This window comes from Comamonas granuli NBRC 101663 (genome assembly GCF_000739995.1).
In the GTDB taxonomy this organism is placed as follows: domain Bacteria; phylum Pseudomonadota; class Gammaproteobacteria; order Burkholderiales; family Burkholderiaceae_C; genus Simplicispira; species Simplicispira granuli.
On the sequence record NZ_BBJX01000005.1, the window covers coordinates 1 to 56,100 of the forward strand.

Sequence of the window (56,100 nt, forward strand, 5' to 3'; positions counted from 1 at the left end):
GGCCTGGCTCAAGTGCAAGTACATGCGCGAGCACCTGGGCGAGGAATTCAGCGGCATGGTGTCGGCTGCGACGAGCTTCGGCATCTTCGTGACCCTGGATGCCATGTACGTCGAGGGCCTGGTGCACATCACCGAGCTGGGCGAGGAGTATTTCCGCTTCGACGAGGCGCGCCAGGAACTGCGCGGCGAACGCACGGGCACGCGCTATGCGATAGGCACGCGCGTGCGCGTGCAGGTCAGCCGTGTGGATCTGGATGGGCGCCGCATCGACTTCCGCCTGGTCCCGGAAGGCGGCGCGCAGGCGCCGGCGCGCTCCAAGGCGGGCAAGGCATCCCGGCCGGCCGAGACCGAAGAAGCCGGAGCCCCGGCGCGCGGCAGGGCCGCCAAGGCCGGGGGAGCGCGGGGAGGAGCGACGGCACATGCAGCGGCCGGTACCCCGTCCGCGGCCCGGGCCGCGCAGCCCGCCGCCAAGGCCGGCCGTTCCGGCGGCAAGGCGGGGGGCAAGAAGGCGTCTGCGTCCCAGGCGCGCCCGGGGCGCACGCGGCGCTCCTGAACGCGCGGCACCGGCCAGGGGCCGGGGGCGTGGCCGCAGGGTGGAAAAAAAGCCTGGCTACGCGGTCCTGGTCCGGCGCCCTCTGTCCCCGTGCGGGAACAGTGTGGCCGGGCCGGGGGCCGTTGGCTGGCTTAAAACGACTCTGGCGGAGCCGGCTTGCCGGCCCGGGAGTCGCCCCACGATGAAACTATTTGGTCAGGATGAGCTTGCCCAGGCGCGTGGTTTGCAGGCGGTAGAGCGCGCCGTTGTGGCGGATGGCCACGGCCGTGCCGCCGCGCAGCAGGCGCTGGCTGTCCAGCACCGCGTGCCCGGGGCCATCCTCCGGGGGGCATGCATCGACGCGCATGGACGCGGTCACGGCAGGCGCCGGGGGCATGCAGGAGTGCGGGGCAGGAATGGGTGGCATGGTTGCAGGCATGGCGGGCAGAGGGTGCGTCATTCAGTTATGCCAATGATAATCATTATCAATAACATTGTCCAGCATTCTTGGGGGCTGGCGTGCAGGACGGATCAGGGCTGCGGGTCGGTCACGAACCCGATTTTGCGCAGGCCTGCGCGCTGCGCGCTGGCCATGGCCTGGGCGACGCGCTCGTAGCGCACGTCCCGGTCGCCGCGGATGTGCAGGTCGGGCTGGGGGTCCTTGGCTCCCTCGGTCTGCAGCAGGGTGTTCAGCTCTTCGTCACTGACGGCCTTGCCGTTCCAGTGGTAGCTGCCGTCGGCCTGCACGCTCAGGCGGATGGTCTCGGGCTGGATCTGCTCGGGCTGGTTGGCTGCGCGTGGCAGCTCGACATTGACCGAGTGCTTCATCACCGGCACGGTGATGATGAAGATGATGAGCAGCACCAGCATGACGTCCACCAGCGGCGTCATGTTGATCTCGTTCATCACCTCGTCGGCTTCGTCCTGCGTACCGAAGGCCATGGTCAGTGTCCTTTCTTGAGCGAGCGCACGTTGCTTGCGTCGCCGGCAGAGCCTACGCGGGCGCCGGTGACGAAATAGGCGTGCAGGTCATAGGCGAAGCTGTTGAGCCGCGCGAGGATGTACTTGTTGCCGCGCACCAGCGCGTTGTAGCCGAGCACGGCAGGAATGGCCACGGCCAGGCCCAGGGCGGTCATGATGAGGGCCTCGCCGATCGGGCCGGCGACCTTGTCGATGGTGGACTGCCCCGAGGTGCCTATGGCCAGCAACGCATGGTAGATGCCCCAGACGGTGCCGAACAGGCCGACGAAGGGCGCGGTCGAACCCACCGAGGCCAGGATGGCCAGGCCCGCTTGCAGGCGCGCGGTGAAGGTGTCGATGGAATTGCGCATGCAGCCCTTGATCCAGTCGCTCACGTCCAGGCTGTCGTGCAACTGGGCCTTGGTGTTGCGGTGGTGCGCGGCCGCTTCCCGCCCCTCGATGGCCAGCTGGCGGAAGGGGTTGGCCGGGTCGTTGCCCAGGCGGTTGAGGCCTTCGGCCAGGTCGTTGCTGTGCCAGAAGACCGACACGGCGCGCGCCTGCTTCTTGAAGCGCACGATGTCCAGCGCCTTGATGACGATGACGATCCACGAGGCCAGCGACATGCCCAGCAGCAGAATGGCCACGGCGCGTGTGACGAAGTCGCCCTGGGACCAGAGGTTGGCGAGGCCGAATTGCGTATCCATGGGAAAGAACTCCTGAAAATTATTCGAGAACGAAATGGATGGGCACGAGGTACCACATGGCCTCGGGCACGCCGTTGCGCTTGCCGGGCACGAACTTCCACCGGGCCACGGTGTCCTGGGCCTGGCGGTCCAGGCGCTCGAAGCCGCTGGAGCGGTTGATCTCGATTTTTTGCGGCAGGCCGTCCGTGCCGATGAACACGCGCAGCACCACCTTGCCCTGCTCGCCCATGCGCTTGCTGATGGCCGGGTAGCTGGGTGCGGGGTTCTGCAGGTAGGAGGCGTTGCTCGACGGCAGCTCGATCTGGGGCGCCGCTGGAGCGGCCGGGACCGCAACCGGTGCGGCGGCGGGGGGCGCGGAGGGCGCCGCGGGTGCAGGATCGGGCGGCGCAGGGCTTGCCGGCAGGGCGTCGAGCGACGGGCTGCTGTCGGCCAGCGGCACAGGCTGGGGCGCGGGGCGCGGGGCCGGTGCCTTGGCCTGCGGGGTGCGCTGGGTCTGGGGTTTGGGTGCTGGTGCGGGCGGCGGCGGCTCGGCCTGGGTTTCGGGGGCGGGCGGCGCGACGTATTGCGCCAGCAGCGTCGCAGGCACGATGACTTCCACCGCGCGGCGCAGCAGGCCCGTCTGCAGCGCCCACAGCGCCGCGACGTGCAGCAGCACCACGCCGGTGGCAATCAGGGCGTTGCGGCTCCATCCCCGGGGCTGCTCGAAGCGGTCGTACATGGACATAAAAATGATAGCTGCTCGCGCAATGCTGTATTACGCTAGAGGGCGATTTGATCCAAAAAATCAGGGGCGCAAAACCCAGCATGCCGAGCCGACGACGATCAACAGGCCTGCCAGCAAGATGGTCACGAATGCCATGGACGCTCCATTCCCCAAGCCGATTCGATGCGGGCGATACCGGTATTGTGCGGCAGGGTTTGCATGGGCGCCATTATAAATGAGAATCGGTATTATTCGCAATGTGTGCGCCGCAGAATTCCGCCCCCGATTCAGGTGTCGGCCCACATGCGCAGCAGGTTGTGGTACGTGCCCGTCAGGGCCACGGTTTCCGGCGAGTCGCCGTGCTGCCCGCGCAGGCGCAGCAAGGCCATGTCCATCTCGTAGAGCAGGCGGCGCTGCTCGTCGCTGCGCACCATGCTCTCGATCCAGAAGAAGCAGGCCATGCGGTGGCCGCGCGTGACCGGGCGGACCTGGTGCACGCTGGTACCGGGGTAGATGACGGCGTGGCCGGCGGGCAGCTTGATCTGCTGCTCGCCGAAGGTGTCGGCGATGCAGAGTTCGCCGCCGTCGTATTCCTCGGGGTCGGACAGGAACACGGTGCAGGAGATGTCGGTGCGCAGGCGTTCGCGGCGTCCGGGCATCTGACGGATGGAGGCATCGACATGGTCGCCGTAGTGGTTGGCGGCGCCGCCGTAGCGGTTGATGCGCGGCGGAAAGACGCGCTTGGGCAGCGTGGCGGTGAGGACCAGCGCGCTGCGGTCCAGTGCCGCCAGCACCATGGCTGAAATCGCCTGTGCCGCTGCGCAGTCGCGCGGCAGTTGTTCATTGTTCTTGGCCAGGCGCGCCTGCGGGCCGGCGCTATCGCTCCCGTCGGCCCAGGGGGCGCTGGCGAGCTGTTGCCGGGCGTTCTGCAGGTCGGCGGGCGAGAGGAGGTGGGGCAGGGTGAGCAGCATGGCGGAAAGCAAAAAGCCGCCCCGGGGCGGGGCGGCACACCGTGGAGTGAGGGGCGGTCAGAACTTGAGGCTGGCTGTGATCTGGAAGATGCGGCCCGCGCCGGGCACGTAGTGGCCGCTGTAGACCGCATCGGCATAAAGCTTGTTGGTCACGTTCGTCAGATTGGCCTTGAGCGAGAAGTTCTCGCTGATGGTGTACTCGGCCATCAGGTCGGCGGTCACGTAGCCGGGCACGTCCCAGCCGGGATTGCGGTTGGGCGTCTGGGCGCTGCGGAAGTTCAGGCCGCCGCCCACGCGCAGCTGCGGCGTGAGCTGGTAGGTGGTCCAGAACGTGCCGCTGTGGCGCGGGGTGAGCGAAGGGCGGCTGCCCTGGCCTTCGGCGCCTTCGGCGCCGATATCGATCTTGGCGCTGGGCATCCACATGTAGGAGCCATAGACCTCCCACTGGGGCGTGAGGCGGCCGGTTACGTCGATTTCCGCGCCCGCGGCATGGCGTTTGCCCGACAGCACGGCGATGTTCAGGTCGGGGTCGGTATTGCGCTCGTGCAGCTTGGTCGAGTGGAACACGGCCAGGCGCGTGGTGAAGCGCTTGTCGGCCGAGTCGATCTTGGCGCCGATCTCGATATTGCGGCTCGATTCGGGCGGCGTGTTCACCGTCTGCGGGCTGTACGAGTAGGTGTCGCCCGAGGTGTTGAACGAGGTGCCGTAGGAGAAGTGGTAGGACTGCAGCGGCGTGGGCTGGTAGAGCACGCCCAAGCGCTTGCTCCATTCGGCAATCTTCTGGCGGTACGCAGTGGTGGTGACGGGGCCCGGGGCGGTGTTCGGGATACCGAAGGTGTTGTAGCGGCCGTCCATGCTGTCGTAGCGCAGGCCGCCCAGGATCTTCCAGTGCGGCGCCACCTGCACCAGGTCCTGCGCATACACGCCCCAGCCCTTGGCGTCGAAGTCGCTCGATGTGCGCAGCACGCGGCTGGCTTCGTTCACGGTGGCACCGTCGTTGGGCGTGCCGATCGAGGTGCCGGGCTTGCTGATGTCGATGCCGCCCTGTGCCGCGTTGCGCGCCGCGTAGACGCGCTTTTTCTCCTGCGCGAAATCGGCTCCGGCCAGCAGCTCGTGGCGCACGCCCAGTGCCTCGAACTTGTTGCTGAAATCGCTCTGCAGGTGCACGGTATCCATGTCCTGCATCTTCAGGTGGTTGCCGCGCGTCAGGCGCGTGCCAGGGCCGAAGTTCGACAGGTTGGCGGCGATGCCGCCGGGCTGCTGCGCGGCCGCCGCCAGGCGCACGGCCCCCGCGCGCTGGTCGCGCTCGAAGCTGCCGGCGCGCAACTGGGTCTTGAGCTCGGCCTGGCCATCGAAGCGGTGCACATGCTGCAGCGTGGCCATGGTGGCGCTGCCCGCGTTGTAGTCGCTGGCGGCGCCGTAGTAGGCCGCCGGGTCCAGGGGCAGCATGGTGGTGTCGCTGGCGGGCGAGGTGGCCGTGCGCCGGATCCATGGCAGGCCGTAGTTCATGCCGTTGTTGTTGTCCAGGTGGTAGAGGCTGACGGCGAATTCGTCGCGCGTGCCGACGCCCCAGGCGTAGCTGGCGGCGATGCCCTTCTTCTCGATGCTGCTGCCTGCACCGTTGTTGTCGGCGGTGGTGCTCATGGCGTTGATGCGCAGCGCGGCGTTTTCGCCGGTGTAGATGTTGAAGTCGCCCGTGGCGCGGCGGTACTGGTGGCCGCCCAGCGTGAGGTCCACCTGGTGGGCGTCGATCAGGCGCGGGGCTTTGCTGACCTGGTTGACCGCGCCGCCGGTCGAGCCGCGGCCGAACAGCATGGAGGCCGAGCCGCGCAGCAGCTCCACGCGGTCGAGGTTGAAGGTGTCGCGGTCGTAGAAGGCCGGGTCGCGCATGCCGTTGATGAACATGTCGCCCGTGCTCTGCAGCGCGAAGCCGCGCAGGCGGATGTCTTCCTCGCCGCCCTCGGCGGCCAGGAAGGTGATGCCGGCAGTGTTCTTGAGCGCTTCCTTGACGGTGTCGAGGTTGCGGTCATCGATCAGGCGCTCGGTCACCACCGTCACCGACTGGGGAATGTCGCGCAGTTGCTGGCGGCCCTTGCCGATGGTGGTCTCGGTGGCGCGCACGCTGTCTTTGCCTTCGGGCGCTTCAGCCTGTTCTTTCACCGTGATGGTACCCAGGGACTTTTCGGCGGGTGCGCTGGTCTGGGCTTGCACGCCCACCGAGGCCGCGAGCATCAGAGCACCCAATGGCAGGAGCGCCGCAGATGCAGGGTGTTGTGGCAAAGGGGGAGATTTTTGCAGCGCGTTACTGGGGCGCTGAGCGCGTCGATGTGCCAATGGGGCCTCCGTCGGATGGTTCTAAGCGGAAGCGCCGCCAGGGGGAGGCGGCGCCAGGATCGGGCGAGGGCAGTGGCTGGCGTGAGCGTGGCTGTGCGTCGCACATGCCAATCTTAAATTAAATAACAGTCATTCTCATTCGTATTGATGTAATTTTGCAACACTCCGGCGGAGATTTCCGCTGCAGCGGCGCGTGCCGCAGCGCACGGGCAAGAAAAAAGCCGGCATCGCCGGCTTGCGGGTGGGGCTGCAGCGGTCGCTTACTGCACGTGCTTGCCGATCAGGCCGGCCATTTCGAACATGGACACCTGGTCCTTGCCGAAGATGGGCTTGAGTTTGGCGTCGGCGTTGATCATGCGCTTGTTGGCGTTGTCCTGCAGTTTGTGCGCCTTGATGTAGACCCACATCTTGCTGATGATTTCCGTGCGGGGCAGCGGCGTGGCACCGACGACGGCGGCCAGAGCAGGGCTGGGCGTGAGCGCCTTCATGAAAGCCGCGTTGGGGGTGCGCTTTTTGGCGGGAGCTGCGGCTTGTGCTGTAGTGCTCTTGGCGGGGGCTTTCTTGGCAGTTGCCATCTTGGGTTTTCCTTATGGGGTGTGGTCAATAGCACCAGCGAAAACCTGCATGTCCACTGGCAGGTCGATGCTAACGGTAAAAAAACCGGTTTCCAAGCGGGGAGGGGGGATTTTTGCTTCCTCTTGTTGCTCGGTTGCCAAGACCGCACAGCAACCCATCGCCGCCTGCCGCCCAGTGGGCGGCGGGTGCGCAACCGGTCAGTGGCACGCGGCCTGGTTGTTCACGATGCGCCGCAGGGCCTCGGTGCTGAGGATGCGCACATGCCGCTGCTTGACTTCCACGATGCCGTCATCGACGAATTTGGAGAAGGTGCGGCTCACGGTCTCGAGCTTGAGGCCCAGGTAGCTGCCGATTTCCTCCCGCGTCATGCGCAGTACCAGCTCGGACTGCGAGAACCCGCGCGCATGCAGGCGCTGCACGAGGTTGAGCAGAAAGGCGGCCAGCCGCTCCTCCGCGCGCATGCTGCCCAGCAGCAGCATCACGCCGTGCTCGCGCACGATCTCGCGGCTCATGATCTTGTGCACATGGTGCTGCAGCGCATTGACCTCGCGCGAGAGCTCCTCGATGCGGTCGAAGGGCATCACGCACACCTCGGCGTCTTCCAGTGCCACGGCGTCGCAGGTGTGGTGGTCGTTGACGATACCGTCCAGGCCGATGATCTCGCCGGCCATCTGGAAACCCGTCACCTGGTCACGCCCATCCTCCGTTGCCACGCAGGTCTTGAAGAAACCGGTGCGAATGGCAAACAGCGAGGTGAAGGCCTCGCCGTTGCGAAACAGGGTGCTGCCACGCTTGATTTTGCGCCGCACCGCAACCACATCGTCAATGCGGCGCAGTTGCTCATCGGTCAGGCCGACGGGCATGCACAGTTCGCGCAGATTGCAGTTGGAACAGGCCACCTTGATGGTCTGCGCGTTGACGGCCGTCTGCGGAGACTGTTTCCCGGAGGAAGGTTCCGCTGCATCCGTGTCGGATGGCGACAGGGCGATGGGAATGCGCTGGGAGGGTGACATGCATCAAATTATCGCCCAATCGTGCCGCAGGCGGAAACCCGGAGCGAATGTCGGATGCTTGACCGGAATCAAGCGCACGCCCGCGAATCTGGTGCACATTAGCCAGATCAGTCAGGAACAAGAATGACCATTGTCACGCCCGAATTGCTGACCCGGTACGACATCTCCGGTCCGCGCTATACCTCATACCCCACCGCCGACCGCTTCGTGGATGCTTTTGGCGAGCAGGACTATGTGCTCGCGCTGCAGCAGCGCCGACAAAGCCCGGTGGGCAAGGCCATGCCCTTGTCCATCTATGTGCACATTCCGTTCTGCGAGTCGCTGTGTTATTACTGCGCCTGCAACAAGATCATCACCAAGCACCACGACCGCGCCGATGTGTACCTGCGCTACCTGAGCCGCGAGATCGACCTGCACACGGCCCATTGCGGGGTCGGGCAGACGGTCAGCCAGGTGCATCTGGGCGGCGGGACGCCGACCTTCCTCTCGGACGAGGGCCTGCGCGATCTCATGGGCATGCTGCGCAGCCAGTTCACCCTGGTGCCGGGAGGGGAATACTCCATCGAGGTGGATCCGCGCACCGTGGACGCCGACCGCCTGGCGGTGCTGGCCGAGCTGGGGTTCAACCGGCTGAGCTTCGGCGTGCAGGATTTCGACCCCGAGGTGCAAAAGGCCGTGCACCGCATCCAGCCTGCCGAGCAGGTGTTCGCGCTGGTCGAGTCCGCGCGCAAGATCGGCTTCGATTCGATCAATGTCGATCTGATCTACGGCCTGCCGCGGCAGACCCCGGAGTCCTTTGACCGCACCCTGGCCCAGGTCGCGCAGTTGCGCCCGGACCGCATCGCCCTCTATGCCTATGCCCACCTGCCCGAGCGCTTCAAGGCGCAGCGGCGCATCGTCTGGGCGGATCTGCCGATGGCGTCGGCCAAGGTCTCCATGCTGGCGCGTTCGCTCGAAGCCTTCAGCAGCGCGGGCTATGTGTATGTGGGCATGGACCATTTCGCGCTGCCCGATGACGCCCTGGCCGTCGCCAAGCGCCAGGGGCGGCTGCACCGCAACTTCCAGGGCTACAGCACGCAGCCCGACTGCGATCTCATCGGCCTGGGGGTTTCCGCCATCGGGCGCGTGGGCCCCACCTACAGCCAGAATGCCAAGACGCTGGAGGAGTACTACGACCTGATCAACCAGGGGCGCCTGCCGGTGGTGCGCGGCCTGGCCCTCACGCGCGACGATCTGGTGCGCCGTGCGGTCATCATGGCCATCATGTGCCAGGGCGAACTGGTCTTTGAATCGCTGGAGCAGGCGTGGCTGATCGATGCGCGCAGCTATTTCGCTGCCGAGCTGGAGATGCTGCGCGAGCTGGAGCAGCAGGGCCTGGTGAGCCTGAGCGACGAGGGCCTGGAAGTGACGGCCATGGGCTGGTATTTCGTGCGCGCCATTGCCATGGTGTTTGACAAGTACCTGCAGGCCGACAAGAGCCGCGCGCGGTTCTCGCGCATCATCTAGCATGCTTTCCTCTCTGGCCGCGACCGCCTTGCTCATGGGGCTCGCGGGCGGCTCCCATTGCCTCGTCATGTGCGCGGTACCCTGCAGCATGGTGGTGTCCTCCGGCGTGCCGGATACTGGTGCGCAGCGCGTGCAGTGGCTGCCGCAGGGCAGCCGCGCGCGCCGGCTGGGCGCCTGGCATGCCGGCCGGCTGCTGGGCTATGGCGTCGCCGGGGCGCTTGCCGCCGTGGCCATGCAAAGCCTGGCCTGGCTGACGCAGCACACAGCGGCGCTGCGCCCGGTGTGGACGTTTTTCCATGTGGCCGTGCTGGCCTGGGGGGCGCTCCTGCTGCTGCAGGCACGCCAGCCGGCCTGGGTGGAGCGCGCCGGCCGGGCGCTGTGGCAGAGGGTGCAGCCCCTGGTGCGCCTGCAGGCGGGGGTTTTCGCGGTCGGATTTCTCTGGGCCTTGATGCCCTGTGGGCTGCTGTACTCTGCACTGCTGGTGGCTGCGCTCACCGGCAGCGCCTGGCAGGGGGCGCTGGCCATGGTGCTGTTCGGCCTGGGCAGCGGGGTGTGGCTGCTGGCCGGTCCCTGGCTGTGGCAGGGCCTGCGCGGCCGGCTCGACCGCCTGCGCACCGACTGGGGCAGCCGCCTTGCCGGGGGCATTCTGTGCGGCGTGGCCCTCTGGGCGCTGTGGCACGACCTGATCTACCGGCCTTCGCTGATCTGCGAATGAAGTGTTGCGGATTTGTGGAATTTTCCCGCACGGTCAGCGTAGCGCAGTATGGGCACGGTCATAATGCAACGGAACTCCCACGCTACTTCCCCGACGCCCTGACCGCGTGATGAACGACGAATCCTCGTTGCTGGTGGATGTCCGCCAATTGCGGATCGGCATGTACATCGTGCTCGATCTGGGCTGGCTCAGCCATCCGTTTCCGGTCAACCGCTTTCGCATTGCCTCCGAGACGCAGATCGAAATCCTGCGCGACCTGGGCCTGGAGCAGGTGCGCTGCATTCCCTCGCTGAGCGACGAGCAGGCCCTGGAGCCGGCAGATGCCGCGGCACGCAGCGATGCGGCAGGGGAGCGGGCTGCAGAGGCGCCGGCGGCGCCCGGCGCGCAAGCACAGGCACCGGCCGCCGGGGCGGCGGATATCGATGCCGTCGACCAGCGCCTGCAAAGGCAGCGCGACTGGCTGGAGGCCTGCGACCGGCGCTTCATCGTGGCCACGCGCGCGTACCGCAAGCTGGCCGACAGCATCCAGGGCAGTCCGGCCCAGGCGCGCATCGAGAGCGAGGTGCTGGTGGGCGACTGCGTGCAGGAGCTGATGCACAACAACGAGTCCGTGATCGTGCTGCTGTCCGAGGGAATCGGTGACCGCCAGGCCCTGCACCCCGTCAACGTCATGGTGCTGTCCCTGCTGATGGGCAAGGCCCAGGGCATGGGTACGCAGGCCTTGCAGGACCTGGGCATGGCCGCCCTGTTGCACGACATTGGCAAGCTGCGCCTGCCTGTGCCGCTGGCGCTGCCCTTTCCGGGCATGCAGCCCGCCGACTTCGAACGCTACCGCAGCCATGTCGGCGAATCGGTGGTGATGGGCAAGGGCATGGGCCTGTCCAGCACGGTGCTGCTGGCCATGGCGCAACACCACGAGATGCACGACGGCAGCGGCTTTCCGCTGCGCCTGCGGGGCGAGGAGCTGTGCATGGCCGGGCGCATTCTTGCGCTCGTGAACCACTACGAGCGCCTATGCAATCCGGCGCGTGCGGCGCAGGGCCTCACGCCGCACGAGGCCCTCTCCACCATGTACGCACAGCAGAAATCGCTGTTCGATCCCATGGTGCTGGGCCTGTTCATCCGCATGATGGGGGTGTACCCGCCGGGCTCCGTGGTGCAACTGGTCAACGACCGGTATGCGCTGGTGGTGTCCGTCAATTCCTCGCGCCCGCTGCGCCCGCGGGTCATCGTGTACGACCCCCGGGTGCCGCGGGAGAGCGCACTCGTCCTGGACCTGGAGACCTGCCCGGAAATCGGCGTGCGGCGCAGCCTGCGGCCCAGCCAGTTGCCGCGCGAGGCGCTGGAATACCTCTCGCCGCGCCAGCGCATCTGCTATTTTTTCGAACGCGCGATCGACGCTGAGCGTGCGGAGGTCTTCGCGTGAGCAGCCTGGCTCGCCAGGATTTGCTGCACGCCGCTTGGGATCCCCTTCAGGAGGGTGTCTGGCTGGTGGATGTGCAGCAGCGCACCATCCTGTTTTCCAATGCCACGGCGGCCGCGCTCGTGGGGTTGGCTCCCGCAGACTTGGTCGGGGCCCCGGTGGGCCGGTTCGCGGCCACGCCGCAGGACCAGTGCTTCTGGTCCGAACCTGCCGACGTGCTGCTGCGCGGCATCGACTCCGAGACCCAGCTCTTGCGCGCCGACGGCAAGCTCGTGCCCGTGGAGCGGCGCGTATCTCCTTGCCCGCAGAGCCTGCACGGCCATGCCCTGCTGGTCACCATGAGCGACCGCCGCGCCTGCCTGGCGGTGGAGCACGAGCTGGAGACTCTGTTGTCCGAGCTGCGTGCCACGCTGGATTCGGCGGCCGACGGCATTCTGGTGTGCTCCCTGCAGGGCCAGGTGCGGGCCTTCAACCAGCGGCTGGTGCAGTTATGGGGCATCCCCCAGGCGCTGCTGGTGCACCGCGACGACGCGGCCCTGCTCGAATTCATGGCGACGCGCATGGCAGACCCGCAGGGCTGGCGGGCCTGCCTGGCGGCCATCGCCGCCCAGCCGCAGGAGGTGCGCAGCGAGGTGCTGGAGCTCGTGGATGGCACCGTGCTGGAATGCCGCAGCGTGCCACAGCGCAGCCGCGGGGTGCTGGCCGGCCGGGTGTACTCGTTTCGCGACATCACCCAGGAGGTGCGGGCGCAGGCCGCGTTGCGCCTGGCGGGGCGGGTGTTCGAGGCCAGCCCTTACCCCATCTTCGTCGCCGATGGCGAGCACCGCCTGGTGCGCCTGAACCCCGCCTGCGAGCAGTTGATGGGGCAGCCGGCGCAGGCACTGCTGGGCACCGGGGTCGCCGGCCTGTTCGGCAGCGGGGCCGTGCGCCAGTTCATGGACTGCGTGCTGCGCGACTGGGCGCACAGCGGCCTCTGGAGCGGCGAGCTCTGGCTGCACCGCGAGGCCGATACCGGCTGCGCCGTCCACCTCTCCTGGGTGGCGCTGCGCGATGCCGGCGGGCGCCTGGAGCAGAGCATAGGCTTCGTGCGCGACCTGACCCAGCAGCACGCGGCGCAGAAACGCATCGACGAGCTGGCCTTCAGCGACACCCTCACCAGCCTGCCCAACCGGCTGCTGCTGTCGCAGCGGGTGGAGACGGCCATCCGCACCCAGGGCAGTGCGGAGCCGGGCTTTGCCATTCTGCTGATGGACCTGGACCGCTTCCAGTTCATCAACGACTCGCTGGGGCACCATTTCGGCGACCGCATGCTGCAGCAGGTGGCGCAGCGGCTGCAGACCTGCCTGCGCCAGAGTGACATGCTCAGCCGCATCGGTGGCGATGAGTTCGCCATGTACCTGCATGGCGGGGATGCCCGCGTGGCCGAGCAGGTGGCGCGCCGCCTGCTGGACATGATGCTCCAGCCCTTCGTCCTGGACGGCAAGAGCTTCTCCGTCCAGTGCAGCATCGGTGTGGCCCTGTATCCCCAGGACGGGCGCACGCTCGACGAGCTGGTCAAGCAGGCCGACACGGCCATGTACCAGGTCAAGGAGAGCGGGCGCGGCAGCTTCGGCTTCTACCAGCCGCAGATGGGCATGCAATTGCTCGAGCGCATGAAGCTGGAGCAGGCGTTGCGCCAGGCGCTCGATCACCAGCGCCTGAGCGTGCACTTCCAGCCCCAGGTGGACATGGCCACGGGGCGCATCGTGGGTGCCGAGGCCCTGCTGCGCTGGCACGACCCGGAACTCGGCCAGGTTTCGCCGGCCACGTTCATCCCGCTGGCAGAAGAAACGGGCTACATCCTCACGCTGGGCGCCTGGGTGCTGGAGCAGTCGGTGGCGCAGGCTGCGCAGTGGCTGCGCGCGGGCCTGCCCATCGTCGTGTCGGTGAACATCTCGGCGCTGGAGATGCGCCAGAGCGACTTCGTCGAGCGCATCACCGAGCTGCTGCGCGCCCACGCGCTGCCGCCCCATTTGCTGGAGCTGGAGCTGACCGAGTCGCTGCTGCTGCGCGATGCGCAGGAGGCCGCCAGTGTGCTGCAGCGGCTCGCGGCCCTGGGGGTGGCGCTGGCCATCGACGACTTCGGCACCGGCTACTCCAGCCTGGCCTACCTGAAGAATCTGCCCATCCACAAGCTCAAGATCGACCAGTCCTTCGTGCGCGGCGTGCCCGGGCATGCGGGCGACTGCGCCATCGTCAGTGCCGTCGTCCACCTGGGGCGCGCGCTGCACCTGCGCGTCGTGGCCGAGGGCGTGGAGACCGCGGCGCAGCGCGACGCGCTGCAGTCCATGGCCTGCGATGGCTACCAGGGCTATCTGTGCTCGGCCGCCTTGCCGGCAGACGCCTTTGCCGTGCTGCTGACCGAGGCGAGCCTGAGCCCGTCAGGCCGATAGGCCCTTCCAGAGCATGTAGCAGGCCAGCGCTGCCAGCAGCAAGGCGAAGGCCCGGCGCAGGCGCGGAACGGGCCACTGGTGCGCCGCGCGCGCGCCCAGCGGGGCGGTCAGCACGCTGCACGAGGCGATCACGCCCAGGGCCGGCAGCCAGATGTAGCCCAGCGACGCCGCGGGCAGACCCGCCAGGCTGCTCCCCGCGACGGCATAGCCCGTGGCGTTGGCCAGGGCAATCGGAAAACCCAGCGCAGCGCTCGTGGCCACGGCCTGGTGGATGGGGACGTTGCACCACACCATGAAGGGCACGCTGACGAAGCCGCCCCCCGCGCCCACCATGCCCGACAGAAAGCCGATGCTGGCGCCCGCAGCCAGCTGGCCCGCCGTGCCGGGCATCTGGCGCGTGGGCGCGGGCTTCTTGTTGCGCAGCATCTGCACCGCCGAGAACCCGACGAACACGGCAAAGAACAAGGCCAGCCAGCTTCCCTTGAGCAGGGCGAATGCGCCCAGGCTGGCCGCCATGCTGCCCAGCACGATGCCCGGGGCCAGGCGCAGGGCGATGTCCCAGCGCACGGCGCCGCGCTGGTGGTGCGCGCGCACGCTGGAGATGGAGGTGAACACGATGGTGGCCATGGAGGTGGCGATGGCCATCTTCACCGCCAGGCCGGGCGCCACGCCGCTCTGGCCCAGCAGGTAGGTGAGAAAGGGCACCAGCACCATGCCGCCGCCGATGCCCAGCAGGCCCGCCAGAAAGCCCGTGCCCAGGCCCAGCAGGGCGAGCTGGGCGATCAAGAGTGGATCCATGGAAGCCGTGCCGGAGGAGGAGGCCCGCAGCGCGCTGCCGGACCAGAAAAGGCGCCAGAGGCGCCTTGCGGGAAAGAGGTGTCTGCAAATGCCACCGGGCCATCATCCTGAACCGGGGGTTCAGGGGGGCGAGGGCAGCCAGGCGTTGGGTTCATCTGACGCGAGACGATCACGCCCGCCGGGCAATGTACCAAGCCCGTGCTCGTAGAGCATTGGTTCAAGGCAATTAAGGCCCGGCAGCACCGCAGACGACGCCATTGTAGAGCCTGGCGCGGGCCCGGGGGAGCAGATACCGGTCAGAGCAGGCGCCCGTCGCTGCCCAGCGCGTCGTCCAGGCGGTGCAGCAGGGCGCGCAGGCGCTCCTCGCTCTCGGCGGGCGGCGCGCCGGCCGGCGCCAGGTCCACCGGGTCCACCGGGCGCGCGTGCGCGGCGGCGAGCTCGGCCGCTTCGCGGTCGGCCAGTTCAAAGGCCAGGTTCAGCGCCGCCAGCACGGCGATGCGCTCGCGCGCGCGCACCTTGCCGGCGTCGCGGATGCGGGTCATGGCCGTGTCCACGCGCTCGACGGCGTCGAGCAGGCGCGCCTCGCGGCCCTCCGGGCAGCCCAGCAGGTAGCTCTGCTGCATGATCTGGACTTCGAGCTGCTTCATGCACCGTCCTTGGGAGGCTGCGAGGTGGGCAGGCGGTCGACGAGGGCGTCGATGCGGTGGCGCGCCGCCTGCAGGCGCGAGCGCAGCGAGTCCCGCTCCTGGGTGAGCTCGGCCACCTGCTGCGCGAGCAATTCGTTGGTGTGCCGGAGCTGCTCGTGGCGCAGCAGCAGGCGCTCGACGCGCTCGGCAATCTGGTCCTGGAGGGGCATGGAGGCCATAGAGCCCTCGATTGTAGGCAGTTGGCCTGGCGGGCGTCGTAAAATCGGCGCGTTGGTGCTCGCGGTGTGGTTCGCATGCCGCAGTTCAACGGGAAGCAGGGAGGTCGCCGCCAGCCATGGCGGCACCGAGCCTGCGCTGCCCCCGCAACGGTCAGCGGACGAATCTCCCCGATTCTCTCTCCAGCACGCAGCCACTGGGCGCCTTGAACAAGCACCTGGGAAGGCGCTGGAGGGTGCTTCCGCCAGCCCGGATACCGGCCAACACGGTGGCCGCGCGCGCCCTCGGGGCTGCGCGCGGTCGTGTCACCTATTTGCCGGCGGGGAAGCCGGCGCAGGTTGTTTGCTGATCCTGATTTCCATGACGATTCTCTCCCTTCGTGCGCGCCGCGCTGCGCCGCTGCGTCCTGCCGTTCTGGCGGCCCTTTCCTTCATCGCCGCCTCGGCCGCGCAGTCCCAGGAGGCCATGCCGCCCCTGCTGCTGGCGCAGAACGCGCGCCTGCCCTCGCTGCGGGACACCGTGGTGACGGCCACGCGCACCGAGCAGCCCCTGGCCGACCTGGTGGCCGACGTCTCCATCATCGACCGCGAGACCATCGAGGCCAGCGGCGCCACCGGCCTGGCCGATGTGCTGGCGCGCCAGCCCGGCGTGCAGATCACGCGCAACGGCGGCATCGGCAACGCCACCAGCGTGTACCTGCGCGGTGCCGAGACGCGTTTCACAGCCGTCTACATCGACGGCGTGCGCGTCGACTCGCAGTCCACGGGCGGCGCCCAGTGGGAGCAGATTCCGCTGGCGCAGATCGAGCGCATCGAGGTGCTGCGCGGCCCGGCCGCCGCGGTCTATGGCTCGGACGCCATCGGCGGCGTGGTGCAGCTCTTCACGCGCAAGGGCGAAGGCCCGGCGCGGCCCTATGCCGGTGTGGGCCTGGGCACGCAGGGCTTGCGCAAGATCGAGGCCGGTGTCAGCGGCGCCGCAGGTACGGGCAGCGCCTTCGATTACGCGCTGGGCATTGCGCGCGAGACCAGCGACGGCTTCGATGCCAAGGCCAGCGGCGCGCACAACCCCGACCGCGACGGCCACCGCAGCACCTCCGGCAACGCCCGTCTCGGGCTGCGCATCGACGCGAAGCATCGGCTGGACGCCACCCTGCTGGCCAGCCGCATGGATTCGGGCTACGACGACTTTGCCTACACGCCGGCCCAGCCCGTGGACGACCGCAATCTCAGCCGCCTGCGCACCGCCGGCCTGGCCTGGGATGCGAAATGGACCGAGGCCTACAGCACGCGCGTGTCGGTAACCGATTCCACCAGCCGCTACCAGACCACCCCCGCGCCCTACCAGACCGAAACCCGCCTGCGCGGCTACCTGTGGCAGAACGACTACCGCCTCGGCGCGCACCGCTTCAGCGCCGCGCTGGAGCGCCGTGAGGACCACCTGAACAACCCCGCGCTCGATGCCTGGAGCATGTCCATCGTCCAGGGCCGCTCGCAGGACGCGCTGGCGCTGGGCTACGGCTACCAGCGCGGCAGCCACACGCTGCAGCTCAATGCGCGCCACGACTCCGACAGCGAATTCGGCGGCAAGGGCTCGGGCAGTGTGGCCTACGGCTACGCGCTCACGCCGCAATGGCGCGCCACCGCCTCGGTGGGTACGGCCTTCCGCGCGCCCACGCTGTACCAGCGCTTCAGCCAATATGGCGTGGCCTCGCTGCGTCCCGAGACCGGTCACAACGCCGAGCTGGGCCTGCGCTACGCCCAGGGCCGCAGCAGCTTCTCGGCCGTGGTCTACCGCAACCGCCTGAGCAACCTCATCCTGTTCGGCGGCGCGGGCACCTGCGCGTCCAGCTTCGGCTGCTACGCCAACACCGCACGCGCGCAGTACCAGGGCCTTACGCTTGCGGCCTCGCACCACTGGGCGGGCGTGCAGTGGCATGGCTCCATCGACCTGCAGAACCCGCGCGACCTCGACACCGGCAAGCAACTGGCGCGCCGCGCCAAGCGCCACGCCACCTTCGGCGCGGACACCCTGGTGGCCGGCTGGACGCTGGGCGCCGAGCTGCAGGCCTCGGGCCGGCGCTTCGACAACGCGGCCAACACCAACGTGCTGGGCGGCTATGCGCTCGTCAACCTCTACGCCAGCACCCGCCTGGCGCGCGACTACACGCTGCTGGCGCGCATCGACAACCTGGGTGACAAGGACTACCAGCTCGCGCGCACCTACGCTACTCCGGGCCGCACGTTCTACGTCGGCCTGAAGTGGGCGCCACAGTAAGCCCCGCCATGTCCACGCACGCATCCTGCCCCGCATTGCTGGTTGCCGCCCCGGCCTCGGGCCAGGGCAAGACCACGGTGACGGCCGCGCTGGCGCGGCTGCATGCGCGGCAGGGGCGGCGCGTGCGCGTGTTCAAGTGCGGGCCGGACTTCCTCGACCCGCACTGGCATGAACTCGCCAGCGGCGCGCCGGTGCATGCGCTGGACCTGTGGATCAACGGCGCGCAGGACTGCGCCCAGCGCCTGCACGACGCCGCGCGCGAGGCCGACCTGCTCCTCATCGAGGGCGTGATGGGCCTGTTCGACGGCGACCCGAGCGCGGCCGACCTGGCCCAGCGCTTCGGCGTGCCGGTGCTGGCCGTGGTCGATGCCTCGGCCATGGCGGGCACCTTCGGCGCGCTGGCCCATGGGCTGCGCGACTACCTGCCCGGCCTGCCCTGGGCCGGCGTGCTGGCCAACCGCGTGGGCAGTGCGCGCCACGCCGACATGCTGCGCGCCGGCCTGCGCGACCCGCAGGACTGGCTGGGCGCGCTGGCGCGCATCACGCTGGGCGAGGGGCCGGCCCTGCTGCCCGAGCGCCACCTGGGCCTGGTCGCGGCGCACGAGTTGCAGGATGCACGGCAGCGCCTGGACGCCGCCGCCGATGCGCTGGCCGCCACGCCCCTGGGCCAGATGAGTGCCGACGACCTGCAGCGCTGGGCCGTGGATTTTCCCGCGCCCCAGGCCACCGAGGCCGTGCTGCCGCTGCTGGCGGGCCGCACCGTTGCCGTGGCGCGCGACGCGGCCTTCAGCTTCATCTACGCCGCCAACCTGCAGACGCTGCAGGAACTGGGCGCGCGCCTGTGCTTCTTCTCGCCCCTGGCCGGCGACCGGCTTCCGCCCTGCGACGCCGTGTGGCTGCCCGGTGGCTATCCCGAGCTGCACGTCGCACGCATCGCCGCCAACACCGGCCTGCGCGCCGACCTGCTGCGCCACCTGGACGCAGGCCTGCCCCTGTGGGCCGAGTGCGGCGGCATGGTGGCCTTGTGCGAATCGGTGCAACTGCAGAACGGCACGGTACAGCCACTGTGGGGCCTGCTGCCCGGCCAGGCCACGCTGAACAAGCGTCTGGCCGGCCTGGGGCCGCAGCAGTTGCCCGTGGCGGGCGCGGTGCTGCGCGGCCACACCTTCCACTACTCCACGCTGGCGAGCAGCGCGCCCATCGTCGCGCGCAGCAGCCGGCCTGGCGAGGCCAGCGCGCCGGAGGCCGGCGAGGCGCTGTACCGCGTTGGCCGCCTGCACGCCAGTTACTTCCATGCCTGGTTTGCCTCCAGCCCGCGCGCCGTGGCGCACCTGCTGGGCGGGGAGGGCGCATGAACACCGGCATCGCGCGCAGCGAACTCATCCTCGGCGGGCAGAAAAGCGGCAAGTCGCGCCGCGCCGAGCTGCTCGCGCGCGACTGGCTGGCGCGCTCGCCGGAGCACCGCGCGCTGCTCATCGCCACCGCCGAGCCCTGGGACGACGAGATGCGCGCGCGCATCGCGCGCCACCAGCGCGACCGCGCCGAGCGCGTGCCCGGCCTGGCCACGCTGGAGGAGCCGCGCGACCTGGCCGCCGTGCTGCGGCGCGAAAGCACAGCGCACACCCTGCTGGTGGTGGACTGCCTCACGCTGTGGCTCACGAACTGGACCATGCCCGCAGGTGCCGAGTCCATGAATTCAGAGCAAAAAGCGGCTCTGACGCAGGGCTGGAAAGCGCAAGCAGCTCAGTTTTTGATAGCAATCGAACACGCCCCCGGCCCGGTGGTGCTGGTGGGCAACGAGATCGGCCTGGGCGTCATCCCGCTGGGGCGCGAGGTGCGCGCCTTCGTCGATGCGCTGGGCCAGCTCAACCAGCAGGTGGCGCGGGCCTGCGCGCGCGTCACCCTCATGGCGGCAGGCCTGCCGCTCACCCTGAAAGAATCCGCGCCATGAAACCCACCCCCGTCAAGCGCATCCTCATCGTGGTCGCGGTGCTGCTCATACTGCTGCTGCTGATGTGGGGCACGGCACGCGCGCAGGGCGTGCAGGTCACCGACGACCGGGGCCGTACCGTCCAGCTTGCGCGCACACCGCAGCGCATCGTGAGCCTGCTGCCCTCGCTGGCCGAGACCGTCTGCGCGCTCGACCAGTGCCACCGCCTCGTGGGCGTGGACCGCTACACCAACTGGCCCGACAGCGTGCGCAAGCTCCCGCAGGTGGGCGGCGGGCTGGACCCGAACATCGAGGCCGTCGTCGCGCTGCGGCCCGACGTGGTGCTCATGGCCACCTCCTCGCGTGCGGCGGCGCGGCTCGAAGCCCTGGGCATCCCCGTGGTCGCGCTGGAGCCCAAGACCCACGCGGACGTGCAGCGCGTGCTCGGCAAGATGGGGCAGTTGCTGGGCGTGCAGGATGCGCAGCGCGTCTGGCGCGCCACCGATGCCGGCGTGCGGGCCGCCGCGCAGTCGCTGCCGCCGGCCGCGCGCGGCGCGCGCGTGTACTTCGAGGTCAACCCCGGGCCCTACGGCGCCGGGCCGGGCTCCTTCATCGGCGAGACTCTCACGCGCCTGGGGGCGCGCAACATCCTGCCGGACACGCTGGGCCCGTTCCCCAAGCTCAACCCCGAATTCGTGGTGCGCGCCAACCCCGACCTCATCATGGTCGGCGCGCGCAGCGCCGAGGGCCTGGCGGCGCGCCCCGGCTGGAGCGCCCTGCGCGCCCTGCGCGAGCAGCGCCTGTGCGTGTTCTCGCCCGAGCAGTCCGACGTGCTGATCCGCCCCGGCCCGCGCATGGCCGAGGCCGCGCGCCTCATGGCCGCCTGCCTGGCCGAGAAGACCGCCGGCGCCGCCGGCAAGGTGCGCCCGTGAGCGCCCAGCCGTCCTCGCAGCACGCCGCGCGCGGCCACTGGCTGGCCGTGGCGCTGGCGCTGGCGGGCCTGGCGCTGGTGCTGCTCGGCACCGGCGTGGGCAGCATGGGGCTGGAGAACCTCTGGCCCGCGCTCATGGACGCGCAGGCCGACCCGGCGGCGCACGCCATGGCGCTGCAGATCGTCTGGGACATCCGCCTGCCGCGCACCATCGGCGCCTGGGCCGCGGGCGCGCTGCTGGGCCTGGCGGGCGCCGTGGCGCAGGGGCTGTTCCGCAACCCGCTCGCCGATCCCTACCTGCTGGGCAGCGCCTCGGGTGCCTCGCTCGGCGTGGCCAGCGTGCTCGCGCTCATGGGCGGTGGCGCGGGCATGGTGGGCGGTGCTAGCGCGGCCATGGCCGTGTCGGTGTATTCCAGCCACTGGCTGGTGCGCCTGGGCCTGACGGGCGCGGCCTTCCTGGGCGCCGTGCTGGCCGTGCTGCTCACGCTGGCGCTGGCGCGCGGCGTGCAGCACACGCTGCGCCTGCTGCTGGCCGGCGTGGTGGTGGGCGTGGTGCTGGGCGCGTTCACCTCGCTGATCCTGCTGATGTCGCCCGACTCGCTGCAGGCCATGCAGGCCTTCCTGCTGGGCTCCACGGGCTTTGTCGGCTGGACGGCCTGCCTGCTCATGCTGACCGTGTGGCTGCTGTGCCTGGTGGCGGCCTGGCTGCTGGCGCGCGTGCTCGACGGCCTGGCCCTCGGTGAATCTACCGCGCTGAGCCTGGGCCTGCCGCTCGCCCCCCTGCGCGCCGCGCTGGTGGCGGTGCTGGCGCTGGCCACCGGTACGGCCGTGGCGCAGACCGGGCTGATCGCCTTCGTCGGCCTGGCCGCGCCGCACCTGGTGCGCGCCATCGTCAGCGTGCGCCACGGCCGCCTGATGCTGCTGGCCAGCCTGATGGGGGCGGCCTTGCTGGCGGGGGCCGATCTGCTGGCGCGCGGCCTGATGGCGCCGCAGGAGCTGCCCGTGGGCGTGCTCACCGCCGTGCTCGGCGGGGGCTACCTGCTGTGGCTGATGCACCGAAGAACAGCGCCCGGGGGCTTGCTGTGATTGCTACTGAAAACATAGCTATCAGCGCCCAGCAGATAGGCGCTGGTATCGGAAAACACCCCATACTGCATGGCATCACCCTGCCGCTCGCGGCGGGCCGCTGGACCAGCATCGTCGGCCCCAACGGCGCGGGCAAGTCCACGCTGCTCAAGCTGCTGGCGGGCCTCATGCCCGCGCGCACGGGCCAGGTGCTGCTGCGCGGCCGCGATCTGCAGGCCTGGCCCCGGCGCGAGCGCGCGCTGCACCTGGCCTGGCTGGGCCAGAACGAGGTCGCCGCCGAGGATTTGACGGTCTACGACGTGGCCATGCTCGGCCGCCTGCCGCACCAGGGCTGGATGCAGCCGGCCAGCGCCGCGGACCACGCCGCCGTCGAGCAGGCCCTGCGTGCCACCCAGGCCTGGGACTGGCGCACGCGGCCGCTGGGCCAGCTCTCGGGCGGCGAGCGCCAGCGCGTGCTGCTGGCGCGGCTGCTTGCCGTGCAGGCGCAGGTGCTGCTGATGGACGAGCCCCTGGCCAACCTCGATCCGCCGCACCAGGCCGACTGGCTGCTGCTGGTGCGCGACCTCGTGGCGCGCGGCCACACCGTGGTCAGCGTGCTGCACGAAATCTCCATGGCGCTGCAGGCCGACGACGTGGCCATCGTCGCCCAGGGGCGCCTGTGCCACCACGGCGCGGCGCGGGATGCCGCCACGCACCGCGCGCTGGAGCAGGTGTTCGACCAGCGCATCACCATTCGTGGCGTGGACGGCCAGTGGCTCGCGCTGCCGCGCTTGTAGTTTTTTGGAAAGACCCCCCATGCAGATCGAAACCCCACCCACCGAGAAACGCTACGAGAAGCCCGAGGGCGAGCGCCGCGGCCTCGTCATCGTCAACACCGGCGACGGCAAGGGCAAGAGCACGGCGGCCTTCGGCCTGGCGCTGCGCGCGCACGGCCGGGGCAAGGCGGTGAAGGTGTTCCAGTTCATGAAGGTGCCCAGCGCGCGCTTCGGCGAGCACCGCATGTTCGAGCAGATCGGCCTGCCCATCGAGGGCCTGGGCGACGGCTTCTCGTGGAAGAGCAAGGATCTGGAGCACTCGGCCCAGCTCGCGCGCGACGGCTGGCAGAAGGCGCGCGCCGACATTCTCAGTGGCGAGCGCTTCCTGGTGGTGCTCGACGAGATCACCTACCCGCTGATCTACGGCTGGCTGCCGCTGCAGGAGGTGCTCGACACCCTGGCCGCGCGGCCCAAGGAGGTGCACGTGTGCCTCACGGGCCGGCGCTGCCCCGAGGAGATCATCGCCATCGCCGACACGGTGACCGAGATGAAGCTCGTCAAGCACGCCTTCCAGGCCGGCATTCCCGCGCAGCGCGGCATCGAGGACTGAACCGCGCCGCATGCTCACTGACGCCGCCGCCCCCCTGTGGCCCGCCCTGGCCTGTGCGCCGCTGCTGGCGCTGGCCATCGACGCGCTCTGGGGCGAGCCCCGCGCCGCGCTGCACCCCGTGGTGTGGATGGGCCGCGCCCTGGACGCCTGCGGCGCGCGCATCGCGCCGGCGCAGCCCACGGGGCGGGATTTGCGGTCTTTTTGGCTTGCAGCGATTGCCTGGTGTGCGCTGGCAGCTATTGCTTTTGTAGCTGCGGCGCTGCTGCAATGGGCGGCGCTGGCGCACTTGCCCGCCTGGGGCGCGGCGCTGGTGCTGGGGCTGGCGCTCAAGCCGCTGCTGGCCTGGCGCATGCTGCGCGCCGAGGTGCTGGCCGTGGAGGACGCGCTCGCCCAGTCGCTGCAGGCCGGGCGCGCGCGCCTGGCCTGGCTGGTGAGCCGCGACACGCAGCCGCTCGACGCCGTCGCCGTGCGCGAGGCCGCCATCGAGACCCTGGCCGAGAACCTCAGCGATTCCGTCGTGGCCCCGCTGTTCTGGTTCCTGCTGCTGGGCCTGCCGGGCGCGGCGCTCTACCGCTTCGCCAACACGGCCGACGCCATGTGGGGTTACCCCGGCATGCGCGGCGGGCGCTACTGGCAGTGGGCGGGCAAATGGGCGGCGCGCGCGGACGACGCGCTCTCCTGGCTGCCCGCGCGCCTCACGGCGCTGGCGCTGTGGGCCGTGGCCGGCGCGGCGCAGCGCGGCTTTGCCTGGCAGGCCCTGCGCCGGCAGGCGCGCGCCACGCCCTCGCCCAACGGCGGCTGGCCCATGGCGGCCATGGCCCTGGCGCTGGGCGTGCGCCTGGCCAAGCCCGGCGTCTATGCCCTGCACCCCGCGGGGCGCGCCCCCGGCCCCGCAGACACGCGGCGCGCCGTGGATTTGGCACAAAAATCGCTTCTGGCGCTCGTCCTGCTTGCGCTGGCAGCTATCGGTTTGGTAGCGGTGTATGCCTTGGCCGCACCCGTCTGACGGCGCCCCCCTGCACGGCGGCCCCGATGCGCTGGGCGCGGCGGCGCATGACTTTTCCACCAACGCCAATGCCTGCGGACCCTGCCCGCAAGCCCTGCAGGCGCTGCGCGCGGCCGACCGCAGCCGCTACCCCGACCCGGCCTATACCGCGCTGCGCGCCCAGCTTGCCGCCTTCCACGGCGTGGCGCCCGGGCGCATCGTGCTGGCCGCCAGCGCCAGCGAGTTCATCCACCGCATCAGCGCCCACGCCGCGCGCAGCGGCCTGCGCCAGGCCGTGCTGCCCGCCCACGGCTATGGCGACTACGCACGCGCCGCCCAGGCCTGGGGCCTGGAGCAGGGGGGCGCCACCCAGGCGCCCGCGCTGCACTGGGCCTGCGAGCCCGCCAGCCCGCTGGGCGGCCCGGACGCCGCGCTCGCCGCCTGGGCGCAGCACGGCGCCGCGCCGCCGCCGGGCCTGTACGTGCTCGACTGCGCCTACGCCCCGCTGCGCCTGGCGGGCCGCGCGCGCCTCGTGCCCGGCCATGCCTGGCAGCTCTGGACGCCCAACAAGGCCCTGGGCCTGACGGGCGTGCGCGCGGCCTACGCCATCGCGCCCGAGGGCGCCGCGGCGCAGGCGGCGGCGCTGCAGGCGCTGGCCCCGTCCTGGCCCGTGGGGGCGGACGGCGTGGCCCTGCTCGCGGCCTGGGTGCAGGCCGATGCGCAGGCCTGGCTGGCGCAGTCCCTGGCCGTGCTGCGCGCCTGGAAGGCGCAGCAGGAGGCGCTGTGCGCGGCCCTGGGCTGGCAGGTGCTGCCCGGCAGCCTGGCCAATTACTTCACCGCCCGCCTGCCGCGGGCGGATGCGGCGGCGCTGGCCGCGCTGCTGCAGCGCCTGCGCGCGCAGGGCATCAAGCTGCGCGACTGCGCCTCGTTCGGCCTGCCGGGCTGCGTGCGCCTGGGGGTGCTGGCGCCGGCGGCGCAGCAGGCGCTGCAGGCGGCGCTGGCCGGCCGGTGACCGGGGGCAGGGCGGGGCAGTCAGCCCGCGCCCAGGGGGGCGCCGGGCAGGGGGTGCGCGTGCAGGCAGGCGCTGCAGCGCATGGCGGTGAGCGCGCCGCCGCCGATGTGCACGGGCACGGGCGCCAGCAGGTAGCGCCCCGGCGCCAGCCCAGCGCAGGCGGCCAGGGTGAGCAGCACCTCGCCGGGGCCGGCGATGTCTTCGCCCAGCTTGCAGGCCAGGTTCATCTCGTGGCCGTACAAGTCCTTGCCCGCGATGACCAGCGTGGGGCCGTAGCCTATGCCCACGCTGGCCTGGAGCTGCGCCTCGGGCGGCTGCACGGCGTTCATGGCGTCCAGGGCGCGCAGCACGTCCAGGGCGCCGTCCAGGGCCTGCTGCGGGTGGGTGAACACGGCGAACAGGTTGTCCGCCTCCTGCTTGACGACTTCGCCGCCATTGGCGGCGATGGCCGGGCGCGCGGCCTGCTCCATGCGGTGCACCAGCGCCAGGAAATGGATGATGCCGTGGTGCGCCGTGATGCGCGAGAAGCCGCACAGGTCCAGCACCAGCATGGCCACGGGGCGCACGAAGGCCTGCTCTATGGCCGCGTCCACCTGCGCGCGCAGCTCGGGCTGCTGGTTGCGCAGGGCGAGCAGTGCGTCGAGGTGGTGGCGGTCATGCGCCCGGGCCGGGCCCAGGCGGGTGGGCAGGCCGTGCGGTGCGGGCGGGGGCTGCGGGGCTATGGCGCTGAAAGGGCGCGGGCCGCCGCGGGGCGCGTCAGCGGGCGGCGGGCCCGGCGGTGGTGTCGGCGGCCAGGGGCTGCAGCGCATACTGTGCGGCCTGCGCGCCCTCGGCGGGGCTGGCGCCGGCCACGCGGCGCGCGCCGTTGAAGCGGCGCTGCCAGTAGCTCTCCTGCATGTCCTCCACGCGCACCTTGGCGCCGGTACGCGGCGCGTGGATGAACTTGCCGTCCCCCACGTAGATGCCCACGTGGCTGAAAGCGCGGCGCATGGTGTTGAAGAACACCAGATCGCCGGGCTGCAGGTCCTTCTTGTCGATTTTTTCGGTACTGGCGGCCTGCTCGGACGCCTGGCGCGGCAGCAGAAGGCCGCGCGTCTGTTCGTAGATGCTGCGCACGAAGCCGCTGCAGTCGAATCCCGTTTCGGCGCTGGTGCCGCCGCGGCGGTAGGGCACGCCCAGCAGGCCCATGGCCGTGGTCACCAGGTCGGAGGTGCGGTCGGCCACGTCGTGCGCCTGGCCGGCCACGTTGTGGCCCAGCTCAGCCAGTTGGCTGCGCAGGTTGACGGTCCATTGGAAGGGCTCCTGCGCTTCGGCAGGGGTGGAGCCCGGGGCGGCATGCACGGCGCTGCTGCACGCAAGCACCAGGAGGAAAATCCAGCGTCGCATAGGGGCGCAAGCGTACCACGACTCGGCCGGTGCCCCGCCCGCGCGCCTGGTTTTGGGGTAAAAAATGGGCTCCAGCCCAATGGAGACAAGCGCCAGCAGCTATGCTTTCAGGAGTGCAGGGGCGGTGCCTAGGCGTTTGCGCGCAGCGGGGCGCGCCGGGTTCCGGTGTAGGCTGTGGGCATGACTGCCCCGACTGCTTCCCTTCCCGCAGCGGCGCCCCCCGGCGAGGGCGCCCCCGTCTCGCGCCTGGCCCTGCGCCGCGTGGCCATAGACACCTGGCGTGAAAACGTCGCCTACCTGCACCGCGACTGCGCCGTGTACCGCGCCGAAGGCTTCCAGGCGCTGTCCAAGATCGAGGTGCGCGCCAACGGGCTGCGCATCCTGGCCACGGTGAACGTGGTGGACGACTCTGCCATCGTCGGCTGCCACGAGCTGGGCCTGTCGGAGGACGCCTTTGCCCAACTGGGCGTGGAGCCCGGCTACAAGGTGGCCGTGGCCCAGGCCGAGCCGCCCGAATCCATGGGGGCGCTGTTCCGCAAGATCGCGGGCGAGCGCCTGGGGCGCGCCGATTTCCGCGCCATCGTGCGCGACATCGCCGACCACCGCTACTCCAAGATCGAGCTCACCGCCTTCGTCGTCGCCTGCAACCGCGACGAGCTCGACCGCGAGGAGGTGTACTTCCTCTCCGACGCCATGGTCCAGACCGGCCAGCGGCTGGACTGGCACGACCCCCAGGTGGTGGACAAGCACTGCATCGGCGGCATCCCGGGCAACCGCACCTCCATGCTGGTGGTGCCCATCGTCGCCGCGCACGGCATGCTGTGCCCCAAGACCTCCTCGCGCGCCATCACCTCGCCCGCGGGCACGGCCGACACCATGGAGGTGCTGGCCAACGTGGAACTGCCGCTGGAGCAGTTGCAGGCCATCGTGCGCGACCACCACGGCTGCCTGGCCTGGGGCGGCACGGCCCAGCTCTCGCCCGCCGACGACGTGCTCATCTCCGTCGAGCGGCCGCTGTCCATCGACTCGGCGGGGCAGATGGTCGCCTCCATCCTGTCGAAGAAGATCGCCGCGGGCTCCACCCACCTGGTGCTCGACATCCCCATCGGCCCCACGGCCAAGGTGCGCTCCATGCCCGAGGCGCAGCGCCTGCGCCGCCTCTTTGAATATGTGGCGCAGCGCATGGGCCTGTCGCTGGACGTGGTCATCACCGACGGGCGCCAGCCCATAGGCAACGGCATCGGCCCCATGCTGGAGGCGCGCGACGTGATGCGCGTGCTGGAGAACGACCCGCGCGCCCCCAACGACCTGCGCCAGAAGGCCCTGCGCCTGGCCGGCCGCCTGATCGAGTGCAACCCCGACGTGCGCGGCGGCGATGGCTACGGCATCGCGCGCGACATCCTCGACTCCGGCCGCGCCCTGGCCCGCATGCGCGACATCATCGCCGCGCAGGGCGCCAAGGATTTCGACCACAACAACCCCAACCTGGGCGCGCTGCACTTCGAGATCTGCGCACCCGCCGCCGGCGTGGTGGCGGGCATAGACAACCAGCAGATCGCCCGCATCGCCCGCCTGGCCGGCGCGCCCAAGGTGCAGGGCGCCGGCGTGGACCTGCTGTGCAAGCTCGGCGACGCCGTGGCCCCGGGCCAGCCCATGTACCGCGTGCACGCGGGCTTCCCGGCCGACCTGGAGTTTGCCCGCCAGGCCAGCCAGCGCGCCAGCGGCTACCGCATCGGCGGCGCGGACGAGGTGCCCCACGTGTTCGTGGAGTTCTGAGCATGGCCGCACCCGACGCCCCCGCGGCCTGCCTGCTGTACTTTGCCGACGAACACGCCAGCGCCCAGCGCCTGGCGCAAGCCAGCGGCCTTCCCGCGCTGGAGATTGAGCGCCACCGCTTCCCCGACGGCGAACTCAAACTCACCCTACCCGTGGATGCCGCGGGCCAACTGCCCGCGCGCGCCGTGCTGCTGCGCAGCCTGGACCAGCCCAACGAAAAGCTCATCGAACTGCTGCTGGCCGCGCGCAGCGCGCGCAGCCTGGGCGTGCGCCAGCTCACGCTGGTGGCGCCCTACCTGGCCTACATGCGCCAGGACATCGCCTTCCACCCCGGCGAGGCCGTGAGCCAGCGCATCGTCGGCCCCTTCCTGGCCAGCCTGTTCGACGCCGTGGTCACCGTGGACCCGCACCTGCACCGCGTCGCCACGCTCGACGAGGCCGTGCCTGCCACGCGCACCGTGGCCCTGAGCGGCGCCCCCCTGCTGGCCGACTGGATCGTGCGCCAGCGCCCCGGCGCGCTGCTGGTTGGCCCCGACGGCGAATCCGCCCAATGGGTGGCCCAGGCCGCCGCGCGCCACGTCCTGGAGCACGCCGTGTGCACCAAGGAGCGACACGGCGACCGCAGCGTCACCATCCACCTGCCACCCGTGGCCGTGCAGGGCAGGGCGGTGGTGCTGCTCGACGACATGGCCAGCACCGGCCACACCCTGGCCCAGGCGGCGCGGCTGCTGCTGCAGGCGGGCGCTGCCTCGGTGGACGTGGCGGTGACGCACGCGCTGATCGACGCAGAGGCCCTGGCCGCGCTGCACGCAGCAGGGGTGGGAGAGTTCTGGAGCACGGATTGCGTGGCGCACCCTACAAACGCGGTGGCGATGGCGGTGGAGCTGGCGCGGGGGGTGGGGCAGTTGTGGGGCTTGGGGGCTGATATTCCCGGTTGAATGTGTTTGCCCGCCTGGATATGTAGCACTGTCGGCCATGGTCCAGCAGCTGGGTTTCTGGTGGCCGGCTTCTGTGACACGACGGTTTGCAGCAGCCGACTCGTTCCAACTACTTGTCAATTTTTGGCGAGCGACCGCTTGGGCAAGCATCGGGGGCGCCACAACTGCAAATTCATCGGCCCGATTTCACCCCAACCCTTCGGGCAAGTGCCTTGCCGGGCGGTCTGCGGCGTTGCGGCGCTTGTGGATAGCCGAGCTGTACGCTGCGCCCCGCGCCTTGCATCCCAACACAGCAAAGGACTCGTGCGACTCCAAAAAGACTTTGAACCAAGGCTTTTGGAAGATTTAGCGTGGCCCACAAGGGGCTCTCAGTCATGCAGATGCTCGGCTACAAACTGGCGAAAAATTCCCATGGCAGGCGCTTCAGTACGGTCGGCCAGGGTAACGAACGCAAAGTGTGCGCCCTCGTTCAACGCCGGAGTGATGGGCAACTCCACCAAGCTACCGGCAGCGATGGCTTCACGCGCGGGCCTGACGAGGCCGAGGAACACCGCGTCACTGCCTTGTACCGCGTATAACAAACTGTTGACATCGTTGCAACGCAAGGTCACTGCGACCTGGGGATCCGCTGCGGGTCCATAGCGGGTGATCAGAAGACGTGCCAACTCCGGATTGAGTGAAGTCGACGCTAACGGATAGCGTTGGAGGTGTGCAAATGTAATGGGGGTGTTGAGTTTGGCAAGGGGGTGACCCACGCGACAGATGAAACCACCGCGCATTTGGCCCAAATCTTCGATCAACAGGTCATCAGCTGGCGTGACGCTGCGTAGATCCACGACCAGTGCGTCGAATCCACGTTCGCGCAAGCGCCTGGTCTGCAACTCCGGGGGGCCGGATTCGAGGCTGACCTGCACTCTTGGATGCATGCAAGCCATGTAACTCAGAAAAGGCTGCATCAGCAGTGCAGTCGGCCCCGCGCCGAGCCCAATGCGAATGACCCCCAAGTAGCCTTCTTGCAATAGCTGTGCGCTGCGTTTTAGCTCAACGGCATCCAGCACCATGCGGCGCGCCCGGCTTGCAACGGTCTGGCCGAACGGCGTCAACTCGTTGCGCTTGCCCATTCGGTCGATCAGACGTGCTCCGAGGTCGTCTTCGAGGGTCTGGATGCTGCGACTCAGGGCGGACTGGGTGATGTGGCACCGCTCCGCGGCGCGGCTGAACGAACCGGTGTCCGCCACAGCCAGCAGGTACTCCAGATGGCGCAGGTTCATTTCCTTAGTCGCATGAGTTTTTTGAATGCATTCTGAATAAATTATGCATTAGACGCATTTGATCATGATTCATATGATTTCGCACGCTGTCGTCCAGGCCAGCAGCAATCATCCGGAGACAAATTCATGGGCGTTCAAAATTCCAGTATGGGCGACGTCGCGTTGCCGCCCACATCCCAGGGCGTATCGAACAATTTAACTGCCGCGACGAGCAAGGTGCAGCCCCGCGTCGTGGCTGCAACAGTGGCGGGCAACGCGCTGGAGTTCTTTGATTTCACCACCTACGCGTTCTTCGCGGTGTATATCGGCCAGACCTTCTTTCCTGCTGACGAGCCGCTGGTCACGGTGATGCTGTCGGTAGCGGTCTTTGGCGTTGGCTTCATCACGCGCCCTTTGGGCGGGCTGCTGATCGGCTCTTTTGCTGATCGTGTCGGACGCAAGCCGGCCATGCTGTTGACCATTGCGCTCATCACGATCGGCACGATCGGCATGGCGCTCACACCCTCGTACGCAAGCATCGGATTGGCGGCACCCATCATCGTCATTGCCTGTCGGCTGGTGCAGGGGCTGGCCCTGGGCGGCGAGGTCGGGCCGTCTACGACGTATCTGATCGAGATCGCCCCCCCGGGCCGGCGTGGCCTGTATGGCAGCTGGCAGCTTGCCAGCCAGGGCATAGCGTCGCTGGCGGCTGGCGTCGTCGGCATTGTGCTCACGCTGGCGCTAAGCAAGGAGCAGATGCTGGCGTGGGGTTGGCGTATCCCTTTTTTGCTCGGTCTGGCATTGATCCCCATTGCTTTCTTTCTGCGCCGCCACATGCCTGAGAGCCTCGAGCATCCCACGCATAGCGGACCCATCAAGAGCCCGCTGGCCGATATCCGGCACCATCTGCGCCCGATCATGCTGGCGCTCATGGTGATCCTGGGTGTGACGATCTCGACCTATGCGGCGATCTACATGACCACTTATGCCGTGACCACGCTCAAGCTCTCCGCGACGATCGCCATGTCGGCGACCATCGTATTCGGCGTGGCGACCTGGGCGGGTGCGCTGCTGGGGGGCTGGCTGTCAGATCTGTATGGGCGCAAACCTGTGATGCTCTGGGCTCGCGTGGCATTGTTTGTTCTGGTCTATCCGGCTTATATGCTGCTCATCGACCATACCAGCGTTGCCACTCTGGCACTGGCGACTGCGCTGCTGGCATTGCTCACGGGCATTGGTGGCGCGCCAACGCTGGTGGCCATCCCGGAGCTGTTCCCTGGTCATGTACGCGCGCTCGGGCTGTCGATTGCCTATGCCTTTGGTGTGGCGCTGTTTGGCGGCACCGCGCAACTGGTGATCACCTGGCTGATCAAGGTGACCAACAACCCGGCGGCGCCAGCGCTCTACGTACTTATCACCAGCTTGATCGCCATCGTCGGCATTCTGCTCATGCGCGAAACCGGCGGTGATAAGGAACTACAGAAATGATCACCAGGCGAATTTTTCCGGACTGTGAGTTCATAGCATGACTGTTCAAGACACCTTGCAGGCGGTACGCGCACACGAAGACGAGTTCATCGCTTTGCGCCGTGATATCCATCAGCACCCCGAGCTGCCATTCGAAGAGCTGCGCACCAGTGATTTGGTGGCTGCACGACTGCGGGACTGGGGTTACCACGTTGAGCGCGGCCTGGGCGGAACCGGTGTGGTCGGGCAACTCCAGCGTGGCGACGGCAAGCGCACCCTGGGTCTGCGCGCGGACATGGATGCACTGCCGATCCAGGAGGCCACGGGGCTGCAGTACGCAAGTCGCAACCAAGGCGTCATGCACGCCTGCGGCCACGACGGACATACGGCCATGCTGTTGGCGGCAGCCAAGGTGCTGGCAGAGCAGGGTGACTTCTCAGGGACACTCAACCTGATCTTCCAGCCCGCAGAGGAATACGGCACCAGCGACTGTGGCGCCGTACGCATGATCAACGACGGCCTGTTCGACAAATACCCATGTGACGCTGTCTTCAGCATGCACAACATGCCCGGCTGGCCACAGGGGCACTTGATCTTTCGCGAAGGCCCAATGATGGCCTCCTCTGACAAGGTCTACATTACGCTGGTAGGCCACGGTGGTCACGGTGCTGTGCCGCACAAGACAGCCGATCCGGTGGTGGCGGCAGCCAGCCTGGTGATGGCGTTGCAGACCGTGGTCTCGCGCAATGTCGATCCACTACAAACAGCGGTGGTGACCGTGGGGGTGTTGCAATCCGGACGCGCCAATAACGTCATCCCCGACAGCGCATATCTCGAGCTGAGCGTGCGCGCGCTCGATTCTGAGGTGCGCAGTCTGCTGCAGCAGCGCATTACCGAAATCACCCACGCTCAGGCGCAGAGCTTTGGCGTCAAGGCTGAAATCGACTACCGGCGCGGCTACGCGGCACTGGTCAACAGCAAGGACGAAACCGACTTCGCCCGCCAGATTGGCAGCGAATTGGTTGGTGCCGAGCGCGTCGTGCTGCAGGCCCCGCCGCTCACCGGCAGCGAAGACTTCGCTTTCATGCTGGAGAAGTGCCCCGGCAGCTACCTGTTGATCGGAAACGGGGCTGGCGACAAGCTGGGCGCCTGCATGGTGCACAACCCGGGTTACGACTTCAACGACGCCAACCTGGCCATTGGCGCTGCATACTGGGCGCTGCTGGCGCGGCGTTATCTGGTTTGAACGATGGACCGCGCCGCTTTGGAAACGCTCCAGAGCTTTCTGGTAGGGCTCGACGCGCGCATGAAGCGCGCACACAAACGCGGCCAGGTGGCGCACTACATTCCGCAACTGGCCAGCGTTGATGTGCATCAGTTCGGGATCAGTGTGTGCCTGGCCAGTGGTGAGCAGCTGAGCGCGGGCGACGCTGCGACACCGTTTTCGATCCAGAGCATCTCAAAGGTCTTCTCACTGGCGATCGCATTGGGCCGTCACGGCGACCGGCTCTGGAAGCGGGTGGGCAAGGAACCATCTAACTACACCTTCAACTCGGTCATTGAGCTTGAGCAGGAAGGCGGCAAACCGCGCAATCCTTTCGTCAATGCGGGTGCACTGGTCACCACCGACGCCATGCTTGATGCGCCCGACGCGGGCGGCGGACTCGACGAACTGATGGATTTCGTTCGCACGGCGGCTGGAGATGACCGGATCTCGATTGATGAACAGGTTGCCGCCTCGGAATACCGCACGGCCTACCGCAACTTCTCCCTGGCGTACTTTCTACGCTCGTGCGGCAATCTGCACACGGAATGCGAACGGCTTCTGCAGATTTACTGTCGCCAATGCGCGATCGCGATGAACTGCCAGCAATTGGCCAGCGTCGGCCGGTTCCTGGCCGGCTTCGACTCCGCAGCCCACCTGCTGAGCCCAGCTCAGGCACGCAGTGTCAACGCCTTGATGCTGGTCGCGGGGCACTATGATGGTTCAGGCGACTTCGCCTATTCGGTCGGCTTCCCCGGCAAGAGTGGCGTCGGAGGCGGCATTCTTGCCGTCGTTCCGGGACATGCATCGATCGCTGTCTGGTCTCCTGGCCTGAATGCGTTTGGCAATTCACTGCTCGGCACGCGCGCGCTGCAAGAGTTGTCAGAGTTCACTGGCTGGTCGGTGTTCTGAGGTGCAGACTTTATCGTTTACCTCGACATGAACAGCCCCGGATTTTGAGCAGGCTGGTTGGTTTGAATGAAGGTCGGTGAGACTGCCTCGCCCGCCGATTGCCGCCAGACGGCTTGGAGCGCCGGCATGATCGGCCAGCCTGAGCAAGGCAATCCCAGCGACTCTGCGATGACGTTGCACTCCAGCTTGGCAAGGCACTCCTGAATCAAGGGAGGCCCGGCAAGACCGGCCCATGATGTTGCCGTTTGCGTCATCCCGGGTGGTCATGACGACCGCCGGCCCGGATTCCAGCGGGTAAGAGCCTTGTTCAGAGCCAAGGGTTGCATGAAGCTACCTCCCATGCTCCTGCCAGGCAAGCGCGCTGGGGCCTGCCCGCAAAGTTCAAGATACGCCTGCTGGTGCAAAGCCCCCGGCGCTGCGCCACGGCTGCGACAATCCGGCCCTTGCACCCACCAGAGAGAAAGACCCTGCCATGCTGCTTGACGCCGCCGAATCCCAACTCGTCCTGGTCGACTACCAGGAGCGCCTGATGCCGGCCATCCACGAAGGCCCCGCCGTGCTGGCCCACGCCCGCCGCCTGGCCGAGATCGCCCGCATGCTGGATGTGCCCGTGTGGGGCACCGAGCAAAACCCCTCGCGCCTGGGCGCCAACGACGCCGCGCTGCGCGCCCTGTGCCAGAAAACCCTGGCCAAGATGCACTTCAGCGCCGCCGAAGAAGGCCTGGGCGAATGGCTGCGGCCACCGGCCAAGCCCCAGGGTGGCAACGCACGCAGCCTGCCCAAGCACCTGCAAAAGCCCGCCCAGCAAGCGCCCGAGCGCGGCACCATCGTCATTGCCGGGTGCGAAGCCCATGTGTGCCTGCTGCAGACCGCGCTGGACCTGATCGATGACGAGTTTGAAGTATGGGTGGTGACCGACGCCTGCGGCTCGCGCACCGAGCGCAACCGCGACGCCGCCTACGACCGCCTGGCCGGTGCGGGCGCCGAGCTGGTGACCACGGAGATGGTGGTCTTCGAATGGCTGCGCACCTGCGAGCACCCGGCGTTCAAGCAGGCGCTGGCGCTGGTGAAGTAAGCGCGCGCACGCCAAACAGGCCGGCGAAGCGGCCCCACATCGGCCGACCGCGGGCGCGCCGGGCGTTCACAATGGGCGTGCTGCGCGCCGGTCGGCGTGCAGTGCATTGTTTTGGAAGGGATGGTGGGGCATGCTGGGTCTGGCAACGGTGCTGACGGAGCGGGGCATGGAGGGCATTACCGCCTTCGTGCCCCCGGCGGCGCCGCGCGCCCCCAGGCTGCAGCCCGAGGCAGCGGCGCCCGCGGCGCAGGCAGCCTGGGCGCCCTGGGCCTCCTGGGACGCCGGCGCGCGCCGCAAGATCGGCATCGCCGCCGGCGCGCTGGCGGGCTTGGCCCTGGTAGCGGGCTTGCTCTACGCCCTGGTGCAGACGCTCCTGGAGCCAGGCGCAGCGCGCGCGCCCCGGCAGGACACCGCGGTGCGCCCGGTGCTCGAAGAAGCTGCCGCGCCCGCCGCCGCTGCGGCCGACCCGGCATCCGCCCCGCCTGCGGCGCCCCCGGAAGCCGCCATGCCGCAGGAAGCCGCCATGCCGCAGGAAGCCGCTACGCCCGCGGAAGCCGCTACGCCGTCCGCGCCTCCGTCGGCCGACGCGCGCAGGCCCCGGCCCATGGCGCGCCAGGCGCCGCGGCGGCCGGCGAGCGAGAGTGTGTTTGCGCCCCAGCCGGAATGGACCAGCCAGGTGCGGCGCATCGGCGAGGTCGATGCGCAGACCGAGCGCGCGGCCATGCAAATCCTCGAAGCCATCCACGCCGCGCAGGAGCGCGAGCACCCGCCGCGCGCTCCGGCGTCCCGGGAGGCCGGGCATGAGTGAGACGGCCGAGCCGCTGCGCTGGACGGTGGTCGAGCCCGTCGGCGGCGTGACCGTGCACGCCTTCTTCTTCGTGCCGCATGCCTTCGCCCTGCTCGACGCCGTGCGCAAGGAGCTGCCCGTGTTCGGCGTGCCCCTGCCCGAGCCGGTGCATGTGGGGGGCACGGAGTTCCGCCTCGGCCGGCTGCGGGGGGAGCCTGCGGCGCTGTACCTGCACGGCAATGGCTACCTGAGCGTCACGCGGGCTGCTCCGTCCGAAGACCACGACGGCAGCAACTGGCGCACCCTGCTGCAGCCGGCCGACATCTGGACCGCCCTGGCCAACGCCATGGCCGTGAGCGCCACCATGCGCCAGCCGGCGGCCGCCTTGCTGCGGGCGGGCGGGGCGCTGTATTTTCTGGCGCCCTCGCCGCCGGTCATGCGCAAGCTCCTGCAGGCGCTCACGCCCACCGAGCCGGACGAACCCGTGCTGAGCGCCGCCGACGTGGCGCAGCTCTGCCTGGCCGACGCGTCCTGAGCGTGCCCCTGCGCCCGGCCCGCACGGTGGGCGGCGGCGCATCGCGTATCCTGTGGCGTTACCCCAGTTGGCAGGAGGCCGCCCTTGACACCACCGATTCGACGCATCGCCCTGAGCACCGGCGGGGGCGATGCCCCGGGCCTGAACGCCGTGATCCGCGCCACCGTCTCGGCCGCGCTGCGCCGCGGCTGGGAGTGCGTGGGCATACGCGACGGCTACAACGGCCTGCTCCAGCCCGAGCGCTACCCGCAGGGCGGCGTGGAGCTGCTCACGCACGAGCGCGTGCGCGGCATTGCGCACCTGGGCGGCACCATCCTGGGCACGACCAACAAGGGCAACCCCTTCCACTTCCCCGTGCGCCTGCCCGACGGCCGCATGGGCGAGGCCGACCGCTCCGATGAACTGCTGGCCGCGTTTGCGCGCGCGGGCATCGACGCGCTGGTCACCGTGGGGGGCGACGGCTCGCTCGCCATCGCGCACGAGCTGGGCCAGAAAGGCCTGCGCGTGGTGGGCGTGCCCAAGACCATAGACAACGACCTGGACAAGACCGTCACCACCTTCGGCTTTGATACCGCCGTCTCCTTCGCCACCGAATGCCTGGACCGCCTGCACAGCACGGCCGAGAGCCACCAGCGCATCATGGTGGTGGAGGTGATGGGGCGCTACGCGGGCTGGATTGCGCTGCACGCGGGCATTGCCGGGGGCGCGCACGCCATCCTGCTGCCCGAGATCCCGTTCGACCTGGAGGGCGTGGTGCAGAAAATCTGCAAGCGCGACACCCACGGCCGCAGCTATTCCATCGTCGTCGTGGCCGAGGGGGCCTTCCCCCGGGCCGGCGCACGCGCGCTGGCGGCGCCCGCCGAGGCCGGCCATGCCGAGCGCCTGGGCGGCATGGGCGAGCAGGTGGCGCAGGAGCTGGCCCGGCGCACGGGCAAGGATGCGCGCGCCGTGGTGCTGGGCCATTTGCTGCGCGGCGGCTCGCCCACGGCCTTCGACCGGCTGGCGGCGCTGCGCTTTGGCACGGCGGCCGTGCGCGCGCTGGAGCAGGGCATGGCGGGCGTGATGGTCTCGCTCGCCTTTCCCAACGTGGAGTACGTGCCGCTGGCCGAGGTGGCCGGGCGCATGAAAGCCGTGCCGCTGGACGGCGACACCGTGCAGACGGCGCGCGACCTGGGCATTGCGCTGGGCGATTGAGGGGGCCTGCGGGCGGCGCGGCGCGTCAGGTTTCCGCAAGCCCGTCATGAATAATTATGAATTCAGATTCCGCATCCTGACAGGAACCGAGGCCAAGGAGACCGTCCCATGAGCAGCTATGCCGCGTTTTACCGCCAGTCCATCGACGAGCGCGATGCCTTCTGGGCCGAGCAGGCCCGCCGCATCGACTGGCACACGCCGCCGCAGACCATTTGCGACTACAGCAACCCGCCGTTCGCGCGCTGGTTCGCGGGTGGCACGACCAATCTGTGCCACAACGCGGTCGATCGCCACCTGGCGGCGCGCGCGCAGCAGAACGCCCTGGTCGCCATCTCCACCGAGACGGACACCGAGCGCGCCTACACCTACGCCGAGCTGCACGCCGAGGTGCAGCGCATGGCCGCGGTGCTGCAGGCGCTGGGCGTGCGCCAGGGCGACCGCGTGCTGCTCTACATGCCCATGATCGCCGAAGCCGCCTTCGCCATGCTGGCCTGCGCGCGCATCGGCGCCATCCACTCGGTGGTGTTTGGCGGCTTTGCCTCGGGCTCGCTGGCCTCGCGCATCGAGGACGCCGAGCCCCTGGTCGTGGTCAGCGCCGACGCGGGCTCGCGCGGTGGCAAGGTCGTGCCCTACAAGCCGCTGCTGGACGAGGCCATCGAGCTGTCGCGCCACAAGCCCGCCGCCGTGCTCATGGTCGACCGGGGGCTGGCGGGCGCGGCCATGCGCGCGGGGCGCGACCACGACTGGGCGGCGCTGCGCGCCCAGCACCTCGATGCCCAGGTGCCCTGCACCTGGGTGGACGCCACGCACCCGAGCTACACGCTCTACACCAGCGGCACCACGGGCCGGCCCAAGGGCGTGCAGCGCGACACCGGCGGCTACGCCGTGGCGCTGGCGGCCAGCATGCGCCACATCTTCCAGGCCGACCCGGGCGACACCTACCTGTGCACCAGCGACATCGGCTGGGTGGTGGGGCACAGCTACATCATCTACGGCCCGCTGATCGCAGGCATGACCACCATCATGTACGAGGGCCTGCCCATCCGCCCCGACGCGGGCATCTGGTGGAGCATTGTCGAGAAGTACCGGGTCACGCACATGTTCTCGGCGCCCACGGCGGTGCGCGTGCTCAAGAAGCAGGACCCGGCCTACCTGAGCAAGTACAAGCTGAGCAGCCTCAAGGCCCTGTGGCTCGCGGGCGAGCCGCTGGACGAGCCCACGGCGCAGTGGATAGGCAGCGCCCTGGGCGTGCCCATCATCGACAACTACTGGCAGACCGAGACGGGCTGGCCCATCCTCACGCTGTGCAATGGCGTGGAGCCGCAGGCCGCGCGCCTGGGCAGCCCGGGCAAGGCGGTGTTCGGCTACAACGTCAAGCTCATCGACGAGGCCACGGGCGCGGAGCTCACCGCGCCGAACCAGAAGGGCGTGGTCGCCATCGAGGGGCCGCTGCCCCCCGGCTGCCTGCAGACCGTGTGGCGCGACGACGAGCGCTTCGTCAACACCTACTGGAAGAGCATCCCCGGGCGCCTGATCTACAGCACCTTCGACTGGGGCATCCGCGACGCCGACGGCTACTACTTCATCCTCGGCCGCACCGACGACGTGATCAACGTCGCCGGCCACCGCCTGGGCACGCGCGAGATCGAGGAGTGCATCGCCTCGCACCCCAACGTCGCCGAGGTGGCCGTGGTGGGCGTGGCCGACGCGCTCAAGGGCCAGGTGGCGCTGGCCTTTGCCGTGCCCAAGAACGCCGCCGGCCTGGAAGCGCCCGAGGCGCGCCTGCGCCTGGAGGGCGAGGTGATGAAGCTGGTCGATGCGCGGCTCGGCGCCGTGGCGCGGCCGGCGCGCGTGCACTTCGTCAGCGCGCTGCCCAAGACGCGCAGCGGCAAGGTGCTGCGCCGCGCGCTGCAGGCGGTGGCCGAGCGGCGCGACCCCGGCGACCTCACGACCATGGAAGACCCGGCTGCCCTGGCCCAGGTCAAGGCCCTGGTCACCGAGTAATGTGCTATTGATTCAGTAGCTTGCGGCGCTTGCCTGGCGGGCGCTGCAGCCTGTTTTCATCAATATTTGCGGTGCGTCAGCGCCGCCACTGTGGCGGGCATTGCCAGGTGCGGCTCCAGGCGATGAACTCGGCCAGCGGCATGGGCCGCGCGATGTGGTAGCCCTGGGCGAGGTGGCAGCCCATCTGCACCAGCATCTGGCCCTGGTCCACGGTCTCCACGCCCTCGGCGATCACGCGGTAGCCGAAGGAGCGCGCCAGCCCGATCACCCCCTGCACGATGGCCAGGTCGCCCGCGTCGTCCATCATGCCGTGCACGAAGCTCTGGTCGATCTTGAGCGTGGACAGCGGCAGGCGCCGCAGGTAGGAGAGCGACGAGTAGCCCGTGCCGAAGTCGTCCAGCGCCACGCTCACGCCCTGCTGGCGCAGCTCGGCCAGGGTCTGGGCGACGGGTTCGATGTGGTAGAGCGCCGCGGTCTCGGTGATCTCCAGCTCCAGCAACTGTGCCGGCACGCCCGCGCAGCGGCGCACCTCCTCGCACACCCAGCGCGCAAAGCCGGGCTGCTGCAGGTGCGGCGCCGAGACGTTCACGCTGATGGGCAGGGCCAGGCCGTGCTCCTGCAGGCGGCGCACCAGTTGCAGGCCTTCGCGCAGCGCCCAGGCGCCGAAGGGCACTTCAAGCTCTGAGCCGTCGAGCTGCGGCAGGAAGGCGCCCGGCGCCAGAATGCCCTGCTCGGGGTGGCGCCAGCGCGCCAGGGCCTCGGCGCCGACGATGCTGCCCTGGTGCATGTCCACCTTGGGCTGCAGGAAGAGCTCGAACTCGCCGCGCTCGAGTGCCTGGCGCAGGCGCAGGAGATGCTCGCGCGCCTGGCGCGACTGGCGCTCCTGCGTGAGGTCGAATTCGTGGAAGCGGTTGCGCCCGGCCTGCTTGGCGGCGTACATGGCCTGGTCGGCGTGGCGCAGCAGGGTGTCGGCGTCCGAGCCGTCCTGCGGGTAGAGCGTGTAGCCGATGCTGGCCGTCACGCTCACGCGGTGCGTGCCGATCTGGTAGGGCGAGGCAATGCTTTGCATGGCCTGGGCGAGCAACTGGCGGCATTCCTGGGCGTGCTCCAGCCCGGGCAGCAGGATGGCGAACTCGTCGCCGCCCAGGCGCGCCACGCAGTCCTGCGGGCGCAGCGCGCGCGCCAGGCGCTGGGCGGCCACCACCAGCAGGCGGTCGCCCGCGTCGTGCCCCAGGCGGTCGTTCACGGGCTTGAAGCCATCGAGGTCCAGGTAGGCCACGCCCAGCAGGGTGTCGCGTTCCACGGCCTGCTCCATGGCCTCGGCGAGCCGGCGCGCCAGCATCACGCGGTTGGGCAGGCCGGTGAGCGTGTCGTAGTGCGCCAGGCGGCGCAGCAGGCTCTCCTGCTCGTGCTGGGCGGTCACGTCCATGGCGATGCCCAGCATGCGCAGGGGCTGGCCGTCGGCGTCCAGGCTCACCACCTTGCCCAGGTTGCGCACCCAGCGGTCCTTCTCCTGCGTCCTGCGGATGCGGAAGGTCACGTCGAAAGGGGTCTGCGGCTGGTTCACGTGGCGCGTGACCTCGGTGGTCACGCGCAGCACGTCCTCGGGGCCCAGCGGGTCGGTCCAGAGGAAGGGGGGGCTGTCCATGCCGCCCGCGGGCAGGTCCTGCAGGCTGCGCCAGCGCTCGTCGCCCGCGATCATGCCGGTGTGCAGGTTCCAGTCCCAGCGGCCCAGCGATGCCGTGGCCAGGGTGAGCGAGAGCAGGGCCTCGCGTTCGCGCACGTCCTCTTCCTGGCGCTTGCGGTCGGTGATGTCCTGCAGGGCGAACAGCCAGCCGGGCTGGCCGTCGAAGTCGATGGCGCGCATCGACTGCAGGCAGATGCGCTGTTCGCCATTGCGCAGCACCACGGGCAGTTCGTAGGCCTCCAGCAGCGACGTCTGCTCGGCCGCCGCGACCAGCCGGGCGCGCGCCTGCACACTGAGCACGCCCAGCTCGGTGGCGCTGCGCCCCAGGGCCTCCCGGCGCGTGTAGCCGAACATGGCCTCCCAGGCGGGGTTGACCTCCAGGTACACGCCGTCGGCGCGGCGCGTCACGCCCATGGGGTAGGGCAGCAGCGGGAAGATGCGCGCAAAGCGCTCCTCGGACTGGCGCAGGCGCTGTTCGGCGCGCTTGTATTCGTCGATGTCCTGCATCACGCCGCGGATGCGCACCACGCGGCCGTCCTCCACCACGGGCTCGCCGCGCGCCCGGCCCCAGAGGGTCGAGCCATCGGGCCGCAGGATTTCGACGTCCATGCTCCAGGGGCGGTGGTGCAGCACGCAGTCGCGGATGCGCTGGCGCATGTCCTCGCGCCATGGCGGCGCCACGCAGGTGCCGATGTAGTCCCGCGGCAGGGGCGCGCCGCGCTCCAGGCCGTGGATGTCGTAGCACATGTCCGACCAGTACACCAGGCCCTTGCCGCGCTCGTCCACCCAGTAGCCCAGCCGCGCCATGCGCCCGGCCTGGTCGAGCGCCGCGTTCTTGGCCAGCAGCTCCTCGCGGATGCGCGTCTCCTCGCTGGTGTCGTGGAAGATGAAGACCAGGCAGTCCACGCCGTCGATCTGCACGGGCTGGGCGGACATCTGCCCCGGGATGATGTGCCCGGCGCGCTGGGCCAGCATGGCCAGGCGGTCCACCTTGCCCTCGCGCTGCAGCAGCGCGACCATGCGGTGGCGTTCGTCCTCGGTGGCCCAGATCTTCAGTTCGGTCGAGGTGCGCCCCAGCACCTGCTCGCGCCGCAGGCCCAGGAGGCGGCAGAACGCGGGGTTGACTTCCAGGTACATGCCATCGCTCAGGCGCGTGATGCCGGCGGCGTCGGGCAGCGCCTGGTAGATGGCGTGGATCTGCTCCTGGGTGGCGCGCAGGGCGCTGCGCATGGCTGCCAGCGGCGCTCCTTCGGTGCCCGGGGCCGGGGGATGGGTGTCCGGCGCAGCCTGTACAGGCGAGGGTGGGCGTGGCGCGGTGTGCGACATGCCCCCGAGTTTAGGTCCGTTTGGCCGGGTGTGCAGGCAGGGCAGGCCCCCGGATGAGGCCTGTTGACAACACCGTTCCGGCCACGATGACCGCAGCGCAGCCCAGCATCCAGGGCGTCACGCTCTCGCCGAGGAACACCGCGCCGTAGAACACGGCGAACACCGGCGCCATGAAGGTGACGGCCAGCGCCCGGCTCGGCCCGGCGTGGGCGATGAGGCGGAAGTACAGGATGTAGGCAATGCCCGTGCACAGGATGGCGATGGCGATGATGGCGCCCCAGGCGCGCGGCCCGGGCATCGTGGCCGGCCAGAACCAGACCATGGGCACGCACAGCCCGAGCGCCGCCCCGAGCTGGCTGCCCGTGGCCGTGGCCAGCGGGGGCACGCCCTGCAGGTAGCGGCGCGCAAAGCTCGCGGCGATGGCGTAGCAGGTCGTCGCGCCCAGGCAGGCCGCGATGGCCCAGGGCGCGTAGGCCGACTTGATGCCCGCGCCGCCCGGAGCGCGCCAGGCCAGCAGCGCCACGCCCACGAAGCCTATGCCCAGCCCCAGCCAGCGCAGGCGCTGGATGCGGTCGCCCAGCCACAGCCAGGCCACCAGCGCGCCGAACAGCGGCACCGTGGCGTTGAGGATGGAGGCCAGCCCCGTGGTGATGTGCAGCACCGCCCAGGAGTACAGGGCGAACGGAATGGCCGAGTTCACCAGCCCGGACAGCAGCGCCGGCCGCCAGTGGCGCCGCAGCGCCGGCCATTGCCCCTGGTGCAGCAGGATGGGCCAGAGGAACAGCGTGGCCAGCAGCACGCGCAGCCCGGCCGTGGGCAGCGGGCCGAACTCCGCCGCGCCCAGGCGCATGAACAGGAAGGACGCGCCCCACAGGGCGGACAGCAGCGTGAATTCGCCGATCCAGGCGGGTGCGGGGCGGGTGGCGGGGGCGTGGCTCATGCAGCGACCTCCGCGCTCCAGCCTTCCAGGTGCAGCAGGGCGGCCTTGCGCGCCAGGCCGCCCGCGTAGCCCGTGAGCGCGCCGCCCTGGCCCAGCACGCGGTGGCAGGGCACGACCACGCTCAGCGGGTTGCGCCCCACGGCCGCGCCCACGGCGCGCACGGCCTGCGGCCGGCCGATGGCGCGGGCCAGCGCGCCGTAGCTGCAGGTCTGGCCGCGCGGGATGCGCAGCAGGGCCTGCCAGACGGCCTGCTGGAAGGCGGTGCCGCGCGCGAGGTCCAGCGGCAGATCGAAGTGCGTGCGCGTGCCCTGCAGGTACTGCTGCACCTGCTGCGCGGCGGCGCGCAGCACGGGGTGCTGCGGCGCCTCGGGCCAGGCCGTGGGGCCGGTGAGCTGCCCGGGAAGGTGGCGCTGGCCGTCGAACCACAGGCCGCACAGGCCGGTGGGCGAGGCAGCGAGCCAGACGCTGCCCAGGGGGGTGTCCGTGCGCGACTGCACGGTGCAGGAAGAAGTGGACATGGTGGATACCCGATTAGAAGCGATTTTGGCCTTTGGCGCAGAAGGGACAAGCGCTGCCAGCTACTGTTTTGATAGTGCGGCGGGCTCGGTGCCGCCCCCGGCCCAGGCGCGCAGCACGGCGTAGCCGCGCCAGGGCCGCCAGGCCTCGGCCAGGGCGGTGGCGGCGCGCGCCGGCTGGGGCTGGCCCTGCACGCCCAGGGCCTTGTGCAGGGCCACGTCGCCCGCCGGAAAGGCGTCGGGCCAGCGCAGCGCGCGCAGGGCGATGTACTGCGCCGTCCAGTCGCCGATGCCGGGCAACTGGCGCAGCGCTGCCGTGGTGGCGGCCACATCGGCGCCGGGGTGCAGGGCGAGCTGCCCGCCATCGACCGCGCGCGCCAGCGCCACGATGGCGGCCTGGCGCTGGCGCACGATGCCGAGCTGCCCCAGCGCCTCGCCCTCGGCCCGTGCCAGCACGGCGGGCGCCGGGAACAGGCGCTGCAGTTCGGGCCAGGGCGTGGCGATGGGCTCGCCAAAATGCTCCACCAGGCGCTGGCCCAGCGTGCGCGCCGCCGCGACGGTGATCTGCTGGCCCAGCACGGCGCGCACGGCCAGCTCGAAGCCGTCAAAGGCGCCGGGCACGCGCAGGCCCGCGCGGCCGGGAAAGTGCGCCCCCAGCACGGACTCGATGGCCGCTGGGTCGGCGTCCAGGTCCAGCATGGCGCGCACGCGCGCAATCACCTGCGCCAGCGCCGGCGCCAGGCTCTCGCTGGCCTGCAGCAGCACCTGGCAGCGTGCGGGGTCAAAGCGGGCCTGCACCCAGCCGCTGAGCAGCGCCGGGCCCGCCTGCAGGCGCACGGTGCGGCGCAGCGTGCCGCTCTGCGGGTCGCTGCATTCCACGCCCGTGAATTGCCGCTGGGCAAAGAACGCCAGCAGCGCGGCCACGTCCAGCGGCGGCCGGTAGCCCAGGCGGATGCTGCCGCACAGCCCCTCCTGCGCCCCCGGCGCGCCCGTGCGGCGCAACTGGCTGGGGCTCAGGCCATAGTGCGCGGCAAAGGCGGCGTTGAAGCGGCGCACGCTGCCAAAGCCGCTGGCCAGGGCCACCTGGGTGACGGGCAGGCGCGTGTCCGTCAGCAGGTGCTTGGCCATGAGCAGGCGCCGCGTCTGCAGGTACCGCAGCGGCGAGACGCCCAGCGCCGCCTCGAAGACGCGGCGCAGGTGGCGGTCGCTCACGCCGAGCTGCTGCGCCAGCCGCGCCACGCCCAGGCCCTCGGGGCCGTTCCAGGCCTGCGGCGCGTCGAGCAGGCGCAGCGCCTGCTGCGCCAGAATGCTGCGCGCGTCCTGCACCGACCAGGCCAGCGCCTGCGGCGCCACCTCGGGGCGGCAGCGCAGGCAGGGGCGAAAGCCCGCGCTCTCGGCCTGGGCGGCCAGGGTGAAGAAGCGGCAGTGCTCGCGCCGCGGCGTGCGCACGGCGCAGACCGGGCGGCAGTAGATGCCGGTGCTGGTCACGCCCGTGAAGAACTGGCCGTCAAAGCGCGCATCGCGCGAGCACAGGGCGAGGTAGCGGCCCGCGTCGCAGGCCGGGTCGGCGCCGGGGGAGGGGGTGGGCTCGGGCATGGTGTGGATGATAGGGCGCTGCGGCGCGCCGGCTGGCCGTTTCCGGACATCTGCTTCGGGTGCGGGCGGCGCGGCCGCCCCCCTACAATCGGCGCCGTTGCGTGCTCCGCAGAAAGCCTTCCCGCCGTGCAAGTTTCTCCCGCCATCTTCAAAGCGTATGACATCCGGGGCATCGTTCCCAGCACCCTGGACGAGCACGTCGCCCGCTGCCTGGGGCGCGCCTTTGGCACGGCCGCCCGCATCGAGGGCGAGTCCGTCGTCGCCGTGGGGCGCGACGGGCGCCTGTCCGGCCCGCTGCTGGCGCAGGCGCTCATGCTGGGCCTGGCCGAAAGCGGCATGGAGGTCATCGACATCGGCCCCGCCACCACGCCCATGCTGTACTTTGCCGCCAGCACGCTGTGCAGGAGCGGCATCCAGGTCACGGGCAGCCACAACCCCAAGGACTACAACGGCTTCAAGATGGTGCTGGCGGGCCGCGCCATCTATGGCGACGAGATCCAGGCCCTGCGCCGCTGCATCGAGGAGCAGAGCTGGACGCTGGCCCAGGGCGGCTTCATCCGCCAGGCCGACGTGCTGCCCGCCTACCGCGAGCGCATCGTCTCCGACATCCAGCTCGCCCGCCCCATGAAGATCGTCGTGGACAGCGGCAACGGCATTGCCGGGGCCTCGGCGCCCGCCATCCTGCGCGCCATTGGCTGCGAGGTGACGGAGCTGTACTCCGAGGTGGACGGCCACTTCCCGAACCACCACCCCGACCCGAGCAAGCCCGAGAACCTGCGCGACCTGATCCAGACTCTGCGCGACGGCGACGCCGAGCTGGGCCTGGCCTTCGACGGCGACGGCGACCGCCTCGGCATCGTCACCAAGGACGGCCAGAACATCTTCCCCGACCGCCAGATGATGCTGTTCGCCCAGGACGTGCTCACGCGCGTGCCCGGCGGCACCATTCTGTTCGACGTGAAATGCACGCAGCGTCTGGCGCCCGCCATTGCCGAGGCGGGCGGCGTGCCGCTGATGTACAAGACCGGCCACTCGCTCATCAAGGCGCGCATGAAGGAGCTCGATGCGTCCCTGGGCGGCGAGATGAGCGGGCACATCTTCTTCCAGGAGCGCTGGTTCGGCTTCGACGACGGCACCTACGCCGGCTGCCGCCTGCTCGAAATCCTGAGCCGCCATGCCGACCCCAGCGCCGTGCTGAGCAGCCTGCCCAGCAGCCACAGCACGCCCGAGCTCAACGTGCCCTGCGCCGAGGGCGAGCCGCACCGGCTCACGGCCGAGCTGCAGGCCCTGGCGCCCGAGGCCTTTGCCGCCCCGGCGCAGATCAACACCATCGACGGCCTGCGCGTGGACTGGCCCGATGGCTTCGGCCTGATCCGCGCGAGCAACACCACGCCCGTGCTGGTGCTGCGCTTCGAGGGCCACACGCCCGCGGCGCTGGCGCGCATCGAGGCTGCCATGCTGGCCCTGCTGGCGCGCGTCAAGCCCGACGCCCGCGTGGGCGCGGCCGCGCACTGACGGGCCCCCATGGCCGCTACGCAGCGCCTCGCACTCTGGCTGTATTCGGCCCTGATGTGGGCCGTCCAGCCCCTGCTGCGGCGCAAGCTGCGCCGCCGTGCCCAGGCCGAGCCGGGCTACGGCGTGGCCGTGGAGGAGCGCTTCGGGCGCTACGCACCCGCGCTCGACAGCGTGCTGCTGCCCAGCACCGGCATGGGCGCGGCGCCGCTGGTGTGGGTGCACGCCGTCTCGCTCGGTGAGACACGCGCCGCCGCCATCCTCGTGCGCGCGCTGCGCCGCCAGATCCCCGGCATGCGCCTGCTGCTCACGCACGGCACGGCCACGGGCCGGGCCGAGGGCGCGCAGCTCCTGCAGCCCGGCGACGTGCAGGTCTGGCTGCCCTGGGACACGCCCGGCGCCGTGCAGCGCTTTCTGCGCCGCCTGCGCCCGGCCATAGGCATCCTCATGGAGACCGAGATCTGGCCCAACCTGGTCGCCGGCTGCCGCCGCCACGGCGTGCCGCTGGTGCTGGCCAATGCGCGGCTCAACCCGGCATCGCTGCGCAAGGCCCTGCGCCTGCCCTGGCTGGCGCGCCCGGCCTATGGCGGGCTCACCGCCGTCTGGGCGCAGACCGAGGCCGATGCCGGGCGCCTGCGCGCGCTCGGCGCGCCGGTGCGCGCAGTGCTGGGCAACCTCAAGTTCGACGCCCGCCCCGACGCCGACCTGCTCGCCCAGGGCCGCGCCTGGCGTGCGGCCACGCCGCGCCCGGTGGTCCTGCTGGCCAGCACGCGCGCCGGCGAGGAAGCGCTGTGGCTGGAGGAATACCAAAAAAATCTGGCCAGAATGCCCGCCGGGCCAGCGCCAGCCGCTACGGATTCAGGAGCGGCGGGCGTGCGCGGCGTGCAGTGGCTCATCGTCCCGCGCCACCCGCAGCGCTTTGACGAGGTCGCCCGGCTGCTGCGCGATGCGGGCCTGTCGGTGTCGCGCCGCAGCACCTGGGCCCAGCCCGTGCCGGACTGCGACGTCTGGCTGGGCGACACGCTGGGCGAAATGCCCCTGTACTACGGCCTGGCCGACGTGGCCCTGCTGGGCGGCAGCTTTGCGCCGCTGGGTGGGCAAAACCTCATCGAGGCCGCCGCCTGCGGCTGCCCCCTGCTGCTGGGGCCGCACACCTTCAACTTCGCCGACGCCGCCGACAAGGCCTGCGCCGCGGGCGCCGCCTGGCGCGTGGACGGCATGGCCCAGGGCGTGCAGGCCGCCCTGGCCCTGGTGCACGACACGGCGCAGCAGCAGGCCGCGTGCGAGGCCGCCGCCGCCTTTGCCAGCGCGCACCGCGGCGCCGCGCGCGCCACGGCCGTCGCCGTGCACCGGCTGCTGGCGCGCGCGCCCGCCCGTTCATTGGAATGAAAAAGGCCTCTATGGCTTGATGGGCTTGCGCAAGCCGCTATGGTAATGGGAGCACAATGATGTGCCGTCCCCCGCACGCCAGGAGCGAGCCCATGCACCACTTGCGCACCCGCGCCGTCCATGCCGGACAGCGCCCCGACCCCACGACCGGCGCCATCGCCACCCCCATCGCCCAGACCACGGCCTTTGGCTACGGCACGCTGGAGCGCGGCGCGGCCCTGTTCGCCGGCGAGCTGCCCGGCTACCGCTACAGTCGCTTCGCCAACCCCACGGTGGCCGCGCTCGAAGCCAAGCTCGCCGACCTCGAAGGCGCGTCCAGCGCCGTGGCCTTCGCCAGCGGCACGGCGGCCTGCTCCGCGCTGCTGCTGGCGCTCCTGCGCCCGGGCGACGAGCTGGTCTTCCTCGGGCCGCTCTACGGCGGCACCGAGGGCCTGCTGCGCGCCTACAGCGAGCGCTGGGGCATCCAGGTGCGCGACGCCACGGCCAGCGGGCTGGAGGCGGCGCTCACGCCCGCTACGCGCATGGTCTGGGTCGAGACACTGACCAACCCCACGCTGCGCGTGCACGACCTCGCCGCCGTCGCGCGCACGGCGCGCGCACGCGGCATCACCACCGTGGCCGACAACACCTTTTGCACGCCCTGCCTGGTGCGCCCGCTGGAGCTGGGCGTGGACCTCGTGCTGCACTCCATGACCAAGTACCTCGGCGGCCACGGTGACGCCACGGGCGGCGTGGTCGCGGGCAGCGAGGCGCTGGTGCGCGAGGTGCGCCGCACCGGCCTGGGCCAGGTGGGCGGCAACCTGGCGCCGCAGGAGGCGTTTCTGTTCCTGCGCGGCGTCAAGACCCTGCCGCTGCGCATGGCCGCGCACTGCGTGGGGGCGCTGGCCGTGGCCCGCTCTCTGGCCGCACACCCGGCCGTGCGCGCGGTGCACTACCCGGGGCTGCAGAGCCACCCGCAGCACGCGCTCGCGCAGCGCCAGTGGCAGGGCGGCTTTGGCGGCATGGTGACGTTCGAGCTCGCCAGCGGCGGGCGCAGCGCCGCGGCGGCCGTGCTCGACCGCCTGCAGCTCTTCACCCAGGCCGTGTCGCTCGGCGACGTGGACAGCCTGGCCTGCCATCCGGCCAGCACCACGCACAGCTTCGTCTCGGCCGAGGCGCGGGCGGCGGCCGGCGTCACCGAGGAGATGATCCGCCTGAGTGTCGGCATCGAGCATCCGGATGACCTGGTGGCGGATCTGGAGCAGGCCTTGGGTGTGTTGGGATGAGCGGGGTTTTCTGGGCCTGATCTTCTTGGGGGCCTTGGCGGAGGGCCGAGACCCGGCCTCCGGCCTATGAATAAGCACAGCAGTAGCTATCAAAAAAAGAGCTGCCGGCGCTTGCCAAATAAGCCCTGGAGCCCCAAAAGACCACAAGAAAATAGTCATCTGACCCCTATTCAAGGGGGCGGCCCGCCCTGTTATTCCACCGGCGGATGGGGCAGCCAGCGGAAGGCCAGCGCCGCCGCCGCGAGCACCAGGGCGATGCAGGCCATGACGGCGGCGAAGGGGTCGTCGCCGCGGTCCTGGGCCCACGAGGCGACCCAGCCCGTGAACCACTGCATGGCCGCCACGCCCAGGAACATGGCCATGGTGAAGGCCGCCATCGCCCGGCCGGTCAGCGCCGCGGGGTAGGCGCAGCGCACGTCGGCGTACTGCAGCACGATGAAGCCCGAGAGCAGGCCCACGGCGAGCATGGCCGCCACGTCCCACCAGGGGTCGTGCAGCACTGCCAGCGCCGCGAACAGCAGCGCCATGGCCGCCGTGCACGCCACGATCCAGCGCCGCCTCCGGGCCGCCCCGGGGTCGATGCGGCCGAACACCATGGGCCCGCACAGCGCCACCAGCGACAGCGCCAGCGCCACATGCCCGCTTTGCACCAGCGAGAAGCCGTGGCGCTGCATCAGCAGGGGCCCGAGCCAGAGCCCGCGCAGCGAGATCAGCGCCGCATAGGTCACGGCGCCCAGCACCACGATGCCCCAGGTGTGGGGCAGGGCGAACAGGCGGGCGAAGCGCCGCACGGCCTCGCCCACCGGCTCGCGCTGCGTGCCCGGCGCCAGCAGGGGGGCGGGCTCGTGCACGCTGCGCCAGATCCAGCCCCAGGCCAGCAGCGAGAGCAGAGCCAGCACGCCAAAGCCCGCGCGCCAGGACCACTGCTCGACCAGCCAGGCCAGCGGCGTGCCGGTGAACAGCATGCCCAGCGTGCCCAGCGCCATCGACACGCCCGAGACCGCGGCAAAGCGCTGCGCCGGGAAATGCCGCGCAATGAACACCGTGCACACCAGAAACGCCGGCGCGCAGCCCACGCCGATGAGCACCTGGCCCAGCACCAGCAGGCCATAGCTCGGCGCCACGGCCGACAGCAGGGCGCCGGCGATGCACAGCGGGAAGGCGGCGAGCACGGTGCGGCGCACGCCGTACAGGTCTATGCCTATGCCCATGAACAGCTGCATGGCGCCAAAGGCGAAGTGGAAGGACCCGGCAAACACGCCCAGGGCCTGTGGCGAGAGCGCGAAGTCCTGCGCCAGCGGCGCGGCCAGGATGGCGGCGACGGTGCGAAACGCCTGGCTCATGGCAAAGCCCGCGGTCAGCGCCAGCAGCATGGCGATGGCGGTGCCCGGCGCCGCGGGGGCCGGGGTGGGGGTGGCAGGGGCAGGCGTGTCGCGGGGCATGCGCGCAAGGCTACCGCGAAACGCCGGGCCGCGGTGTCCGCGCCATGACAGGCGCGGCGCCGCGGCGGGGGCTTAGGGGGCGAGCAGCGTGTTGACGGCGGCCACGTCGTCCAGCGTGAGCGTGCCGGCCGCCTGGCGCAGCCGGAGCTGGCCCACGAGCACGTTGTAGCGCGCCACGGCCAGGTCGCGCTTGGTCTGGTAGAGCTGGCTCTGGGCGTTGAGCACGTCGATGTTGATGCGCACGCCCACCTGGTAGCCGAGCTTGTTGGCGTCCAGCGCGCTCTGGCTCGAGGCCTCGGCGGCCTCCAGCGCCTGCACCTGGCCCGCGCCCGACTGCACGCCGAAGAAGGCGCTGCGCGTGGCCTGGGCCACGCTGCGGCGCACGGTCTCCAGGTCGGCCTCGGCCTTTTGCTCGAGCGCCAGGGTTTCCTTCACGCGGTTTTGCACGGCAAAGCCGGCGAACAGCGGCATGTTGAGCGCCACGCCCACGGTGGCGTTGGTGGTGCGCGTGTTGAGCGTGGGCGCCGTGACCGTGCCGTTGGGGTTGTGCTGGATGGCGTAGCTCGCCTGCAGGTCCACGGTGGGCAGGTGGCCGGTCTCGGCCTTGCGCGTCTCCAGGCGCGCCACTTCGAGCGCCAGTTGCGCCTGGCGCACGCCGGGCTGCTGGTCTTGCGCGGTCTGCACCCAGTGGGCCACGTCGGCGGGCTGCACGCCGGGCAGTTGCACGGGCAGGGCCAGCGGGCGCGGCTGGGCATCGCTGCGGCCCACGAGCTGGTCGAGCGCGAGCTTCTTGACGCGCAGGTCGTTCTCGGCGGCGATCTCCTGGGCGGTCACGAGGTCGAAGCGCGCCTGCGCTTCGCGCGTGTCGGTGATGGTGGCGGTGCCGACCTCGAAGTTGCGCCGGGCTGCGGCGAGCTGTTCGGCCACGGCGGTCTTCTGCGCCTGCACGAAGGTGAGCGTGTCCTGCGCGGCGAGCACGTCGAAGTAGGCCTGGCTCACGCGCACCAGCAGGTCCTGCAGCGCGGCGTCGAGCTGGGCCTGGGCCACATCCACGCCGCGCTGGCCTTGCTCATAGCTGATGCGGTTGGCCGGGCGGTACAGCGGCTGCGCGGCGCTGATGGCGGCGCTGCGCGTGGTGCCGTTGAACTGCACGGGCGGGCGGCTGACCTCGGTGTCGGCGCGCGCGACGCCGGCGCTCAGCGCGGCGCTGGGCAGCAGGCCGGCACGGGCCTGGTCGGCGCGGCGCTGCGCGGCTTCGAGCTGGGCCTGGGCCGATTGCCAGGCCGAGTCGTAGGAGCGCGCCGACTCCACGAGCTCGAGCAGGCTTTGCGCCTGGGCGGGCAGGGCCAGGGCGGCGCCCAGGGCCAGGGCGAGGGGGAGCATGCGGAACAAGGGCATGGTGGGGGGCCTTTCGTGGTGTGCCTTGGGGGAAGGGGGCGCGGGGGCGGTCTCAGTACCGGGGGAGGCCGGGGTCGCGTTCGAGCGCCCAGGCGTCGATGCCGCCGGCGATGTTGGCCACGTGCGCATAGCCCTGGTGCGCCAGCCATGCGGCGACCTGCATGCTGCGCACCCCGTGGTGGCACAGGCAGGCGATGGGCCGGTCGCGGCCCAGCTCCGCGCAGCGCGCGGGCACGCCGCCCATGGGAATGGCGAGCAGCTCGAAGCCCTGTGCCGGCACGGCGGCCAGCGCCAGCTCCCAGGGTTCGCGCACGTCCAGCACCAGGGGGGCGGCGTGCGGCGCCTGTGCGAACCAGTCCTCGAGCTCACCCGGACGAATCAGATCCACCATGCTGCACCAGGCCGGGCTCAGAAGCGGAACGCCGGCGGTTCGCCGAAATGCAGCAGGCGCGGGGCGTTCACGTCCCAGGGGTAGGAGACGTCGAAGCGCTCGCCCGTGCGGCGCACCAGCGTGGCGCGCATCACCGGCTCCTGGCCCGTGATGGCCAGCAGGCGGCCGCCCGGGGCGAGCTGGTCGAGCAGGCGCGTGGGCACCTCGGCCACCGACCCGGAGAGCACGATGGCGTCGAACGGGCCGTCGGGAATGGGGTCCAGCGCCCCGTCGGCCTGGCGCACGCTGGCATTGGTCACGCCGGCGCGTTCCAGGTTCTGGCGCGCCATGAGGGCCAGCGCCGGGTCGATCTCCAGCGTCACCACCTGCGCGGCCAGTTGTGCCAGCAGCGCGGCCATGTGGCCCGAGCCCGCGCCGATCTCGAGCACGCGGTCGTCCTTGCCGAGCTGCAGCTCCTGCAGCATGCGCGCCTCGACGTTGGGCTTGAGCATGCACTGGCCGGACTGCAGGGCCGCCTGCGGCGCGCCCTGCAGGGGGATTTCCATGTCCACGAAGGCCATGCTGCGGTAGGCCTCGGGCACGAACTGCTCGCGCTGCACCTGGCCCAGGGCTTCGAGCACCTGGGAGCTGGCGACGTTCCAGGTCCGGATCTGCTGCTCGATCAGGTTGTAGCGTGCGTGTGCGATGGGATCGTTCACGTCAGCGGTCGTGTTCAGAGGCATGTTCATGGAAAGACTCCGCAATAAGGGGGGTGGGCAGGTCAGGACAAACCCTTGATTTTAAGCCGCCGGGGCCTGTGGCTTGCCCCAGTGGCGGCGCAGCCATTGCGCCAGGTCATCCATGTAGCAATAGACCACGGGCACGACCACCAGCGTGAGCACCGAGGAGGTGACGACGCCGCCGATCACCGCCTGCCCCATGGGGGCACGCTGCTCGGCGCCCTCGCTCAGGGCGAAGGCCAGCGGCACCATGCCGAAGACCATGGCCAGCGTGGTCATGAGGATGGGGCGCAGGCGCACGCGCGCGGCCAACAGCAGCGCCTCGTTGCGCGGCAGTCCGGGCACGGTGCGGCCGGCGTCGTCGGTGTGCGCCTCGCGCGTGCGGATGGCGAAGTCCACGAGCAGGATGGCGTTCTTGGTGACCAGGCCCATGAGCATCACCACGCCGATGATGGAGAAGATCGACAGCGTGGAGCCGAACATCATGAGCGCCAGCACCACGCCGATGAGCGTGAGCGGCAGCGAGGTCATGAGCGCCAGCGGCTGCAGGAAGCTCTTGAACTGGCTCGCCAGGATCATGTAGATGAAGATCACGCCCATGAGCAGCGCCTGCACCGCGTAGCTGAAGGACTCCTGCATGTTCTTCGTCGAGCCGCCGAACTGGTAGCGGTAGCCGGGGGGGAAGACCGTGCTGTCGAGCACCTTGCGGATGTCGGCCGAGATCTCCCCGGTCGAGCGGTTGTAGGCATTGGCGTTGACGGCCACCTCGCGCGTGAGGCTGCGCCGGTTGATCTGGTTGGGGCCGGTGGTCTCGCGCACCTGCGCCACCTGGCCCAGGCGCACGGTGCGCGGCGTGCCGTCGGCGCCGGTGAGGGAGAAGGGCAGGTACTCCAATTGCTGCGGCTGGGTGCGCGCCTCGGGCGCCAGGCGCACGTTCACGTCGTAGGTCTGGTTGTCGGGGGCGCGCCAGTTGCCCACGGTCTGCCCGGCGATCAGGGTGCGCAGCGACTGCGCCATCTGCATCACCGACAGCCCGAGGTCGGAGGCCGCATCGCGCCGCACGTCCAGCGCGATCACGGGCTTGTCGGGCTTGGCGCTGGAGTCCAGGTCCACCAGGCCGGGGATGCCGCGCAGCTGCGCGAGCACCTCGCGCGCCAGGCGCGCGAGCTCCTGCTGGTCGGGGCCCTGCAGCGAGAACTCGATCTGCTTTTGCCCGCCCACCGGGTCGAGCAGGCCCACGTGCGTCACGGTGATGCCGGCCACGGCGTTGAGGAGCTCGCGCAGCACGGCGGACATCTGGTCCACGTTGCGCTGGCGCAGCTTGCGGTCCACCAGGCGCACGTAGATGCTGGCGTAGATCTTGCCCTGGGTGGCGCCGGTGTTGATGGTGGTGAGCGTGTAGCGCACCTCGGGCATGTCGCGGATGATGGCCTCGACCTGGCGCGCCTTGGCTTCCGTGGCCTCGATGGAGGCGCCCACGGGCACGTAGAAGTTCACCGTGGTCTCGGAGAAGTCCGCCTTGGTCACGAACTCCGTGCCCAGCAGCGGCAGCATGACGATGCTGAGCACGAAGATGCCCAGGGCCAGCGCCAGGGTCTTGAGCTTGTGCACCAGCGACCAGGCGAGCAGGCGCTGGTAGAAGTCCGCGAGCTGGTCGGTGGCGCGGTCGAACCAGCCGGTCACGCGGCCTATGGTCTTGTCGTAGAAGGTGACGGGCGCCTGCCTCTGGCCGTGGGCGTGGATGCTCGGGTCGTGCCACACCGAGGACAGCATGGGGTCGAGCGTGAAGCTCACGAACATGGAGATCAGCACGGCCGCGACGATGGTGATGCCGAACTCGTGGAAGAACTTGCCGATGATGCCGCCCATGAAGCCGATGGGCAGGAACACCGCCACGATGGACAGCGTGGTGGCCAGCACGGCCAGGCCGATCTCCTGCGTGCCGTCCATGGCGGCGGTGTAGGCGCCCTTGCCCATCTGCACGTGGCGCACGATGTTCTCGCGCACCACGATGGCGTCGTCGATCAACAGGCCCACGCACAGCGACAGCGCCATGAGCGTGATCATGTTGATCGTGAAGCCGAACATGTGCATGAACAGGAAGGTGCCGATGAGCGCGATGGGCAGCGTCAGCCCCGTGATGACCGTGGAACGCCAGGAGTTCAGGAACAGGAAGACGATGAGCACGGTGAGCAGCGCGCCCTCGATCAGCGTCTGGC

50 protein-coding genes and 1 riboswitch (1 of these 51 only partly in view) are annotated in these 56,100 nt (G+C 70.1%); of the genes, 27 read left to right on the forward strand and 23 right to left on the reverse strand.

What is annotated here, in order from left to right:
- The coding region (locus CGR01S_RS05595; RefSeq protein ID WP_042423582.1) for a S1 RNA-binding domain-containing protein at positions 1–553 on the forward strand (553 nt) is incomplete at its 5' end.
- Between the two features lie 187 nt (positions 554–740).
- On the opposite strand, the gene hemP is transcribed toward CGR01S_RS05595, so the two are convergent.
- The 8 genes from hemP to fnr all read right to left on the reverse strand — a co-directional run bounded on the left by hemP (position 741) and on the right by fnr (position 7,793).
- Positions 741–959 carry a hemin uptake protein HemP gene (gene hemP, locus CGR01S_RS05600; protein ID WP_439644731.1) on the reverse strand — a complete coding sequence of 73 codons (219 nt, stop codon included), beginning with the start codon at positions 957–959 and terminating at the stop codon, positions 741–743.
- A gap of 104 nt (positions 960–1,063) precedes the next feature.
- A complete protein-coding gene (locus CGR01S_RS05605; RefSeq protein ID WP_042423588.1) occupies positions 1,064–1,474 on the reverse strand; it encodes an ExbD/TolR family protein in 411 nt (136 codons plus the stop codon).
- A 2-nt stretch (positions 1,475–1,476) separates the two neighbouring features.
- Positions 1,477–2,196, reverse strand: coding sequence for a MotA/TolQ/ExbB proton channel family protein (locus CGR01S_RS05610; protein WP_042423591.1), 720 nt, complete (start codon positions 2,194–2,196; stop codon positions 1,477–1,479).
- Between the two features lie 19 nt (positions 2,197–2,215).
- Positions 2,216–2,920 carry an energy transducer TonB gene (locus CGR01S_RS05615; protein WP_042423594.1) on the reverse strand — a complete coding sequence of 235 codons (705 nt, stop codon included), beginning with the start codon at positions 2,918–2,920 and terminating at the stop codon, positions 2,216–2,218.
- 266 nt (positions 2,921–3,186) lie between these two features.
- Entirely contained in the window at positions 3,187–3,870 is a 684-nt protein-coding gene (locus CGR01S_RS05620) for a Fe2+-dependent dioxygenase (protein ID WP_042423599.1), read from the reverse strand.
- A gap of 57 nt (positions 3,871–3,927) precedes the next feature.
- Positions 3,928–6,102 carry a TonB-dependent receptor gene (locus CGR01S_RS05625; protein WP_042423603.1) on the reverse strand — a complete coding sequence of 725 codons (2,175 nt, stop codon included), beginning with the start codon at positions 6,100–6,102 and terminating at the stop codon, positions 3,928–3,930.
- A gap of 362 nt (positions 6,103–6,464) precedes the next feature.
- Entirely contained in the window at positions 6,465–6,779 is a 315-nt protein-coding gene (locus tag CGR01S_RS05630; protein ID WP_042423608.1) for an SWIB/MDM2 domain-containing protein, read from the reverse strand.
- A gap of 198 nt (positions 6,780–6,977) precedes the next feature.
- Positions 6,978–7,793, reverse strand: coding sequence for a fumarate/nitrate reduction transcriptional regulator Fnr (fnr, locus tag CGR01S_RS05635; protein ID WP_281174252.1), 816 nt, complete (start codon positions 7,791–7,793; stop codon positions 6,978–6,980).
- A 123-nt stretch (positions 7,794–7,916) separates the two neighbouring features.
- Here fnr and hemN point away from each other — a divergent pair, with 123 nt between their 5' ends.
- The 4 genes from hemN (at position 7,917) to CGR01S_RS05655 (ending at position 13,869) form a co-directional block, all read left to right on the forward strand.
- Positions 7,917–9,299, forward strand: a complete 1,383-nt coding sequence (gene hemN, locus CGR01S_RS05640; RefSeq protein ID WP_042423611.1) for an oxygen-independent coproporphyrinogen III oxidase — start codon at positions 7,917–7,919, stop codon at positions 9,297–9,299.
- A gap of 1 nt (position 9,300) precedes the next feature.
- Entirely contained in the window at positions 9,301–10,014 is a 714-nt protein-coding gene (locus tag CGR01S_RS05645) for a sulfite exporter TauE/SafE family protein (RefSeq protein ID WP_042423614.1), read from the forward strand.
- A gap of 109 nt (positions 10,015–10,123) precedes the next feature.
- The gene (locus CGR01S_RS05650) at positions 10,124–11,440 is read left to right on the forward strand and encodes a cyclic di-GMP phosphodiesterase (protein ID WP_042423617.1); all 1,317 of its coding nucleotides are present in this window, start codon (positions 10,124–10,126) and stop codon (positions 11,438–11,440) included.
- Entirely contained in the window at positions 11,437–13,869 is a 2,433-nt protein-coding gene (locus CGR01S_RS05655) for a sensor domain-containing protein (RefSeq protein ID WP_245616759.1), read from the forward strand. The genes CGR01S_RS05650 and CGR01S_RS05655 overlap by 4 nt, the downstream gene beginning before the upstream one ends.
- On the opposite strand, the gene CGR01S_RS05660 is transcribed toward CGR01S_RS05655, so the two are convergent.
- The 3 genes from CGR01S_RS05660 to CGR01S_RS05670 all read right to left on the reverse strand — a co-directional run bounded on the left by CGR01S_RS05660 (position 13,858) and on the right by CGR01S_RS05670 (position 15,532).
- Positions 13,858–14,667 (reverse strand): sulfite exporter TauE/SafE family protein, encoded by an 810-nt coding sequence (locus CGR01S_RS05660; RefSeq protein ID WP_042423621.1) that lies wholly within the window; start codon positions 14,665–14,667, stop codon positions 13,858–13,860. The genes CGR01S_RS05655 and CGR01S_RS05660 overlap by 12 nt on opposite strands.
- Before the next feature lie 296 nt (positions 14,668–14,963).
- Positions 14,964–15,314, reverse strand: a complete 351-nt coding sequence (locus CGR01S_RS05665) for a cell division protein ZapA (RefSeq protein ID WP_042423624.1) — start codon at positions 15,312–15,314, stop codon at positions 14,964–14,966.
- Positions 15,311–15,532 (reverse strand): hypothetical protein, encoded by a 222-nt coding sequence (locus tag CGR01S_RS05670; protein WP_042423627.1) that lies wholly within the window; start codon positions 15,530–15,532, stop codon positions 15,311–15,313. The genes CGR01S_RS05665 and CGR01S_RS05670 overlap by 4 nt, the downstream gene beginning before the upstream one ends.
- Before the next feature lie 36 nt (positions 15,533–15,568).
- Positions 15,569–15,809, forward strand: a riboswitch (cobalamin riboswitch).
- A gap of 81 nt (positions 15,810–15,890) precedes the next feature.
- Between CGR01S_RS05670 and CGR01S_RS05675 the strand changes: the two genes are divergently transcribed.
- Genes CGR01S_RS05675 through CGR01S_RS05715 form a run of 9 tightly spaced genes read left to right on the forward strand, consistent with a single transcriptional unit; the run spans position 15,891 to position 25,113 of the window.
- On the forward strand, positions 15,891–17,804 hold the full coding sequence (locus CGR01S_RS05675) for a TonB-dependent receptor domain-containing protein (RefSeq protein ID WP_042424577.1): 1,914 nt from the start codon (positions 15,891–15,893) through the stop codon (positions 17,802–17,804).
- 8 nt (positions 17,805–17,812) lie between these two features.
- Positions 17,813–19,159 carry a cobyrinic acid a,c-diamide synthase CobB gene (locus CGR01S_RS05680; protein ID WP_042423631.1) on the forward strand — a complete coding sequence of 449 codons (1,347 nt, stop codon included), beginning with the start codon at positions 17,813–17,815 and terminating at the stop codon, positions 19,157–19,159.
- On the forward strand, positions 19,156–19,755 hold the full coding sequence (locus tag CGR01S_RS05685; RefSeq protein ID WP_042423634.1) for a bifunctional adenosylcobinamide kinase/adenosylcobinamide-phosphate guanylyltransferase: 600 nt from the start codon (positions 19,156–19,158) through the stop codon (positions 19,753–19,755). Before CGR01S_RS05680 ends, CGR01S_RS05685 begins: the two co-directional genes overlap by 4 nt.
- A complete protein-coding gene (locus CGR01S_RS05690; RefSeq protein ID WP_042423639.1) occupies positions 19,752–20,666 on the forward strand; it encodes an ABC transporter substrate-binding protein in 915 nt (304 codons plus the stop codon). The genes CGR01S_RS05685 and CGR01S_RS05690 overlap by 4 nt, the downstream gene beginning before the upstream one ends.
- Entirely contained in the window at positions 20,663–21,751 is a 1,089-nt protein-coding gene (locus CGR01S_RS05695; protein ID WP_084690575.1) for a FecCD family ABC transporter permease, read from the forward strand. The genes CGR01S_RS05690 and CGR01S_RS05695 overlap by 4 nt, the downstream gene beginning before the upstream one ends.
- Positions 21,748–22,527, forward strand: a complete 780-nt coding sequence (locus tag CGR01S_RS05700) for an ABC transporter ATP-binding protein (protein WP_245616760.1) — start codon at positions 21,748–21,750, stop codon at positions 22,525–22,527. The genes CGR01S_RS05695 and CGR01S_RS05700 overlap by 4 nt, the downstream gene beginning before the upstream one ends.
- Before the next feature lie 19 nt (positions 22,528–22,546).
- A complete protein-coding gene (gene cobO / locus CGR01S_RS05705; protein ID WP_042423643.1) occupies positions 22,547–23,116 on the forward strand; it encodes a cob(I)yrinic acid a,c-diamide adenosyltransferase in 570 nt (189 codons plus the stop codon).
- A 10-nt stretch (positions 23,117–23,126) separates the two neighbouring features.
- Entirely contained in the window at positions 23,127–24,122 is a 996-nt protein-coding gene (gene cbiB / locus CGR01S_RS05710) for an adenosylcobinamide-phosphate synthase CbiB (RefSeq protein ID WP_042423646.1), read from the forward strand.
- Positions 24,100–25,113 (forward strand): aminotransferase class I/II-fold pyridoxal phosphate-dependent enzyme, encoded by a 1,014-nt coding sequence (locus CGR01S_RS05715; RefSeq protein ID WP_042423649.1) that lies wholly within the window; start codon positions 24,100–24,102, stop codon positions 25,111–25,113. The genes cbiB and CGR01S_RS05715 overlap by 23 nt, the downstream gene beginning before the upstream one ends.
- A gap of 20 nt (positions 25,114–25,133) precedes the next feature.
- Here CGR01S_RS05715 and CGR01S_RS05720 read toward each other — a convergent pair whose 3' ends face one another.
- Positions 25,134–25,922 (reverse strand): adenylate/guanylate cyclase domain-containing protein, encoded by a 789-nt coding sequence (locus CGR01S_RS05720; protein WP_156967507.1) that lies wholly within the window; start codon positions 25,920–25,922, stop codon positions 25,134–25,136.
- A complete protein-coding gene (locus CGR01S_RS05725) occupies positions 25,870–26,499 on the reverse strand; it encodes a C40 family peptidase (RefSeq protein WP_042423653.1) in 630 nt (209 codons plus the stop codon). The genes CGR01S_RS05720 and CGR01S_RS05725 overlap by 53 nt, the downstream gene beginning before the upstream one ends.
- A 180-nt stretch (positions 26,500–26,679) precedes the next feature.
- Between CGR01S_RS05725 and CGR01S_RS05730 the strand changes: the two genes are divergently transcribed.
- Both CGR01S_RS05730 and CGR01S_RS05735 read left to right on the forward strand, forming a co-directional pair.
- Complete coding sequence (locus CGR01S_RS05730; protein WP_042423655.1) at positions 26,680–28,275, forward strand: thymidine phosphorylase family protein; 1,596 nt, start codon at positions 26,680–26,682, stop codon at positions 28,273–28,275.
- 2 nt (positions 28,276–28,277) lie between these two features.
- Positions 28,278–29,213 carry a ribose-phosphate diphosphokinase gene (locus CGR01S_RS05735; RefSeq protein ID WP_042423657.1) on the forward strand — a complete coding sequence of 312 codons (936 nt, stop codon included), beginning with the start codon at positions 28,278–28,280 and terminating at the stop codon, positions 29,211–29,213.
- A gap of 368 nt (positions 29,214–29,581) precedes the next feature.
- Here the strand turns inward: CGR01S_RS05735 and CGR01S_RS05740 are convergent, their stop codons facing one another.
- Positions 29,582–30,484, reverse strand: a complete 903-nt coding sequence (locus tag CGR01S_RS05740) for a LysR family transcriptional regulator (RefSeq protein WP_042423659.1) — start codon at positions 30,482–30,484, stop codon at positions 29,582–29,584.
- Between the two features lie 147 nt (positions 30,485–30,631).
- Between CGR01S_RS05740 and CGR01S_RS05745 the strand changes: the two genes are divergently transcribed.
- From CGR01S_RS05745 to CGR01S_RS05780, 8 genes are all read left to right on the forward strand, one after another.
- Positions 30,632–31,951 (forward strand): MFS transporter, encoded by a 1,320-nt coding sequence (locus CGR01S_RS05745; RefSeq protein ID WP_015014040.1) that lies wholly within the window; start codon positions 30,632–30,634, stop codon positions 31,949–31,951.
- Between the two features lie 37 nt (positions 31,952–31,988).
- Positions 31,989–33,176, forward strand: coding sequence for a M20 aminoacylase family protein (locus CGR01S_RS05750; RefSeq protein WP_042423663.1), 1,188 nt, complete (start codon positions 31,989–31,991; stop codon positions 33,174–33,176).
- Between the two features lie 3 nt (positions 33,177–33,179).
- Entirely contained in the window at positions 33,180–34,106 is a 927-nt protein-coding gene (locus CGR01S_RS05755) for a glutaminase (RefSeq protein ID WP_042423665.1), read from the forward strand.
- Positions 34,107–34,578: 472 nt separating this feature from the next.
- Entirely contained in the window at positions 34,579–35,181 is a 603-nt protein-coding gene (locus CGR01S_RS05760) for an isochorismatase family protein (protein ID WP_042423667.1), read from the forward strand.
- A gap of 130 nt (positions 35,182–35,311) precedes the next feature.
- Positions 35,312–35,989, forward strand: coding sequence for a hypothetical protein (locus tag CGR01S_RS16135; RefSeq protein WP_052382508.1), 678 nt, complete (start codon positions 35,312–35,314; stop codon positions 35,987–35,989).
- Positions 35,982–36,503, forward strand: a complete 522-nt coding sequence (locus CGR01S_RS05770; protein ID WP_042423669.1) for a hypothetical protein — start codon at positions 35,982–35,984, stop codon at positions 36,501–36,503. Before CGR01S_RS16135 ends, CGR01S_RS05770 begins: the two co-directional genes overlap by 8 nt.
- A gap of 84 nt (positions 36,504–36,587) precedes the next feature.
- Complete coding sequence (locus CGR01S_RS05775; RefSeq protein ID WP_042423671.1) at positions 36,588–37,697, forward strand: 6-phosphofructokinase; 1,110 nt, start codon at positions 36,588–36,590, stop codon at positions 37,695–37,697.
- Between the two features lie 108 nt (positions 37,698–37,805).
- Positions 37,806–39,701 (forward strand): propionate--CoA ligase, encoded by a 1,896-nt coding sequence (locus CGR01S_RS05780; RefSeq protein WP_042423674.1) that lies wholly within the window; start codon positions 37,806–37,808, stop codon positions 39,699–39,701.
- A 76-nt stretch (positions 39,702–39,777) separates the two neighbouring features.
- Here the strand turns inward: CGR01S_RS05780 and CGR01S_RS05785 are convergent, their stop codons facing one another.
- The 4 genes from CGR01S_RS05785 to CGR01S_RS05800 form a co-directional block, all read right to left on the reverse strand.
- The gene (locus CGR01S_RS05785) at positions 39,778–42,618 is read right to left on the reverse strand and encodes a bifunctional diguanylate cyclase/phosphodiesterase (RefSeq protein WP_042423678.1); all 2,841 of its coding nucleotides are present in this window, start codon (positions 42,616–42,618) and stop codon (positions 39,778–39,780) included.
- A gap of 106 nt (positions 42,619–42,724) precedes the next feature.
- Entirely contained in the window at positions 42,725–43,654 is a 930-nt protein-coding gene (locus CGR01S_RS05790; RefSeq protein WP_042423682.1) for a DMT family transporter, read from the reverse strand.
- Complete coding sequence (locus CGR01S_RS05795) at positions 43,651–44,172, reverse strand: methylated-DNA--[protein]-cysteine S-methyltransferase (protein WP_042423685.1); 522 nt, start codon at positions 44,170–44,172, stop codon at positions 43,651–43,653. The genes CGR01S_RS05790 and CGR01S_RS05795 overlap by 4 nt, the downstream gene beginning before the upstream one ends.
- A 60-nt stretch (positions 44,173–44,232) precedes the next feature.
- Entirely contained in the window at positions 44,233–45,765 is a 1,533-nt protein-coding gene (locus CGR01S_RS05800) for a DNA-3-methyladenine glycosylase 2 family protein (RefSeq protein ID WP_042423688.1), read from the reverse strand.
- A 126-nt stretch (positions 45,766–45,891) separates the two neighbouring features.
- Here CGR01S_RS05800 and CGR01S_RS05805 point away from each other — a divergent pair, with 126 nt between their 5' ends.
- From CGR01S_RS05805 to CGR01S_RS05815, 3 genes are all read left to right on the forward strand, one after another.
- A complete protein-coding gene (locus tag CGR01S_RS05805; RefSeq protein ID WP_042423691.1) occupies positions 45,892–47,280 on the forward strand; it encodes a phosphomannomutase/phosphoglucomutase in 1,389 nt (462 codons plus the stop codon).
- A 9-nt stretch (positions 47,281–47,289) separates the two neighbouring features.
- On the forward strand, positions 47,290–48,666 hold the full coding sequence (locus CGR01S_RS05810; RefSeq protein WP_042423693.1) for a 3-deoxy-D-manno-octulosonic acid transferase: 1,377 nt from the start codon (positions 47,290–47,292) through the stop codon (positions 48,664–48,666).
- Positions 48,667–48,758: 92 nt separating this feature from the next.
- Positions 48,759–49,931, forward strand: a complete 1,173-nt coding sequence (locus CGR01S_RS05815; RefSeq protein WP_174435692.1) for a trans-sulfuration enzyme family protein — start codon at positions 48,759–48,761, stop codon at positions 49,929–49,931.
- Positions 49,932–50,122: 191 nt separating this feature from the next.
- Here the strand turns inward: CGR01S_RS05815 and CGR01S_RS05820 are convergent, their stop codons facing one another.
- From CGR01S_RS05820 to CGR01S_RS05840, 5 genes are all read right to left on the reverse strand, one after another.
- Positions 50,123–51,373, reverse strand: a complete 1,251-nt coding sequence (locus CGR01S_RS05820; RefSeq protein ID WP_042423696.1) for an MFS transporter — start codon at positions 51,371–51,373, stop codon at positions 50,123–50,125.
- Positions 51,374–51,445: 72 nt separating this feature from the next.
- The gene (locus CGR01S_RS05825) at positions 51,446–52,771 is read right to left on the reverse strand and encodes a TolC family outer membrane protein (protein ID WP_042423699.1); all 1,326 of its coding nucleotides are present in this window, start codon (positions 52,769–52,771) and stop codon (positions 51,446–51,448) included.
- A gap of 52 nt (positions 52,772–52,823) precedes the next feature.
- Entirely contained in the window at positions 52,824–53,162 is a 339-nt protein-coding gene (locus tag CGR01S_RS05830; RefSeq protein ID WP_042423701.1) for a rhodanese-like domain-containing protein, read from the reverse strand.
- Between the two features lie 17 nt (positions 53,163–53,179).
- On the reverse strand, positions 53,180–53,890 hold the full coding sequence (locus CGR01S_RS05835; RefSeq protein ID WP_042423704.1) for a protein-L-isoaspartate O-methyltransferase family protein: 711 nt from the start codon (positions 53,888–53,890) through the stop codon (positions 53,180–53,182).
- Positions 53,891–53,941: 51 nt separating this feature from the next.
- Positions 53,942–56,100: the 3' portion of an efflux RND transporter permease subunit gene (locus CGR01S_RS05840; protein ID WP_042423707.1), read on the reverse strand. It continues 1,021 nt past the right edge of the window; the window shows 2,159 of its 3,180 coding nt (coding positions 1,022–3,180); its start codon lies beyond the right edge, outside the window; the stop codon is at positions 53,942–53,944.

Bases quoted from the DNA above. Each gene is read 5' to 3' on its own strand.
- CGR01S_RS05760 (WP_042423667.1), top strand. From the start codon at position 34,579: ATGCTGCTTGACGCCGCCGAATCCCAACTCGTCCTGGTCGACTACCAG.
- CGR01S_RS05650 (WP_042423617.1), top strand. From the start codon at position 10,124: ATGAACGACGAATCCTCGTTGCTGGTGGATGTCCGCCAATTGCGGATC.
- CGR01S_RS05720 (WP_156967507.1), bottom strand. From the start codon at position 25,922: ATGCGCTGCAGCCCCTGGCCGCCGACACCACCGCCGGGCCCGCCGCCC.
- CGR01S_RS05625 (WP_042423603.1), bottom strand. From the start codon at position 6,102: ATGCTCGCGGCCTCGGTGGGCGTGCAAGCCCAGACCAGCGCACCCGCC.
- CGR01S_RS05820 (WP_042423696.1), bottom strand. From the start codon at position 51,373: ATGCCCCGCGACACGCCTGCCCCTGCCACCCCCACCCCGGCCCCCGCG.
- CGR01S_RS05725 (WP_042423653.1), bottom strand. From the start codon at position 26,499: ATGCGACGCTGGATTTTCCTCCTGGTGCTTGCGTGCAGCAGCGCCGTG.
- CGR01S_RS05835 (WP_042423704.1), bottom strand. From the start codon at position 53,890: ATGAACATGCCTCTGAACACGACCGCTGACGTGAACGATCCCATCGCA.
- CGR01S_RS16135 (WP_052382508.1), top strand. From the start codon at position 35,312: ATGCTGGGTCTGGCAACGGTGCTGACGGAGCGGGGCATGGAGGGCATT.
- CGR01S_RS05630 (WP_042423608.1), bottom strand. From the start codon at position 6,779: ATGGCAACTGCCAAGAAAGCCCCCGCCAAGAGCACTACAGCACAAGCC.
- cbiB (WP_042423646.1), top strand. From the start codon at position 23,127: ATGCTCACTGACGCCGCCGCCCCCCTGTGGCCCGCCCTGGCCTGTGCG.
- CGR01S_RS05810 (WP_042423693.1), top strand. From the start codon at position 47,290: ATGGCCGCTACGCAGCGCCTCGCACTCTGGCTGTATTCGGCCCTGATG.
- CGR01S_RS05780 (WP_042423674.1), top strand. From the start codon at position 37,806: ATGAGCAGCTATGCCGCGTTTTACCGCCAGTCCATCGACGAGCGCGAT.
- CGR01S_RS05755 (WP_042423665.1), top strand. From the start codon at position 33,180: ATGGACCGCGCCGCTTTGGAAACGCTCCAGAGCTTTCTGGTAGGGCTC.
- CGR01S_RS05785 (WP_042423678.1), bottom strand. From the start codon at position 42,618: ATGCGCAGCGCCCTGCGCGCCACCCAGGAGCAGATCCACGCCATCTAC.
- CGR01S_RS05610 (WP_042423591.1), bottom strand. From the start codon at position 2,196: ATGGATACGCAATTCGGCCTCGCCAACCTCTGGTCCCAGGGCGACTTC.
- CGR01S_RS05815 (WP_174435692.1), top strand. From the start codon at position 48,759: ATGCACCACTTGCGCACCCGCGCCGTCCATGCCGGACAGCGCCCCGAC.
- CGR01S_RS05685 (WP_042423634.1), top strand. From the start codon at position 19,156: ATGAACACCGGCATCGCGCGCAGCGAACTCATCCTCGGCGGGCAGAAA.
- CGR01S_RS05675 (WP_042424577.1), top strand. From the start codon at position 15,891: ATGACGATTCTCTCCCTTCGTGCGCGCCGCGCTGCGCCGCTGCGTCCT.
- CGR01S_RS05790 (WP_042423682.1), bottom strand. From the start codon at position 43,654: ATGAGCCACGCCCCCGCCACCCGCCCCGCACCCGCCTGGATCGGCGAA.
- cobO (WP_042423643.1), top strand. From the start codon at position 22,547: ATGCAGATCGAAACCCCACCCACCGAGAAACGCTACGAGAAGCCCGAG.
- CGR01S_RS05740 (WP_042423659.1), bottom strand. From the start codon at position 30,484: ATGAACCTGCGCCATCTGGAGTACCTGCTGGCTGTGGCGGACACCGGT.
- CGR01S_RS05680 (WP_042423631.1), top strand. From the start codon at position 17,813: ATGTCCACGCACGCATCCTGCCCCGCATTGCTGGTTGCCGCCCCGGCC.
- CGR01S_RS05665 (WP_042423624.1), bottom strand. From the start codon at position 15,314: ATGAAGCAGCTCGAAGTCCAGATCATGCAGCAGAGCTACCTGCTGGGC.
- fnr (WP_281174252.1), bottom strand. From the start codon at position 7,793: ATGTCACCCTCCCAGCGCATTCCCATCGCCCTGTCGCCATCCGACACG.
- CGR01S_RS05750 (WP_042423663.1), top strand. From the start codon at position 31,989: ATGACTGTTCAAGACACCTTGCAGGCGGTACGCGCACACGAAGACGAG.
- CGR01S_RS05645 (WP_042423614.1), top strand. From the start codon at position 9,301: ATGCTTTCCTCTCTGGCCGCGACCGCCTTGCTCATGGGGCTCGCGGGC.
- hemN (WP_042423611.1), top strand. From the start codon at position 7,917: ATGACCATTGTCACGCCCGAATTGCTGACCCGGTACGACATCTCCGGT.
- CGR01S_RS05745 (WP_015014040.1), top strand. From the start codon at position 30,632: ATGGGCGACGTCGCGTTGCCGCCCACATCCCAGGGCGTATCGAACAAT.
- CGR01S_RS05770 (WP_042423669.1), top strand. From the start codon at position 35,982: ATGAGTGAGACGGCCGAGCCGCTGCGCTGGACGGTGGTCGAGCCCGTC.
- CGR01S_RS05830 (WP_042423701.1), bottom strand. From the start codon at position 53,162: ATGGTGGATCTGATTCGTCCGGGTGAGCTCGAGGACTGGTTCGCACAG.
- hemP (WP_439644731.1), bottom strand. From the start codon at position 959: ATGCCACCCATTCCTGCCCCGCACTCCTGCATGCCCCCGGCGCCTGCC.
- CGR01S_RS05605 (WP_042423588.1), bottom strand. From the start codon at position 1,474: ATGGCCTTCGGTACGCAGGACGAAGCCGACGAGGTGATGAACGAGATC.
- CGR01S_RS05730 (WP_042423655.1), top strand. From the start codon at position 26,680: ATGACTGCCCCGACTGCTTCCCTTCCCGCAGCGGCGCCCCCCGGCGAG.
- CGR01S_RS05620 (WP_042423599.1), bottom strand. From the start codon at position 3,870: ATGCTGCTCACCCTGCCCCACCTCCTCTCGCCCGCCGACCTGCAGAAC.
- CGR01S_RS05825 (WP_042423699.1), bottom strand. From the start codon at position 52,771: ATGCCCTTGTTCCGCATGCTCCCCCTCGCCCTGGCCCTGGGCGCCGCC.
- CGR01S_RS05690 (WP_042423639.1), top strand. From the start codon at position 19,752: ATGAAACCCACCCCCGTCAAGCGCATCCTCATCGTGGTCGCGGTGCTG.
- CGR01S_RS05670 (WP_042423627.1), bottom strand. From the start codon at position 15,532: ATGGCCTCCATGCCCCTCCAGGACCAGATTGCCGAGCGCGTCGAGCGC.
- CGR01S_RS05795 (WP_042423685.1), bottom strand. From the start codon at position 44,172: ATGTCCACTTCTTCCTGCACCGTGCAGTCGCGCACGGACACCCCCCTG.
- CGR01S_RS05735 (WP_042423657.1), top strand. From the start codon at position 28,278: ATGGCCGCACCCGACGCCCCCGCGGCCTGCCTGCTGTACTTTGCCGAC.
- CGR01S_RS05715 (WP_042423649.1), top strand. From the start codon at position 24,100: ATGCCTTGGCCGCACCCGTCTGACGGCGCCCCCCTGCACGGCGGCCCC.
- CGR01S_RS05660 (WP_042423621.1), bottom strand. From the start codon at position 14,667: ATGGATCCACTCTTGATCGCCCAGCTCGCCCTGCTGGGCCTGGGCACG.
- CGR01S_RS05800 (WP_042423688.1), bottom strand. From the start codon at position 45,765: ATGCCCGAGCCCACCCCCTCCCCCGGCGCCGACCCGGCCTGCGACGCG.
- CGR01S_RS05615 (WP_042423594.1), bottom strand. From the start codon at position 2,920: ATGTCCATGTACGACCGCTTCGAGCAGCCCCGGGGATGGAGCCGCAAC.